The following is a 57,519-nucleotide window of genomic DNA, read 5'->3' as shown; positions in this document are numbered from 1 at the left end:
TGAAGTAATTTCATATTCAATGGTTGACCAAGATTCAGTTAATGATTTCCAAATGACTGCTGGCAAAATCACAAAGGTTGCCTGGCCAATGACTAACGACCACGAAATGCTCAGAACCAATATTATTGGTGGTTTGTTAACAACAGTTAAGTATAATCTTGCTCGTAAGCAAAAGGACTTGGCATTATTTGAACAAGGTCGAGTTTTCTTGAGTAATGACAGTAAACGACCAGAAGAAAAGAATTATCTTGCCGCTGTTTTAACGGGGCAAGTTGGTGATAAAGACTGGCATCACGAAGAGAGGGATGTTGATTTCTTTGATATCAAAGCGGCACTAGAAAATGTATTGCAACGATTAAATAAAGATGTTGAATATACACTTGAAGCCACTGATGAATTTGAGAATGTACATCCAGGCCAAAGTGCTAAAATATTGGTTGGAAGCAAAACTGTTGGGATGATTGGAAAGATTCATCCATACTATCAACAACAAAACAGTTTGAATGACACATTTGTTTTCCAAATAGATTTAGATGAAATCTATGCACTTGCTGGTAAAGAGAATGTCTACGAACCAATTTCGAAGTATCCAACTATCAGCCGTGATATTGCCATGCTAGTAAGAACAGAAACTTCTAGTCAAGATATCATCGACATAATTAAAGAGAAGTCAGGCAAATATTTAACTGATATTAAATTATTTGATGTTTATCAAAGTAAGACCATTGAATTAGGATTCAAGTCAATGGCTTATCATCTAACTTTCCAAAATAAAGAAGATACTTTAACTGATGATCAGATCAATAGTGATTTTGATAAGATTATTAAAAATTTACAAGAAAAGATTGACGTTGAAATTAGATAATGATTAACTATTCTAATTAGTACGACTATCCATTAATCCCGGAGGATTATCTTGACAGATCAAAAGAGACCTAAAAAAGAAGCTAATAAAATTGTTCGTGGTGTAATTATTGCCGTAGTTGCCTTGTTAATCATCATCGGTTTTCTCGGATATAACTACGTTAATTCATCCTTACAACCCTTAAATAAAGATGCCAAAACTAATATTGTTGTAAAAGTTCCGATGGGTTCTTCCAATAGTGAGATCGGGGCTCAACTTCAAAAGAATAAAGTCATTAAGAGTGCAACTGTTTTTAATTATTATGTCAAAGCACATAATTACTCAGGTTTTAAAGCTGGATATTACAGTTTCAAAGCTTCAATGACATTAGATCAGATAATTTCAATGCTTCAAAAAGGTGGTAGCTCTGAATCAATTACCGGTAAGCGTGTAGTTGTTAAAGAAGGTGTTACCATTGACCAGATTGGTGATAGTATTGAAAAAAATACCAAGTTTTCGAAAGCTAAGTTCCTTGAGTTAATGAAAGATAAGAACTATATCAAAGAACTTGCAGCTAAATATCCACAATTATTGAGCTCATCAGTAGCAAGTAAAGATGTTAGATATAACTTAGAAGGATATCTTTTCCCAGCGACTTATGACGTAACTAAAAAGATGACACTTAAGAGTCTAGTTAATTCAATGGTTGCTAAATCTAACCAAGAATTAACACCTTACTATGAAGAAATTAAGAAGAATGGTTTAACCGTTCAACAAGCCTTAACGCTATCTTCTTTAATTGAGCGTGAAGGTGTGACTCAAAAAGATCGTCAAAAGATTTCCGGTGTCTTCTTCAATCGTATTGATGCGAAAATGCCACTTCAATCGGATATTTCGGTAATGTATGCTTTGAATACTCACAAAAAGAGTTTAACTAATAAGGATACATCAGTTGATTCACCATATAATTTATATGTGAATGCTGGATATGGACCAGGACCTTTCAATAATCCTAGTGTTTCATCATTGAAAGCCGTCTTACATCCAACTCAACGAGATAAAGACTATCTGTATTTTGTGGCTAATTTAAAAACTGGTAAAGTTTACTATTCAAAAACTTATTCACAACACTTAAAAACTAATGCATCTCTAGGCCAATAATAAAAGGAGAGATTATTTACTATGGCACATAAAAGTTTTCAAATGACTGCTGAAGGTAAGTTACAACTAGAAAAAGAGCTTGAAGATTTGAAGCTTGTAAAAAGACCTGAAGTAATTAACCGTATTAAAATTGCAAGAGGATTCGGTGACTTATCTGAGAACTCAGAATATTCATCTGCTAAAGATGAACAGAGCACCCTTGAATCAAAAATTGCCGAAATTACTGAGCAACTACAATATGCTGAAGTGATTGATGCTTCAAACATTGATTCTGATGAAGTCTCGGTTGGTAAGAAAGTTACTATTGCTGAAAAAGGTGAAGATCCTGAAGAATATGTAATTGTTGGCTCAGCTGAATCAGATCCATTATCAGGTAAAATCAGTAACGATTCACCAATTGCCAAGGCATTATTAGGCAAAAAAGTTGGTGATGAAGTTGAAATTCAAACTCCCGGTGGATCGTTCAAAGTAACTATTCAATCCGTGGAAGTTGCATAAAGTACTCGCTTGAGTACTTTTTTGTGTATTTTAAGGCAAAATCATTTATTATAATTTAAGAGAGGGTGGAAAAATATAATGAAAATTAATATTTCTGATAAAGCACTTGATTGGTTTGTAAATGAAGTTGGATTAAACGAAGGTGATGGCATCCATTTCTTCGGTAAGGTTTATGGAAAAACTAATGTTCACGAAGGTTTTTCAATCGGAATGGAAGTTAAAAAGCCGGATGAGCCTGAATACGAATTAACTTTAAGAAATATCACTTTTTTTGTTGAACATGGCGATATTTGGTTCTTTTCAGGGTATAATCTAAATATTGATTATGACCCAGAGTTAGATGGTCCGAAGTATACATTTATTGAGGAATAACGAGGAATTTTGTTTTGAAGATTTTTAGACGCCGAAAAAACACACATAAAAAAACAAGTTCAATCTTATCTTTTAGATTGAATCTTTTGTTTTTTATTATCTTTGTATTGTTTGCTGTATTGATTGCTCAATTAGCATATTTACAGATTGTTTATGGTGGAAAATTCCAAGCTGAAGTTGATCGTACTGATCAATCGGTGGTTAAAGCCCCAGTTCCTCGTGGACTTATTTATGACTCTAAGGGGCGAGTGATTGTCTCTAACAAAGCCGAAAATGCGGTTACATATACAAAGAGTTCAGATGTTAATCCTAAGCAAATGTACAATGTGGCTAATGATTTGAGTAAGATGATTACCGTTGATACAGCTGATTTAACACCGAGACAAGAGGCAGATTATTACTTAACAAATACTAAAAACTATCAAAAAATCTACAAAAAACTTCCTCGCAATCAAAAAATGAGCGGCAAAGAACAACTTGAAAATAGTGTTGTTTATGACAATATGGTAAAAGCTGTTCAGAAAAAAGGAATTGAATTAACTCCACAGCAAAAAAACTCTGCCATGATTTTTAGTAAGATGAGTAGTTCATATCAACTTTCAACTACACTTATCAAAAATTCAGGGCTTTCAACAAATGAGATTGCCAAAGTTAGTGAACATTTATCACAACTGCCTGGTGTAGGTCTAGGAACTGACTGGAATAGAAGTTATCCAGAAGGTGAAGATATTAAAGACATTGTTGGTAATGTTTCAACTGAGAAACAAGGACTTCCTCAAGATCAAATTACTGAGTTGCTCGCTAAGGGATATTCTCGTAATGATCGTGTTGGAACTAGTTATTTAGAGAAGAGTTACGAGTCAATTCTTTCTGGTTCAAAGAGAGAAACTCAAGTTGAAGTTAATTCGAAAAACAGTGTCACCGATTCTAAGGAAGTCTATAAAGGATCAGCTGGTGACAACATCAATTTAACAATTGATTCTAAATTCCAACAAGCAGTGGAAAAGATTCTCAAGAATACTTATGCATCTGCTCAAGCATCAGGGTATACACAATATTCTGACGGGGCATATGTAGTAGCAATGAATCCTAAGACCGGTGAAATTCTAGCAATGGCCGGAATTAACCGTAATACACAAACTGGTGAAACCAATAGTGATGCGTTAGGTGTTATAAATAGAACATTTGTTGTTGGATCAGCAGTTAAGTCGGCAACGGTTCTTGGCGCTTTGATGGATGGAGTTATTACACCATCAAATAACTACTTACCTGATGAACCGGTATATCTACCAGCAACACCAGTTAAGAAATCTATCTATCCAATTGGAACTTTTTCGGGAATGAATGCTGCCCAAGCGTTGGAAGTTTCATCAAATAACTACATGATGAAATTGGCAATGTTAGAAGGCCACGCTAAATATGTTCCTAATAAATATATTTCGATGAATCCAGACATCTTTACTAAGATGAGAGGATACTTTAACCAGTTTGGATTAGGTGTGAAAACCGGAATTGATTTGCCGGGTGAAGCATCTGGAATTGAAGGTCCTACATTGAATGACGATGGAGCTGTAAAAGTTGGTAGTGCACTTGACTTGGCTTACGGTAACTACGACGCTTATACACCAATTCAAGTTGTTCAATATATGGCAACTATTGCTAATGGTGGTTATCGTGTTCAACCTCATATTGTTAAGTCTATTTCTTCAAACGTAGATGGAAAACAAAAAACTATTTATTCAGCTACACCTAAGGTACTTAATAAAGTTGGATCAACAACTGATGAAATAGGTGTTGTTAAACAAGGAATGTATCAAGTAACCCACGGTAGTGGAGCTTGGACAACTGCTAGTTCTCTTAAGGGCTTAAACCCATCGGTCTCAGGTAAAACAGGTACTGCGGAATCATTCTTCTATGATCCTAAGAATCCTGATAATACTAATCCACCATCAACTTTAACTTCTAGTTTTGTTGGTTATGCACCTTCAGATGATCCAGAGATAGTTATTAATGTTGTTTTCCCTAACTTAACTAATGATAAGGGACACTTTAATACAATTGCTGCTAAACAAATTTTTGAAGAGTATTTCAAAGAAAATGAGATGAAGTAAAAACGTAATTTCGACTGGTAAATCTAGTTAAAACATGATATATTTGAATAGTTGATTTTAGAAAGTCATGAAAGGAAAGATATAAAATGCGCGTACATATTACAATGGAATGTACAGAATGTCATGAACGTACATACCTATCAAACAAAAGCAAAAGAAACAATCCAGATAGACTTGAATTGAAAAAATATTGTCCTCGTGAGAGAAAAGCTACTTTACATCGCGAAACAAAATAATTAAATTAAACAGCGGGATAGATTCCTGTTGTTTTTTTTTAGGCTAATGGTGAAAAATGGATAAAAAAACATTTCGAAAAAAACAAATTCAACAATTAGATGAATTTTCAAAAACAGAAAAATTTCAAGAAGAATGTGATAATATATATCACAACTTGTTTAGTAATGAATCATTTAAAAAGGCAAGTTCAATCGCTGTTACTTGGAGTGTTGGCTTTGAAATCAACACCCAACCTATAATTGATGAAATTGTTCAAAAGGGAAAGAAAGTTTTTCTTCCTAAAATTGATTTAGAAATTAAGCAAATGCATTTTTACCAATATACTGATGTTGAGGAGTTGGAAGAAACTAGTTTTAACATCTTGCAGCCTAAAGGGACGACTCAACGTAATGACAATGTTGATTTGATAATTGTTCCAGGATTGGCATTTTCTAAGGCTGATAACTATCGCTTAGGTTTTGGCGGTGGTTTCTATGATCGATTTTTAGAAAAAAGTAAGAGTCCAACTATCAGTTTAGCAACTTCAAAACATCTTTATGACAAAGCTCAATGGGATATTGATTCTTTTGATATTTCGATAAAGCAAATAATTACAAGTGAAATGGAATAAAAAATGATTATTAATAAAAGAGCACCTTATATCACATATGCATTACTAACAATTCAGATTGTTGTCTTTTTATTAGAGACAATTATGGGTGGAAGCACTAACGTTGCTACCTTAGTCTTCTTTGGGGCAAAGGATAGCTATGCTATTGCTAATCTCGGTGAGTGGTGGCGCCTAATTACGCCGATGTTTGTCCATATTGGTTTCACTCATATCTTAATTAATTCCTTGATTCTTTATTATGCAGGTTCACAGTTAGAAGAAGCACTGGGTCATGTTAGATTCACTGTATTGTATTTCGTATCCGGAATTGTTGGAAATTTAACCAGTTTTGGTTTAGGGAATCCTAATACAATTTCTGCTGGAGCAAGTACCGCATTGTTTGGAATGTTTGCAGCTTATGGAGCTCTTGCATATACCAACCGTTCAAATATGTATATGAATGCTTTGGGACGTCAATTTGCAGTGTTAATTGGAATTAATTTGCTCCTTGATTTGTTCCTGGGTGGTGTAGATATTTGGGGTCATGTTGGCGGTGCCATCGGTGGATTCTTAATAATGATTGCCATGTCAAAAAAAATCTCAGAAAAGAATGATTTTTTGTTAAGAATTGGCTCAAGTTTGTTATTATTAGTAGTGGTAGTGTTTCTTTATACATACGGAATAGAAAGCATAGTACGGTAAAATGAAAACACTTTATGATGTACAACAATTATTAAAACGATACGGGACTTATGTTCACGTCGGTAGAAGGATTTGGGACATTGAGTTAATGTCGATTGAACTGAAAAAAATGTATGATCAACAAATTCTTTCTAAAGAAGACTACATAGAGGCCCAACTCGTCTTAAAAAAAGAACATCACTATGAAGAACAACAGGAGCGTAAGCACAATGATAAATGATAAAAAATTAATTGGTGTTGATCTTGGTGGTACAACAATTAAATTTGCAATTTTGAATCAAGATGGTGAAATTCAACAAAAATGGAGCCAAGAAACTAACGTTTTAGATGAAGGTAGCCATATAATCCCAGATATTATTGAGTCAATTAATCATCACTTGGATCTTTATCAAATGAAACCAGAAGATTTTTCTGGAATCGGGATGGGAACACCTGGCGGTGTTAATCGTGAAGATGGATCTGTCAGCGGTGCTTTCAACTTGAACTGGGATGAAGATAAGAAAGTTTATCCTGTTCGTGACATTACTGAAGGAACAAAAATTCAAACATTCGTTGAAAATGATGCCAATGTTGCCGCTTTAGGTGAACGTTGGAAGGGTGCCGGTGAAAATGCTGATGATGTAGTTTTTGTTACTCTAGGAACTGGTGTTGGCGGCGGAATTGTAACCAATGGTAAATTAGTTGTTGGAACTGCTGGTGGTGCTGGTGAAATCGGTCACGTAACTGTAGATCCTCATGGCTATAACTGTAATTGTGGTAAGGTAGGTTGTCTTGAAACAATTACCTCAGCTACTGGAATTGTACGAGTTGCCAGAGATATGGCTGAAGAATATTCAGGAGATTCTCAATTAAAGGCTAAATTAGATGATGGTGACGATATTTCAGCTAAAGATGTTTATGACTTAGCTAAAGAAAATGATTCTCTAGCACTCAAAGTCGTTGATCGTGTATCCATGTATCTTGGATTAGCACTTGGTAATATGGCTAATACATTAAATCCAGAATATATTGTTATTGGTGGTGGAGTATCAGCTGCTGGTGAATTCCTACTAGACAAAGTTAATAATTACTTCATTGAATATACTTTCCCATTGGTTAGAGAAACAACAAAATTAAAATTAGCAACTCTTGGTAATGGTGCCGGTGTTATTGGAGCTGCTTCATTAGTAAACGATAAGGGTGAATAGTTATGATGAATTTTATTTATGCTTTAGATGCTGTACTGGTTGCATTCCTATTATATTGGGGAGCTAAGTGGTTATATTATCGCTATAAAGCTAAACAACTTAATGGAGCAATGGAGCCAGAAGATTTTGAGAGCACTATGAGAAAGGCTCAATTGATAGATATTCGTGAAAAAGATGAGTATGACTCCAAACATATTTTAGGTGCTCGTAATTTACCTTATTCACAAATGAAAATGTATGCCGGTGAACTAAGAAAAGATTTGCCAGTCTATGTATACGGTCGTACAGTCAATAGCAGTATTGGTGCTGTGAACAAATTAAGAAAATATGGTTTTCAAGATATCCACTGGTTGAAACAAGATTTCAAAGATTGGAAGGGTAAAACCAAAAAAACTACGAAGTTATAAAATAAAAAAGACTTGGATTTATCCAAGTCTTTTTTTACAATCTATTTAGATATTAGCTTTGATGTGAATGAAGAGATTTTCTGTTAGCACGAAGACGATTTTCTTCAATACGTTCTAGTTCTTTTTCTTCAGGTTCAATGACAGTTTTCTTAAAAGTTGTAAGTGCACCAGCTAGAACACCGACTGTTGCAGCAGCGCCAACGAAAACTCCTTTAGCAAATGAGTGTTTCTTCATAATGGAACCTCCTAATTGATATAATGAAAGTTTAACATTTTCCAAAACTATTTGAAACGGTAAAGCAATGAAAAAAAATAAAGTAATCGTGATTCTTGGTCCAACCGCTATTGGTAAGAGTGATTTAGGGATTAAACTGGCTCTTAAATACAATGGTGAAATTATTTCTGGTGACTCCATGCAAGTTTATAAAGGACTAGATATTGGAACTGCAAAAATTTCTAAACAAGAGCAAGAATTAGTCAAACACTATTTAATTGATATCTGTGAAGTAACTGAATCGTATTCGGTCAAAAACTTCCAAGCTCAAGCCAATGATTTAATCGAGCAAATTAGCGCCAGTGACCATCTCCCTATTGTAGTAGGTGGAACTGGTTTCTATTTGAACGCCTTGATAAAAGGAATGCATCTCGGCGGAGATGATGGAATAAGTGAGACTGCTTTAAGAGCAGAATTGGAACAAAAGAATACTTCTGAACTATACGAGCTGTTAAAAGAAAATGACCCACAGAGTGCAGCAACAATCGATGCTAAAAATAAACGACGTTTAATTCGGGCGATTGAAGTTAATCAGTTAACCAATCAAACCTTCTCTAATCAAGTTGATCAACCTAATGAGAATAATGAATTTCTATTAATTGGTCTAACTGATGACCGCGAAAAAGTCTATCAAAGAATCAATTCTCGTGTGGATGCAATGTTTGAACAGGGATTGGAAGCAGAAGCAAAAATGCTATTCAATAAAAAAGAGCAAGTACCTCAAGCACAGATGGGAATCGGGTATAAGGAACTCTTTGGTTATTTTGAAGAGGAATATCCACTGGAAGAAGCCGAGAGATTAATTAAACGAAACACCCGTAGATTTGCCAAAAGACAAATGACATACTTTAATAATCAAATGTCAGTTGATTGGTTCGATATAAGAGCAAGTAATTATTTAGAAAAAATTGAAAAAAAAGTAAATTTATTTTTAGAAAAGTGAGTCACTGAAACCCTTTATCTTGTGGGGTTTTTCACAATCTTTTCTCTTAATTAAACATATTCCTTATAAACATTATTTGATTTTATTGTAGAAAATAAATAATAATTACTGTATGCTATAAATAAGCATTTATTACTCATTTATAGAAGAGGGAGTTTATTTATGGGAAAGAAGAGAAGCTTTTTTACTCGAGCGGTGATATCAATCGCTGCATTTGTTATGGTTTTTGGATCAAGTGGGGTTTCTTCAGCTGTCGAAAATTTAAATGCTGTTGAAGAAAATACAACTATTCAAAAGAACGATAAGAATAGTAAAGAGAAAAAGAAAAATAGTTCCAAAGAGGAAGCTGAAAAGAAAGCAAATAATCAAATAACAAATATAAAACCAGCTGCCTATACTGATGGTGACTATAAGGTTGCCTCTGCTCCTAGTTATAATGCGTCATGGCCATATAATAATATTATAGGACGCAATGTTGACATGATTAAAAACGGTAGTAATGCCGGTTATATAAACAATACAATTAATGGTGGATTTACCTTTGTAACTGGAGTAGACAAATTTTTTACTGGATACGGTGTCAACGGTGATAATTCTGGTGCAGCTAACGTTATTGTTTATAATGATGTATTAAATTTCGGTTCAGATACAGATACTGTCGTACCTTTAGATTCAAGTAAGGTTTATTTGAAAAATATTAATGTCCCTTTGCTAGGAAATGCAACTAAGGTGACAGTTTATGGTAAAAGCAGTACTACTGGAGCTTGGAAACAAGTTTATTCAGGTACTGCTGGAAAGAGCATTGATTTAACGGAGACTGATGCCGTTGTATATACAAAAGTTGTTTATGAGAATGTTACAGATGCTGCATCCGTAAACATTCGTTCTAACTATAACTTTACTGCATCATTTTTAAACACAATTAACGGAGAACCTCAGAATACTTATCCTCATACGGTTAGTTTCACGCCCGGGCTTGCAGTTCAAAATGCTGCTAATAATGATTGGGCATGGAAATATAACGGTTCAACTTATCAGATTCCAGACTCAAACTATCCGGAAGTTAAAAGATATAACCAAATTGGTGCGGCTTATTCTGTTCAACAATCAATCGATACGAAAGATAATCGTGTAGTTGATGGTACCGAAGTATTGCGTGGTGTAGCTCACTTTAGAATTATGAACTGGTTGAGTCTTAAGAATGAACCAGGGCACAATCCCAATCCAGTTAAATTTACAAAGAAAAAGGATTCACCAAGTAATAAGGATCGTTACGAAACAACCGCTGTAAGTAATCTTTGGTCACCAGGTGGATATCAAAATTTACCTATAAACGAGTTGACTTATGTCTTATTCTTACCTACAGATATTTTTCTTGGTGATTTGAAGGTTGGAGACGCTATTGGTACTCATAACCCTTATGGAACTTTTAATGTCAAGAGCATTAATAAAGAAATGGTTACTATTAATAGTGAATCTCGCCAAAAAGTAACAATTGGAATAAGTATTAATAATATGGAATATATGTATGGACCAAATAACTTTACTTCCAATATTCCTTTGTATACTGAAAACGTTGATAAGTTTACTTCATATACTGAAGATATTAAACTTACTTATCCAACAAGATTGGTTGTTGGTGGCTATGATCAATTAGCAAGAGATAATATCAATAATACTGGTTATTGGTATAAAGATGCCGCTGACGGGAACACTCCTGACTCATCAAAGCTTGTTAATAATGGAAAAAACGATTGGGTATTCGGAGCCGACGCAGTCATGGTTTTCCCAAGAGCTGTTAAAGTAACCTATGATGCAAACGGAGGAACAGGTTCAGTTACCGATGACAAAATTTATCCAAAAACTCAAGACGTAACAGTTAAGAGTAATTCACCACTCAGTCGTCCTGGATATACCTTCACTGGTTGGAAAGATGCTGCTACTGGCGATATTTATCAACCAAATAATGTTTTTGAAATCACTGCAGATACAACTCTAGTTGCACAATGGGAAAGAGCAGCCGGAGCACCAGTTACCGTCAATTATGTTGACGAAGCTGGTAACAAGATTGCTACTTCAGACACATTGAACGGTAAGATTGATGATCCTTATTCAACATCAGCAAAAACAGTTACTGGTTGGGTACTTAAGACAACTCCAGCAAATGCTACAGGTAAATTCACAAGTACTGCTCAAACAGTAACTTACGTATACACTAGAGCAGCAGGAGCACCAGTTACTGTTAACTATGTTGATGAAGATGGTAATAAGTTGACAACTTCCGATGTATTGAACGGTAAGATTGACGATCCATATTCAACTTCACCAAAAACAATTACTAACTGGGAAGTGAAAACAACACCTGCCAATGCCAAAGGTAAATTTACAGATACTGCTCAAACAGTAACTTATGTATATACTAAAAAAGCAGGAGCACCAGTTACTGTTAACTACGTTGACGAAGCTGGTAACAAGATTGCTACCTCAGAAACATTGAATGGTAAAATTGACGACCCATATACTAGTTCAGCTAAAACAATTGCTAACTGGGTGCTTAAGACAACACCTGCTAATGCAACAGGTAAGTTTACAACTACAGCTCAAACAGTTACTTATGTTTATACAAGAGCAGCCGGAGCACCAGTTACCGTTAACTACGTTGACGAAGCTGGTAATAAGTTAGCAACTTCAGACGTATTGAATGGTAAGATTGATGATCCTTACTCAACCTCAGCCAAAACAATCGCTGACTGGGAATTAAAAACAACCCCAGCTAACGCTACAGGTAAGTTCACAACTACAGCTCAAACAGTAACTTATGTCTATACTAAGAAAGCTGGCGCACCAATTACCGTAAGATTTGTTGACGAAGCTGGCAATGAACTGGCAACTTCTAATACATTGAATGGTAAAATTGGTGATGCTTATAGCACAATTGCTAAAGACATTACTGACTGGACTTTAATTACTACACCGGCAAATGCTAGTGGAACATTTACATATAGTCCTCAAACAGTAACTTACGTATATCGTAAAAATGACGGTGCTGCAATAACAGTTAAGTATGTTGATGAAGAAGGAAATGAATTAGCTACTTCAGAAACATTGAATGGTAAGATTCATGATCCATATACAACAGTAGCTAAAGATATCACTGACTGGACATTGACAGCTACACCAGCTAACGCTACAGGAACATTCACATACAGTCCTCAAATGGTAGTTTACGTTTACATGAAAAACGACGGTGCACCTGTTAATGTTAAATATGTTGACGAAGAAGGAAATGAATTAGCTGATTCAGAAACATTGAATGGTAAGATTCATGATCCATACACAACAACAGCCAAAGATATTACTGACTGGACATTAATTGCCACACCTGACAACGCTGATGGTAAATTTACATATGATGAACAAACAGTTACTTATGTATACCGTAAGAATGATGGTGCAGCAGTTACTGTTAAGTACGTAGATGAAAAAGGAAAAGAATTAGCTACTTCAGATGTTTTGAATGGTAAAATTCATGATCCATATACAACTACTGCTAAGAAGATTTCAGGTTGGAATCTAAAAGAAGTACTAACGAGTTCAGCTGAATCATCAGACAAAGCAGATAAGAAAGAAAAATTTGCTACTGTATCAAAAGATGAAGCTGTTAAGAAAGAAAAACAACTCGCAACGGTAAAAGATTCAACTTCTGGAGTCTTCACATATGATCCACAAACTGTTACATATGTATATTCTCAAGAAGCTAAGGCAGTTGTAACTAAACCAACACCTAAGAAGGTAGATCCTAAGAAATTGCCAAGAACTGGTGATAATACACAAAACAATGTACTATCAATTTTAGGATTAATTAGTTTAGTTGGAATCGCAGTTTACATGAATTCTAAAAAGAGAAAAGCTTAAAAAAAGAGCCTAATTAAGAAAAGATGAGAGTCTTATCTTGATAGGGCTTTTTTATTTGTCATAAAGTGAAATATTTTTGAATAAATCACGAAAAGTCGTTGACAGTTAGGGCATTTAAATACTACAATAATTTAGTACCATTTTTGAGTTGTCACGGTGGCTCAGTTGGATAGAGCAACGGTCTTCTAAACCGTAGGTCGTGAGTTCGAATCTCACCCGTGACATTGAATGGTAAACAAAAAGCTACTAACGTTAATAAAAACGTTGGTGGCTTTTTTATTTTGTGATTTTGTGAGTGTCTATTTAATAGCGTAAATGTTATCTATGATAAAATGGCAACATTATATATAAAGGAATAGTGAAATGTTATTTGTTAAAATTTTAATTGCTATTACCGCAGTATTGCACCTAGGAATAATGTATTTAGAAATGTTTTCCGCTCCTGAGAAGCAAGCTGAAAGTTTCGGCATGCCCTTGAAATTCGTACAGCAAGAAAATGCTCAGATTGTATTGAAAAATATGGGAATTTACAACAGAAGCTTAGGACTGTTAATCTTAGCTAGTTTGGTATTAGTGCCAGCCAGTGCACTTGTAATGGTATTAAGCTTAGAATTGATTTTTATCATTATAGTAGGTATTTATGGTGGGGCAACAGTTACAAAAAGAATTTATTTCATTCAAGCTTTGCCAGCGGCAGTCGCATTGGCGGTTCTTTATATTTTTTCTTAGGAAATTATTGTACGAAAATGAGCACTCAACGGAATAATTTGAAGTGACTCCATATCTTTGTTAGCATATTAATAGTGTAAAACTTTGATGAATGTCAAAGTTTTTTTGTTTTTAAGGAGGATTTAATGACAGTAAAGGTAAAAGTAACAGATCTTACCAAGATTTTTGGTCGTAGAAGTTCTCGTGCCAAAGAACTATTAAAAAAAGGCAAAAATAAATCAGAAATTTTGAAGGAAACCGGTGCTACCATTGGGGTAGATCGTGCTAACTTTGAAATCGAAGATGGCGAAATTTTCGTTATCATGGGACTTTCTGGTTCAGGTAAATCAACGGTGTTAAGAATGATTAACCGTTTGATTGAACCAACTAGTGGAAAAGTTGAGATCGATGGTCAAGACTTGATGAAAGTTGATAAGAAGGAACTGCTTGATATTCGTCGTAAGAAGATGAGTATGGTATTTCAAAACTTCGGACTCTTTCCCAATCGAACAGTTTTAGAAAACACTGAATATGGATTAGAAATTCAAGGTGTCGATAAAGAAACTCGTAAACAAAAAGCAATCGAAGCTTTGAAAGAAGTTGGGCTAGAAGGATACTATGATCAATATCCTGACCAATTATCTGGTGGTATGCAACAGCGTGTTGGCTTAGCCCGTGCTCTAGCAAATGATTCACAGATTTTATTAATGGATGAGGCCTTTTCAGCCTTAGACCCATTAATTAGATCAGATATGCAAGACCAACTCTTGGATTTGCAAGAAAGACTGCACAAGACAATTATTTTCATTAGTCATGACTTAAATGAGGCTTTGAAAATTGGTGATCATATCATGATTATGAAAGACGCTAAAGTCATTCAAATTGGTACACCAGAAGATATTTTGACCAAACCTGCTGATGATTATGTTGAAAAATTCATTGAAAGTGTTGACCGTACGAAGGTCCTAACTGCTGAAAATGTTATGATTCGACCAACGACCATCAATATTCAAAAAGATGGTCCAAGATTAGCTCTAAAACGCATGCGTGAAGATGAAGTTTCCATGGTTTATGTGATTGATAATCAACATAAGCTAGTCGGTGCTCTTGACGTAATGGACGTTGCTAAATTAGTTAAAGAGGGTAGTCGTGATCTTGCAAGTATCGTTAGCAAAGACCACATCCCTACAACATCCCCAGATACACCACTACAAGATTTGATGGAAGAAATTTCACAAACCCCAATTCCTTACGCGGTTATTGATGATGATGGTCGTCTAAAAGGAATAATTATCCGTGGTTCTGTTCTAGGAGCTTTAACAGGAAATGAGGTGAGTGAATTTGCTTAATATTATCGGTTTACAAGCAATTCCGTTAGCAAAATGGATTGATTCATTAGTTAATGAATTGACCAAATTTACAGAATTTTTTAATGTGATTTCTAATTTTATTGGTGGAATAATTAATGGATTCCAGTGGTTCTTTGATTTAATACCTTTCTGGTTATTTATCATTATTATTATTGCTTTAACTGCTTTTGCTAATAAAAAGAAACAAAATTATGCACTATTGGTATTTGAATTACTAGGTTTATTATTAATCGTTAACTTAGGTTTCTGGCGTGATATGACACAAACTTTAACCTTAGTTCTAACTTCAACGCTAATTTCGCTTATCATTGGAATTCCTGTGGGAATTTGGATGGGTAAGAGTGACACTGCTGAATTGATTTTTAAACCAATTCTTGATTTCATGCAGACGATGCCAGCCTTTGTTTACTTGATTCCAGCGGTAGCATTCTTTGGAATCGGAATGGTCCCTGGTGTTGTAGCTTCAGTTATTTTTGCGATGCCACCAACAGTTAGAATGACTAACTTGGGTATTCGTCAAGTTCCTACCGAATTAATAGAAGCTGCTGAGTCATACGGTTCAACCAAGTGGCAAGAATTGTTTAAAGTCCAATTACCACTTGCTAAGTCAACAATGATGGCTGGTGTTAATCAGAGTATGATGTTATCACTATCAATGGTAGTTATTGCTTCAATGATTGGTGCAATGGGCTTAGGAACTAGAGTTTACTTTGCTGTAGGTAGAAACGATGCTGGTAATGGATTCGCTGCCGGAATAGCAATTGTTATTCTTGCAATTATTCTGGATCGATTGACTCAAGCATTAACGAAGCAGAAGAAATAGGGGGTTAATATGAAGAAGAAAATTATTTCAGTTATTTCATTAATTCTTGCTTCTTTCATCTTAATTTCTTGTTCTGCAAGTTTACCTAAGTATGATTCGAAAAAACCAGTTGGAAAACAAATCAACTATACGATTACTGGAATTGATGCGGGAGCTGGAATTATGGCTGCTACGCAATCCGCAATTAAAGATTATGGTCTTCAAAAAGATAATTGGCAATTACAGACAAGTTCAACAGCTGCAATGACTAGTACCTTGCAAAAAGCCATTAAGGATAAGCGGCCAATCGTCGTAACTGGATGGCAACCACACTGGATGTTTACCAAGTTTCCTATTAAATTCTTAAAAGATCCTAAGAATTCATTTGGTAAAGCCGAGAGCATTCATACAATTGTTCGTGTAGGACTGAAAAAAGATGAGCCAAGTGCTTATCAAGTCTTAGACAGATTTCATTGGACCAAAGAACAAATGTCTGATGTGATGTTGCAGGTAAATAATGGCGCTGAACCAAAAACTGCTGCTAAGAATTGGATTAAGAAGAATCAAAAACAAGTTGATGAGTGGACCAAAGATGTTCCTCATGTTAAAAATAGAAAATTGAAAATGACTTATGTTGCTTGGGATTCAGAAATTGCTTCAACTAATGTTGTGGCTGAAGTTCTTGATTCAATTGGATATGATGTCACAATTCAAGCAATGGAAATCCAACCTATGTGGTCTTCAATTTCTACGAATGCAGCTGATGCCCAAGTATGTGCTTGGTTACCTAAGACATCAGGAGTTTTTTATAAAGATTTCAAAGGTAAATTTGTTGATTTAGGTGAAAACCTTAAAGGAGCAAAAGTTGGTTTAGCTGTTCCTAAATATATGAAAGATATCAACAGTGTCGAAGACCTTAAAAATCACTAATAATCCGTTTAACTATTGACTATCCGTTATTTTTCTGGTAAATTTTACTAGTTGTAATCTACAACCGCACATATTGGGTCTTAAAGCATAGTCACCCACATGGCGAGTCTTAGAAGGAGGTACATTTATATGTACGCAATTATCAAAACTGGCGGCAAACAATATAAGGTTGAAGAAAAACAAGCAATCTATGTTGAAAAGCTTGACGTTGAAGAAGGTAAGAAAGTTACTTTTGACGAAGTTATCATGGTCGTTGATGGTAAAAAAACTACCGTTGGAACACCTTTTGTTAAAGGTATGACTGTTTCTGGTAAAGTTGAAAAACAAGGTAAGGAACGTAAAGTTGTAACTTACAAGTACAAACCTAAGAAGCATTCACATACTAAAAAAGGTCACCGTCAACCATATACAAAAGTTATGATTGAAAGCATCAAGAAAGCTAAATAAATGATTAAAGCAAGTTTTAAACGAGACAGTCAAAATCGAATTACTGATTTTATCTTAACTGGACATGCCGATTACGGCGAAGATGATGAATTAGACATTGTTTGTTCAGCTGTTTCCGTGATTTCTATTGGAACTAACAATAGTATTGAAAAACTTGTTGGTGTCGAACCAAAAGTTAAACTTGATGAAAAAAATGGTGGCTACTTAGAACTTCATGTTGATTATGATAATTCTGAAACCATCAATCATGACGTCGCATTACTTTTGGAGAACTTTAATTTAATATATAAAAGTATAGTTGAACAATATCCTGTCTTTGTACAGTATGTTGACTAACGGAGGTAATTATTATGATTCTTAAAATGGACTTACAATTCTTCTCTCACCATAAAGGTGGAGGATCAACATCAAACGGACGTGACTCAGCTGGTCGTAGACTAGGTGCTAAGATTGCTGATGGTCAACGTGCTAACGCTGGATCAATCATTTTCAGACAACGTGGAACAAAAATCCATCCTGGTACAAATGTTGGTATCGGTGGTGATGACACATTGTTTGCATTAAAAGAAGGCGTTGTTAAATTCGAACGTCTTGGCAAGAACAAAAAACAAGTTTCAGTATATTAATTTAAAAAGCTATCAACTCAGTTGATAGCTTTTTTTGTGCTTTTTTCACACATAATTATATATTGTGATAATAATTTACTTCTTATGTTTGATATAATGGTGAATATATACGAAAAATATAAGAACAGGAATTTATGATGAAGAAACAAGTGGGAGTTATAGGAATATTAGTCGGGATCCTATTAATTGGAATAGCAATCTTCTTTGGAGCTGCATGGGTTATGTATAGTGGTATGCAAACTCAAGGAATTTGGAGCATAGTTTTATTAGTTATTTTCTCCATAGTCTTGTATAAAGTCAGAAGCACAAAAGATCCAACAGCTACGACAGTGATTGCATTTTTTGCGGCATTTATGGGAATGGCGATGGACACATGGGGTAACTTTATTTATAACAAACCACTGGAGTGGATTTATAGTTCACAGGGTCAGTTGGTTATTGGTAAAGATATCTCAAACTACGCTCCAGGTCATTATGCTAGTAGCTATTCCATTAACTTAATTACCAAGGGCGGGGAAATTGAACCCGTATCGAGTTTTATTTTATATGGTTATCGATTTATTCAATATCTAATTCTATTTTTGATAATTGGTTATGCAATGAGATGGTTATTAAAAGATAAAAATGTTGTTCCATATAAGGTTACTGAAGTAAGATCTGAAATTTTAACCGTTACTCAGAAAAAAGAAGTAATTCAACTTCTCAAAGAAAACAACAAGGTAAAAGCAGTGAAAGTTGTAATGGATAATTCAAAAGTCTCAATGAAAACTGCTAAGGATTATGTTGATTGGTTGGAGAAAGAAAATGTTGACCGTTCGCATCGAACTGGTAGACCACTATAAATTGCCGGTTTTACTTTAATTAAAAAATAGAAAATAATACCTTGGTTGTTGAAACTGAATTCAACGGCGAAGGTTTTTGTTTGTTCAAAGATAAAGTACCAAGAAGCTTGATTTTATAGGTGGATAATTGCTATTATTAGTAAGATAAATTAGCGAGGAGAAATACTAATGTCTATTTCAGTAAATGATTTTAAAAATGGTTTAACAATCGATATCGATGGTGAATTATGGCGCGTGGTCGAATTCCAACACGTTAAGCCTGGTAAGGGTAGTGCGTTTGTTAGATCTAAATTAAAGAATTTGCGTACAGGTGCCTTGCAAGAACAAACTTTCCGTTCAACTGCAAAAGTTGAAAAAGCTCAAATTGATAATAAGAAAATGCAATATCTATATGCTGATGGTGATAATCACGTCTTCATGGATACTGAAACTTATGAACAACTTGAACTCGACGGAAAACAAATTCAAGAAGAACTTAAGTATTTGAAAGAAAATATGATGGTTAATGTGATTATGCATGGTGGAGAAACTCTTGGGGTTGAACTTCCTAATACCGTTGATTTAGCTGTTACTGAAACAGAAGCTACTATTAAAGGGAATACCCAATCAGGTGGCTCAAAACCAGCAACTATGGAAACAGGATTGGTTGTTCAAGTACCATTCTTTGTTAATAGTGGTGATGTATTGACTATTAATACTCAGGACGGATCATATATTTCAAGAGCAAACTAATCATTTGCAGTGAAGGAGATTTTAGATATGTCTGATTCAAAATATATTTCAATTCAACAAAAAAATAATAATGTCAGTGGTGACGTAAAAGTTTCACCTAAAGTCTTGGAAACAATTCTGGGAATTGCTGCTAAAGAAGTTGATGGAGTTTATGATATGAGAGATTCATTATCATCAACTTTAAACTCAATTTTTGGCATGGATAACCATGGTAAAGGTGTCACAATCAAAGAAACTGATGATGGATTAGTTGCGGACATTTTTGTCTACTTTGACTATGGGGTTTCAGTTCCTAAGGTTTCAATCAAACTTCAAAAAGCATTTAAAGAACAATTATCTTTTATGACTGATTTGAAACTAACTGATGTTAATGTTCATGTAGTGGGATTAATTGCCAAGAAGGCTAATGGGAAAATAGAAGGAATTAAAATTTCTGAATAAAAAGGAAGAATATTGTGGAAATAAATCGTCATGAGATTAGAGAGTTAGCGCTACAAGTTTTATATTCAATGGATTCTAATGAATTATCGGAACAAGAAGCCATCGAAAACGCCTTAAGATACAAATTTTCTATTGACGATGAAGATTCAGTTGAGATTCCCGATTATTTAGAATTTCTTGTAAATGGTGTTAGACAAAGTAAAACAGGATTGGATGAGAAAATTTCAACAAAATTAGGCAAGAAATGGTCAATTGATCGCCTGCCGGTGATTAATTTAGATATTTTACGCTTAGGATTGTTTGAAATCTTATATAGCAATGAAGTACCGCAAAAAGTTGGTATCAATGAAGCTATTGAATTAGCTCATCAATATAGTGATGACGATGCCGCTGGCTTTATTAATGCTGTTTTATCCAATTTTATTGATGATTAAAAAACGCCGGTCATAGTGAACCGGCTTTTTATATTTGGAGGCGTACTTATGGATAATATTCTTGATGGAAAAGCAACTGCAAGTTATTTCGACGAGGAAATGCTCACTAGAATTGCGAAATTAAAAGAAAAAGATATAACTCCAGGCTTGGCAGTAATCATGGTTGGCGACAACAGTGCCAGTGAGATATATGTAAGAAACAAGAAACGCCGTGCCGAGAAGTTAGGATTTAACTTCGAAGAAATTCTTTTGCTTGATTCAATCAGTGAAAGTGAGCTATTAAGTGAAATTGACAAACTAAACAATCGTGATGATATAGATGGTTTTATTGTACAGTTACCACTTCCTAAGCATATCAATGAAGACACGATTGTTAATGCAGTCAATCCAGCTAAAGACGTAGATGGTTTTGCTCCATATAATGTAGGAAAATTATATATGAATGACCCACAACAAGTTCCAGCTACCGCTAAAGGAATTATGTTGTTACTAGAAAAATATAAGATTGATGTTGATGGCAAAAATGTTGTGATTGTGGGTCGTAGTAATATTGTTGGTCGTCCTGTGGCTTCATTAATGCTCAATGCACACGCTACAGTGACAATTACTCACTCTCATACCAAGAACTTATCAGAAGTTACTAGACAAGCTGATATTTTGATTGTCGCAATCGGTAGAAGTGAATTCATTACTGCCGACTTTGTTAAAGATGGGGCAGTAGTAGTTGATGTTGGAATGAATCGTGTTGATGGTAAGTTGACTGGGGATGTTAAGTTTGACGAAGTTAGTCCTAAAGCATCACTTATAACACCAGTTCCTGGTGGTGTCGGCCCAATGACAATTACCGGATTAATGTATCAAACTATACAAATTGCAGAAAGAAGAGCTAATGCAAAGGGATAAATACTTAACAGTAACGGCTTTAAGTCAATATATCAAAAGAAAATTTGATGTTGATCCTTATCTAGGTAGGGTTTATTTAGTCGGCGAAATTTCTAATTTTCGTATGCGTCCCAATGCTCATCAGTATTTTTCGCTCAAAGATGATAACAGTAAAATTTCAGCAATTATGTTCAAAAGTGCTTTTTCTAAATTAAAATTTGCACCTCAAGAAGGAATGAAAGTACTGATAACTGGTCGAATTTCTGTTTACGAACCCAGTGGTACTTATCAGATTTATGTTGAAGGTATGGAACCAGATGGTATTGGTTCACTTTATCAAGCATATGAACAATTGAAAGAAAAATTGCAACTTGAAGGAGTATTTGATCTTCCAAAACAACCGATTTCTCAGTTCCCAAAACGGATTGCTGTGATTACTAGTGAATCGGGTGCGGTAATTAGAGATATTATTACGACAACAATGCGAAGATTCCCAATCGTGCAACTAGTCTTATATCCAGCTACTGTTCAAGGAGACAAGGCTGCTGATGATATTGTTCGTCAAATTAGACGAGTCAATGAGGATGGTAATTTTGATACTTTAATCATCGGTCGTGGTGGTGGTTCAATTGAAGACTTATGGCCATTCAATGAAGAACGAGTTGCCAGAGCTATTGTTGAAAGCGACATCCCCGTAATTTCTTCTGTCGGTCATGAAACCGATACGACAATTGCCGATTTGGTGGCTGATGTTCGAGCTGCTACACCAACTGCAGCCGCAGAACTAGCAACTCCTGAACTAGATCAATTATTATTAAAAATAAGTGAACTAAGAAATCGGTTATATACAAATCAGAAACGACAAATTAGATTACTTTTAGAACAAGTATCTAACATTAAGCAACGACCAATCATGAGAAATCCTCAACGATTGTATGATGTTTATCTGCAAAAGTTAGACCAATTAAAAAACGGTTTAATGGTAAATTATCGACAAATTTTGCGTAATTTCAATAATGAGTTGGTTTTTACAAAACAAAGATTAATTCACAGTAGTCCACGAATATTAGTAAATCAACAACAAATCGAATTACAAACTTTAACTGATAAGTTACAAGTAAACTTTAAGACTGAGATAGTGAAGAAGCAAAATCAATTTCAAAATAACATTGATAAGCTTGATAGTTTAAGTCCATTGAAGACTTTAAGCCGTGGCTATTCAGTGGTAAGTAAAGATAATCAAGTAATTAATCAAAGTAAAGATTTTCGTAAAGAAGATGCAATAACTATTCAAGTTACTGATGGAAAAATAGAAGCGACTGTTAATGAGGTAAAAGAAGATGGCAAATAAAACTTTTGAAGACAATATGAAAGAATTAGAAACAATCGTTTCTGACTTAGAACAAGGTGACGTAGCCTTGGAAGAAGCAATGAAGAAGTTTCAAAAGGGTGTTGAATTAAGCAATACACTTGAAAAGACTCTTAAAGATGCAGAGAAGACAATTACCAAGGTGATGACTGACGATAATCAAGAAAAGAATCTTGATGAAACTACATTAGATGTGGAGTAAGTAATTGAATAACTTTCAAGACTTTCAACATGAGCATGCTGAGAAACTAATTTTGACAGCAGATAATTTAATTGATCAAAAAGTTAACAATCGAGAATTGGCTGAGTCGATGCGCTACTCATTTGATGCTGGTGGTAAAAGAATCAGACCAATACTGTTTTTAGCAACCTTGCAAACTTTTGGAGTCAATCAATTAAGCAATTATTATGATGTTGCTGCTAGTTTAGAATTGATTCATACGTACTCATTGATTCATGATGACCTACCAGAAATGGACAATGATGACTTAAGAAGAGGAAAACCTACCAATCACAAAGTCTATGGAACAGGGTCAGCCGTTTTAGCCGGTGATGCTTTATTGACGATGGCATTCGAATTTATCAGCAATAATGAAGTCATTACCGCACAGCAAAAAATTGAATTAGTAAAAATCTTGAGTACTAAAGCAGGAGCCAACGGAATGATTTCTGGTCAATGGCTTGATATCAACAATACTGGACACGTGCTAGATCAAAGCCAGTTAGAAAAGCTTCATAAGCAAAAGACTGGCGATTTGTTACTGGCTAGTTTGGAAATGGCACTTGCTTTAGTAGAGGCTTCTGATCGCGACTATGCGGAGATTTCGCAATTTGGGAAGAAAATTGGTTTAGCATTTCAAGTTAAGGATGATATTCTAGATGTAACTTCGACTACTGAGCAATTAGGCAAAAAAGCTCAAAAAGATAGTGTAGAAGGTAAGAATACTTATCCAAGTCTCTTAGGACTTGAAGGTGCCAAGAAATATTTACAAGAATTACGAGATTCTGCTCAAGATAACTTGGATAGACTCAGTGTTTCAAGTGATTTACTAACTGATTTTTTAAAATACTTTGATTTAGGTGAATAAATTGGCAAAACAAAGAGTTGATGTTCTATTAGTTGAACAAGGCTTGTTCACATCTAGAGAGCAAGCAAAACGATCAATCATGGCTGGTGAGGTCTATAATCAAGATAATTTACGTCTCGATAAGCCTGGTGAAAAAATTGATGAAGAGACACTATTGCATTTAAAGGGTGAACCAATGAAATATGTTGGTCGCGGTGCTTTTAAATTAGAGAAAGCCTTACAATCCTTTGAAATTGATTTAAATGATAAAATTTGTTTAGATATTGGTTCGTCTACAGGTGGATTTACTGATGTTGCACTGCAAAATGGAGCTAAACAAGTTTATGCTTTAGATGTTGGTACCAATCAATTAGCTTGGAAATTACGAAGTGATAATCGAGTTGTTGTAATGGAACAAGTTAACTTTCGTTACAGCAAGCCAGCAGACTTCAATCAAGGATTACCTGAGTTTGCCATGACAGATGTCTCGTTTATTTCATTAGAGTTAATTCTTGGTCCGATGTATGAAATTATAGTTCCAGAATCTCACGCTGTTTGTTTGATTAAACCACAGTTCGAGGCCGGGAAAGAAAACGTTGGTAAAAAAGGAATTGTTCGTGACCGCAAGATTCATGAACAAGTGATACAAAAAGTAATTGATTTTGCACTAACAACAGGATTCAATGTTTTAGGATTAGATTATTCACCGATTAAAGGTGGTGAGGGAAATATCGAGTTCTTATTACACATCCAAAAACCTAAGGAAGAAGGAACAAATAGTATTTCTTCTCAATTGTCGATTGAAGATGTTCTTAACAATGCGTATTCCGAGTTAAATAAATAGAGGTTACTATGTTAAAAGAATTATTAATTAAGGATTTTGCGATTATTAATGAAGTTAATATTCAATTTCAAGACAAAATGACAGCTATGACCGGTGAAACTGGTGCCGGGAAGTCAATTATTATTGATGCACTGGGCTTGTTGACTGGTGGACGCGGTTCCAGTGAATTTATCCGTACTGGTGCCGAAAAGGCTGTTATTCAAGGTTTATTTGATATTTCTAAAAACAAAGATACCCAAGCAATTTTAAAGGAACAGGATATTGATTTTTCTGATGAAATGCTGGTTTTAAAGCGTGATTTCTCTGCTAATGGACGAAATGTCTGTCGTGCTAATGGTGAATTGATAAGTCTAGCAGTACTAGCTGAGATTGGTCAAACGCTAGTCGATATTCATGGACAAAATCAAAGCCAAAGTTTACTTCAAGAAGAAAACCATCTCACAATTCTAGATAAGTTTGCTGGAAGTGAATTAGAACAGCTTAAGAGTAAATACTTCTCAGTTTTTCAAGAGTATAAGTCTGCTCAACAAAAACTAAGAAATATCCAAAAAAACGCCCAAGAGTTAGCTCAAAGAAGAGACATGCTAACTTTTCAAATTTCTGAAATAACCGAAGCTCAGTTACTTCCTAACGAAGAAAGCGAACTCGAAGAGCAACGTGATCAATTAGCTAATTATGAGAAAATCTCTTCAGCTCTTCGTGATGCCTATGACCAATTATCAGGGAATATTGTTGATAATACTGGTGGCGTTATGGAAGAACTAAATTCAATTGCCGATTATGATGCCGACTTCAAACAAGTTGGCGATACGGTGACAGAATCGTATTACAATCTGCAAGATAGTATGAGTACAATTTCGCAATTATTGGATGGCTTAGATTATAATCCCCAGAGATTGGATGAAATTGAGAAAAGACTTCAATTATTTCAAAATCTTGAAAAGAAATATGGACCAACTATCAATGATGTAATTGAATTTGGTGAGAAAGCTCAAGCTGAGTTAGATGATATCTTAGATGAAAACTCAAGTCCTGAAATATTAGAAGAAGAAATTGAACAATTAACTACAAAGTTAACCGGTTTAGCAAAGCAAATTCATACAGAACGTCAAACAATAGCTACAAACTTATCCCGTCAAATTAAAGAACAATTAAATGACTTGTATATGGAAAAAACCGAATTTCGGGTGAATTTTGAAGTTGCTGACGATTTTATTGAAACCGGAAAAGACTTGGTTAATTTTGAGTTAAAGACTAATCCTGGTGAAGACTTCAAATCTTTAGCAAAAATTGCTTCAGGTGGTGAGCTCTCAAGAATAATGTTGGCTTTAGAAGTTATTACTTCACAAGCCTTGAATATTTCGACAATTGTTTTTGATGAAATTGATACAGGCGTAAGTGGTCGGGTTGCCCAAGCTATTGCCAACAAAATTTATTTAATTGCACAAAAGATCCAGGTACTTTGCATTACGCACTTACCACAAGTAGCAGCAATGAGTAATGTTCAATTGTACATTAAAAAAACAGCAACCACGGATTCAACCACGACTGCTGTTGCTAATTTAAATGATGAACAAAGAATTGATGTCATTGCTCAAATGTTATCAGGAACGAAGGTTACTGATCTGACAATTAATAATGCTAAAGAGTTGTTAGACTTAGCACATCAAAAGCAAAACGAATTAATCAGCTAGTTTAACAAATTTAACATCATCATTTTTTAAGATACGGAAGATATTTCCGTCAGTATTAAAGATGTAGGTTTGATCATCTTTTTTGGAAACAAGAGTTCCATTAAGTTCAATATCATTTTTGAAAGTAATTTCTAAATCATATTTGAATTGATAGCCTTGATTTAAAAATTCATTGATTTGGTTAAGTGGCATTTGTTGTTCGTCAGATTCGTGACGATGACCAAAGTTTAAATCAAAAGTTGAATAGAGAAGATTCATTGTTTCATTAGTAATAGTTTCTTTTAGGTTGTTTAGACTAGTTGTTTTTAATTCCATCATAAGTTCCTCCGAACATTTGTTTGTATTTATAGTATACGAACAAACGTTCTCATATGCAAGTGGATTTAGATTTTCTTAATATCTTTTTGCTTTATAAAGTAAAAAAACCTTGAAATATCTAAGCTTTTAGCCCAAAATGTATTTATTATATTTTAAAGAGTAGGTTGAATATGTCTAAAGGAATGTTAATTGTTCTATCCGGACCTTCTGGCGTTGGTAAGGGAACGGTTAGAAAAGCTATGGTAAAAAAATCACGAATAAAGTTTGATTATTCAGTCTCAATGACAACTCGCAAAATGCGTCCTCGTGAACGTGAAGGAATTGATTATTACTTCCGTACTAAAGAAGAGTTTGAAGCAGAGATAAAAAATGGTGGCATGCTAGAATATGCTAAATATGTCGACAATTACTATGGAACTCCTTTAAAATATGTTCAACAAAAACTTGATAGTGGTCGTGACGTATTACTTGAAATCGAAGTTAACGGTGCTATGCAAGTTAGAGAAAAAATGCCTGATGGCGTTTTTATCTTTTTAACTCCACCAGACTTAGGAAGTTTAAAAAAGAGAATTTCTCATCGCGGAACTGAAGATGATGAAACTATTAACAAAAGAATTGAAAAAGCTAGACAAGAAATCGAATTGATGTCACACTATGATTACGCTGTAGTTAATGATGAAATTCCTCGTGCAGTCAGAAAAATCGAAAACATTATTCGAAGCGAACATTTAAAAGTATCACGTGTATTTGATAGTTATAAGAAAGTAATAGGTGAAAAGAAATGATTATAGATCCTTCAATTGATAAATTATTAGACAGAGTTGATTCTCGATATTCACTTGCAGTCTTAGCTGCTAAAAGAGCTCATGAACTTGAAAACGGTGATGTTGAAATGATGAGTACTTATCAATCACCACGAGTAATTGGTCAATCCTTAGAAGAAATTGCAGATGGAAAGATTGAAATTGATCCTAAGTCAATTATGCTTGAAAAAGATGCTGAGAAAATGGATATACAGGAATTAGAACAAGATAAATAGCTTTTGCAATCCTTCACTGTGTTAGTGGAGGTTTTTTTAATAGTAGGTGAGTAAATGATTGCCAAGATAATTGTAGATATTTCAACAATGCAAACAAACAAAACCTTTGACTACGAAATTCCCGAAGAATTAAAGGATGTTGTCTCTAAAGGAGTTCGAGTTGAAGTTCCTTTTGGACGTAGAAAAATTCAAGGCTTTGTTGATTCTGTTGTTGAACAAACTGACTTTTCTGGAAAATTAAAACCAATTTCTAATCTAATTGATGTTGAACCAGTTTTAAATGATGAGATGCTAGAACTTTCTAAGTGGATAGCTGATCAAACTTATTCGTTTAGAATTTCTAGTTTAAAAACCATGTTGCCAAATGTTATGCGAGCAAAATATCATCAAATCGCGATTGTAAAAGATGAAATGCTCAATCAAGATGGCTTATTTGTTGATGGTCAAGTTGAAGTCACTGACAAATTATCTAATGATGAACTTTTAAAAATTAAACGATATAAAACTCAAGGCAAAATAGAAATAGTTTACTCTGTCGAGAACAGAGCTAAAAAAAAGACGGTTGTTGCGGTTAAGAATTCTCATTCTGTGGACGAACTTATTCAATTAAAAGAAAATAATCGCAAGAAAAAAGCTCAAGTTAAAGTAATTGATTATTTCATTAGTAATCCTAAAAATATCATTGCAATCACAGAGCTTGCTAAACTAATTAATGTATCAACAAGTGCTATTAATGCTACTGTTGAAGCAAAAATATTTGAAAAACTACAATTAGAAACATACCGTAGTCCGCAAAATAATTATGCCGAACAAGAACAAAAAGATTACGAATTAACAAGTGAGCAAACTAAAGCTATTAATCAAATCACTGACAAAATTAAGACTAGTCAGTCAGAGACTTTTCTTATCGAGGGAGTAACTGGTTCAGGTAAGACAGAGGTTTATCTAAATACCATTCAAAATGCTTTGGATGAAGGTAAAACTGCCTTGATGTTAGTACCAGAAATTTCATTAACTCCACAAATGGTCAGTCGAGTTTCGCAAAGATTTCAAAGTAAAGTTGCTGTTTTACATAGTGGTTTATCTAATGGCGAAAAATATGATGAATGGCGACGAATTGAACGTGGTGAGGCACAAGTTGTCGTGGGTGCACGAAGTGCCATTTTCGCACCATTAGACGATTTAGGCATAATTATTATTGATGAGGAACATGAGTCTAGTTATAAACAAGATGAAAACCCACGTTATCACGCTCGAGATGTGGCTATTTGGCGAGGAAAATATAACCATTGCCCAGTTGTTCTTGGAAGTGCAACACCAAGCTTGGAATCACGAGCACGAGCTCAAAAGAATGTTTATCAGTTAATTAAGATGCCTAAGAGAGTTAATGATAATCCATTACCACCAGTAGATATTATTGATATGCGTGACTTGAATAATGCTGCTAAGACTGGTGATTTTAGTGAATCACTGATTAATGCACTTGATACGACGATTAAGAATGATGAACAGGCTGTTTTGCTATTAAATAAACGTGGCTATTCAGCGTTTCTTATGTGTCGAGAATGTGGCTTTGTTTTCAAATGTCCAAATTGTGATGTTTCACTTACCGTTCATAAAGACCACAATATTTTGAAATGCCATTATTGTGGCTTTGAGAGTCAAATGCCAACCAGTTGTCCAAATTGTCAAAGTGACAAATTGCGTTCACATGGAACAGGAACCCAAAAAATTCAGGAGCAATTAAGTGAAATCTTTCCTGATGCTGGAATTTTAAGGATGGATGTCGATACCACTTCTAGAAAAGGTGCTCATAGCAAAATATTAAATCAATTTGCTCAAAAGAAAGCTCAAATCCTATTAGGTACGCAAATGATTGCCAAAGGATTGGATTTTCCTGATGTGACTTTAGTTGGAGTTATTAATGCCGATACGACATTAGCTATTTCAGATTTTCGTGCCAGCGAAAGAACTTTTCAATTGTTGACCCAAGTTAGTGGTCGAGCCGGTCGAGCTGATAAAAGTGGACGAGTTATTATTCAAACTTATAATCCTGAACATTATGCTATTCAATTAGCAGCAAAACATGATTACGAAGATTTTTATCAACATGAAATGTTTATTAGACACCGTAGCGATTACCCGCCATTTTATTACGCTACTCAAATCACCATAAGTCATCAATATGAAAATAAGGCACTAAAAAAAGCCTTTGAAATCAAGAACTTTTTTGATCAACAATTTAATGATGAAGTGATTATTTTAGGACCAACACCTGCAATGATTGCTCGAGTTAAGAACAAGTATTATTATCAAATTATGCTTAAATACAAGAATCAGCAAATTGTTCATGAGGTATTAACACAATTACTGATAGAAACTCAAAAAGACATCAATGATGGTTTCAAAATTTCCATTGATAGTGATCCACAATAGATATGAGGTGAAACAATGACAAAAATAATTTTCATGGGAACTCCAGAATTTTCCGCGACAGTCTTAAAGGGACTCTTAGCCAACAACTATGAAGTGATTGCTGCAGTTACACAACCAGATAAACCAGTTGGTCGTAAAAAAGAACTAGTAGCGACTCCGGTAAAAAAAGTCGCTTTAGAAAATAATATCCCGGTTTACCAACCAGAAAAACTTTCTGGAAGTGAAGAAATAGCTAAGTTAATTAATTTATCAGCAGATTTATTGATTACCGCTGCATATGGACAATTTTTACCAGTCAGTTTGCTTGAATCAGTCACAAGTGCAATCAATGTTCATGGTTCATTGTTGCCCAAATATCGTGGTGGTGCACCAATTCAAAGAGCAATTATGAATGGTGATCAACAAACCGGAATCACTATTATGTATATGGTTAAAGCCATGGATGCAGGTGATATGATTGCCAAAACTTCAGTTGACATCTTACCAACCGATACTGGTGATTCGATGTTTGAAAAACTAGCAGTTTTCGGCCGTGACTTATTACTCGAGACTTTGCCAAGTATTATTAATCAAACCAATAATCGTGAGGCTCAAGATGAGAGTCAAGCAACTATTTCACCTAATATTGCTAAAGAAGAAGAACAACTAGATATTAACGACTCAGCAATTAATCTAGTGAACAAAATTCGTGCCTTAAATTCTAATCCCGGAGCATGGATGAATATTTCTGGCAACCACACAAAAATCTGGTTAGCTCAAGTCGTTGAGGATAGCAGTAATGAACCTGCTGGAGTAGTGATTGAGCGTACTAAGAAGAAATTAGTTATTAAAGCTGGTGAAAATGCGATTTCTCTGCAACAGTTGCAACCTGCAGGTAAGAAAACAATGGATATCAATTCTTTCTTAAATGGAGTAGGTCGAGACATTAAGGTAGGTCAAAATATCGTTGAATAAAACAGTCAGAAGTGTAGCACTTGAAGTTATTGAAAAAGTGCTTTCTCAAGAGTCATATTCAAATATTGAATTAAATCGAGCCATCAATAATAGTGGCTTGAATCACAAAGATATTGGATTATTAACTAATCTAGTTTACGGAGTTCTACAGCATAAGCTGACCCTTGATTTTTATTTACAAGATTACTTAAAAGGTAAAAAAGTCGATAATTGGGTTAACTATCTTTTGTTGATGTCGGTTTATCAAATAGAATATTTAGATAAAATTCCTGATCATGCCGTAATCTACGAATCGGTTGAAATTGCGAAATCAAGAGGGAATCGTGGTATTAGCGGATTTGTAAACGGAGTATTGCGAAACTATCAACGTAAGGGTCATAAAGAAATCACCATTATTAAGGACGAAACGAATCGCCTAAGTGTCCAATACAGTGTTCCAGTCTGGATTGTTCAGAAGTTAACTGAACAATTGGGAAAAGAAAAATGTTTAAGTATCCTGAAGTCATTAAATCACCCTTCACATTTATCATTACGTGTTAATACTAATTTGATTACAGTTGAAGAATTAAAGAGTCGTTTTGATGAACTTGAAATTGAAGTTCAGCCAAGTCAAATTTCTCCATATGGGTTAGTTACTAATGACAGTCGAGTGATTAGCCTGCCAGAATTTGATCAAGGGATGTACACGATTCAAGATGAAAGTTCGATGTTGGTAGCACCAGCATTACAAGTACAAAAAGATTCCCAAGTATTAGATGCTTGTGCCGCACCCGGTGGTAAGACAACTCATATAGCTAGTTTTTTGGATGAAAGTCTCGGTGGTTCTATCACAGCCTTGGATATTTATGATCACAAATTGAAATTAATTGAAGACAACGCTAGAAGACTTCAGGTGGATTCAGTAGTGAATGTTAAAAGTCTGGATGCAACACAAGTGGCAACTCTCAATCAAGAATTCGATCGAGTTTTAGTTGATGCTCCATGTTCTGGTCTGGGATTATTACGTAGAAAACCAGAAATGAGATATTTTAAAAAACCAAGCGACATTGATGATTTAACAAAAATTCAGTCAAAAATATTAAATGCCGCCGCAGAGGTTTTGAAGGTTCAAGGAATTTTGGTCTATAGTACTTGCACAATTACAAATGAAGAAAATCAACAAGTAGTTGATAATTTTATAAGTACTCACGAAAACTACGAACAAATCAAGGTATTAAACGATTTAGGCAAATCTGATGATAAAATGGTAAAATTATACCCAGATGAGTTTCAAACTGATGGATTCTTCATCAGTGCATTTAAACGTATCAAATAAAGAGGAATATTATGAAAACTGCTTTTTTGAGTGACATTGGTCGTAAGCGAACGTCAAATCAAGATTATGTGAATACATTTACTAATCAAAGAGACATAACTTTGGCCATCGTTGCCGATGGAATGGGTGGTCATAAAGGAGGCGACGTTGCCTCTGACATGGCCGTATCACATATTGGTCACGATTTTGAAAAAACTGATTTGGGCGATTTATCCACGATTAAAGAATGGATTACTTCCGAATTAGAAAAAGAAAACAGTCGAATTATCGAAGCTTCACAACAATTTAGCGATCTCAATGGAATGGGAACGACAATGGTTAGTGCAATTATTATTGACAATCAAGTTCTGGTTTCTAACGTAGGTGATAGTAGATGCTATCTTCTTCGTGATGGAGAGTTAAAACAACTAAGTTTTGATCATTCCTTAGTTAATGAATTGGTACGTTCAGGTGAACTAACCAAAGAAGAAGCTCGCAATCATCCACAAAAAAACATTATTACGCAGACTTTAGGGGTTAATAGTAATGTGAAATCAGAATCAAATATTTTTGATTTGGCTGAGGATGATGTTTTATTACTCTGTTCAGATGGCTTGACTAATATGGTTTCAGAAGACATGATAAAAGAAATTTTATTAGAAAATGTCACTTTAAAAGAACAATGTAAAAAATTAATTCAAAAAGCAAACAACGCTGGTGGCTTAGATAATATTACCGCCTTGATAATCAAAAACAATGTGAGTGAGGATAAGTAGATGATGCAAGTAGGACATTTAGTTGCAGGAAGATATAAAATTCTAAGTATTATTGGCGAAGGTGGGATGGCCAATGTTTATTTAGCTGAAGATACCATCTTACATCGTGAAGTTGCTGTTAAAGCCTTACGCATGGACCTTCGTGATGATAAATCAGTTCAAGAGAGATTCAAACGTGAGGCAGTTGCTACTAGTGAACTTTCTCATCCTAATATTGTGAATGTTTTAGATGTAGGAATCGACCAAGGAACCCAGTTTATGGTCATTGAATACATCAACGGAACTAATTTAAAAACTTATATTAGAGATCATTTTCCAATTCCATATCAACAAGTTATTGATATGATGGAACAAATATTAGCTGCCGTGCAATGTGCCCACGAACACAACATTGTTCATCGTGACTTAAAACCCGAAAACGTTATGGTTGATCAATATGGTCGAGTAAAAGTTTCTGACTTTGGAATTGCTTTAGCATTAAGTGAACAATCAATAACTCAAACCAATACCACATTAGGTTCGGTTTACTACATGTCACCAGAACAAACTCGTGGTAAAAAAGCTACTACACGTTCTGATATCTATTCATTGGGAATTATTCTCTATGAAATGTTAACTAAGAAAGTGCCTTTTACTGGAGACACTTCTGTAGCAATTGCAATGAAGCATTTTAAAGATCCAATGCCTTCAGCACGTGAAATTGATCCAAGAATTCCACAAGCGTTAGAAAACGTCATTTTTAAAGCAACTGCTAAAGATCCTGATCAAAGATATCAATCAGCTCAAGAAATGGCTGAAGACCTTAAGACAACATTACTTTCTACTAGAGCCAATGAACCAAAATTTGTTCCAGTTGCTCCTGCTCAAATGGCAGAAACGAAAGTTATGGAACCAATTAACGATGAACCAATCCCTGGAAGAAACAACAAGAAGAAAAAGAAAAAATGGTGGACTAAAAAACGTGCTATCATCGCCGGTGTTATTGCGTTATTAATTCTTCTAGTTGGTGGTGGAATCTGGATGACATCAAATCATAATGTTGATGTTCCAGATGTTGCTAACTTAACTCAAAATCAAGCCGAAGATATTTTAGAAAGCAAGGGACTCGAAAAAGGAACTGTTACTAGGGTCCACAGTGATGAAGTTAAGAAGGGCCACGTTATTAAAACTAATCCTGATATTGGAAGTCAAGTTAAGAAGGGTACTTCTATTAATTTGGTAATTAGTTCAGGTCAAAAGAAATTTGAAATAATTGACTATACTAATAAGAAATACTCATCAACTGCTAAGAAATTACGCAAAAAAGGCTTTGAAGTTAAGAAAACCTCCGTTCAATCAAGTACCATTCCAAAGGGATATATCGTTTCACAGAGTGTTCCAGAAGGTGAAAAAGTTTATCCTAATAAGACAACTATCGAATTCGAAGTAAGTAGTGGTTCAAATGCAGTAACTGTTAAAGATCTTACTGGATATTCATTAAAAGGTGCCCAAGATTACGCTGCCGATAATGGTTTTAATATCAATTCAACCGAAGAGTTTTCAGATGATGTGGCTAAAGGACTTGTTATTCGACAAAGTCCTCCAGCTGGAAGCCGCTTGAACAAGGGAAGTACAATTACAGTTGTTATTTCAAAAGGAAAAGATGATTCCATAACAGTTGATAATTTGGTTGGAAAATCATTGAATGAAGCCGGGAAATTTGCTGATGATAATAATTTGAAATTTAGCTATACGGAAGAGTACTCTGACACTATTACAGCGGGATTAGTCATTAGACAGACTCCAGCAGCTGGTTCTAAAATAAGTAAAGATGGTACTTTTAGCGTAGTCATTTCTAAAGGTAAGAGACCATAAAGAAAGCAAACAGGTAATTAGATGCCTACAGGTAAAATAATTCGTTCTATCAGTGGATTCTATGACATTCTAAGCGACGAGCAAGTCTATCGGACTAGAGCTCGGGGGAATTTTCGAAAGAACAAAATTAAGCCAATTGTTGGTGATAATGTCGAATTTGACGAAAATCCAGGACAATTGGGATATTTAACAAAGGTGCTCGCAAGAAAAAACTCTTTGATTCGACCACCAATTGCTAATGTTGACCAAGCTATTGTGGTTACTTCGGTTGTAGAACCAGAGTTTTCTGCCATTTTACTAGATAAAATCTTGTTAAACTTGGAACAGAATTCAATTAAACCAATCATTTATTTATCAAAAGAAGATATTGCCAATCAAAAACTAGAGCGAGTAGTTGATATCATTAAAGAATACGAAAAAGTTTATCCAGTTATTTATGGATCCGATGAAGATTTAGTCCAGTTTGAGCAAATTTTCAAAGATCAAGTTACTGTTTTTACTGGGCAGACTGGGGCAGGTAAATCGACACTTCTAAACAAGATTAATCCTGATTTAGACCTAGAAACAGCTCAGATTTCGACTACTTTGAACCGTGGTAAACATACAACTCGCCAAGTTAGTTTGTTTACTTTTTCTGGTGGCTTAATTGCTGATACTCCAGGATTTTCTGCCATTGATCTTCGAGATATAAAATTAGATGAATTACAGTTCTTATATCCTGAATTCGTGAAGTATCAAGATGAATGTAAGTATCGCAGTTGTACCCATATTAATGAGCCCAATTGTGCGGTTAAGCAGGCATTAGAAGAAGGCAATATTTCAATTATTCGATACAACGATTATTTAACGATTAGAAAAGAACTTGAAAAAATAAAACCTAACTATAATAAAAAGGAGCGTTAATTATGAAAATTGCACCGTCAATCTTAAGCGCAGATTTAATGAATATGCAAAGGGATGTCGAAAACATCACAAAAGCTGGAGCAGATTTAATTCATGTTGATATTATGGACGGACATTTTGTGCCTAATATCACATTTGGTTTCGGGATTATTTCAGCTTTGAAAAAAGTGACTGATCTTAAATTAGATGTTCATTTAATGATTGATCATCCTGACTCACTAATTGAAGATGTTGTTAAGCAAGGCGCAGATATGATTTTGATTCATCAAGAAGCTACGCCACACATTTACGGTGTGATTCAAACAATCCAAAAACTCGGGTCTAAAGCTGGAGTAGTTATTAATCCTGGAACTTCAGTTGAAACAATTAAGCCAATTTTATCTTTAGTAGATCAAGTCTTGGTTATGACTGTTAATCCTGGTTTTGGCGGTCAAGAATTCTTACCAGAAATGACTGAAAAAATTAAAGAGTTAGATCAACTTAGAAAAGAAAACTCTGAGTATACTTTTGAAATTGAAGTTGATGGTGGAGTAAATCAATCAACAATCAAATTATGTAAAGATGCTGGTGCAGATATATTTGTTGCGGGGTCATACGTATTTGCTGGAGATGTAAGTCAAAGAATCGAATCGCTTAGAGTGGATTAATATGAAAGTTGTAAATATCTTATTAGGTGGACCCAAGCAACAATATCCGAGTGAATTATTGAATCAGCCACAAGCTATTAAAGGAGATTGGGTTGCTGCCGATCATGGAACAATTTATTTATTAAAAAATGGCATTGTTCCTAAGTTTAGTGTTGGTGATTTTGATTCAAGTAGCGATAGTGAATTAAACTCGGTTGAAAAAGAAGTGGCACAAATAATCAAAGTGCCGGCTGAAAAAGATTTTACCGATTCACAACTAGCATTAAAGACAGTAATGAAGAACTTCCAATATGATGAAATTCATGTTTATGGCGCTACAGGAGGTCGAATTGATCATTTACTGGTTAATTTGTTCTTAGGTTTAGAAGAAGACTTCAATGCGATTATCGAGCAAGTTAAAATTATCGACATTGATAATTACATTGAATTCTTCAATCCGGGACAACATTTGGTCACAAAAAAAAGCCAAATGAAATATATTGGCTTTGTGAATTTTGGACCTGTGAAGCAGCTCAACTTACTTGATAGTAAATATCAGTTGGAAGATTTTACCAGTGAAAAATCAATTAGTTGGGCTAGCAATGAATTTGTTAACGAAACTATTAATTTTAGTTTTGAAGCAGGATTTATTGCGGCAATTCAAAGTAAAGACTAAACAAAAAAAGACTAGCAATTGCTAGTCTTTTTTATACGCGTGTAACTTTACCAGATTTAAGTGCACGAGCTGAAACCCATACACGTTTTGGCTTACCATCAACTAAGATACGAACTTTTTGCAAATTTGGCTTCCAAGAACGTCTTGATGAGTTCAAAGCGTGGGAACGCTTGTTACCAAATGTAGTCTTGCGACCTGTGATATAATCTTTTGCCATGGGACAAACCTCCTTTGGCTACATGTTTTCTTTTATAAATTCACTTAAATAATTTATCATACGAAAACACTTTTTACAAGCCTGTAAAGGAAAAATACTTTAAATAATAAAATGATCGATTATTCTATGAACAATTTGATCATTAATCTATCCTTTAATTGAAAAAAGAGTGTAAAATGTATGTAAGTTAAGAAAACTATGGTAAAATTTTCTGTGAATTAACTTTTACTCTATTAGTAAAGGAGACGCTTATGTCAGTTACTATTAATACCAAATATGGAAAAATAGATGTTTCAAATGAGGTTATTGCAACCATTGTTGGTGGTGCTGCAACCGATATTTTTGGTGTCGTGGGCATGGCTAGCAAAAATCAAATTAGAGACGGTGTCAACGAAATCTTGCGTCGCGAAAACTATTCAAAAGGTGTAGTCGTTAAACAAGACCACGGAAAAATCAATGTGGATGTTAACATTGTGGTTGGCTACGGAGTTAAAATCTCTGAAGTTGCTAGAAACGTTAAAGATAAAGTGAAATATAATCTAGAAACAATGCTAGGAATGAAAGCAGAAGAAGTAAATGTGATCGTTCAAAGCGTTAAAGTTATCGAAGAAGTAAAATAAAAACCTTTCTTAATTAAATTAGGGGGCTAATCTCTTGAGTCTGAATGTTATTACTAAAAAAGAATTTTCCGATATGATTCGTGTTGCATCACGAAGATTGGAAGATAATGCTAAATTTGTCAATTCCTTAAATGTTTTCCCGGTTCCAGATGGAGACACCGGAACTAACATGAATTTGACTTTCCAAAGTGGTTTTAAATCAGTTAATGAATCCGATGCCGATACTGTTGGCGACTTAGCACAAGCACTTGCTAAAGGACTGTTAATGGGTGCACGTGGTAATTCTGGTGTTATTACTTCACAAATTTTTAGAGGATTTGCTAAAAGTTTAGAAGGTAAAGATACAATTGATGCCAAAGAATTAGCTACGGCTTTTTCTGATGGAGTTAAATCATCTTACAAAGCAGTTATGAAACCTGTTGAAGGTACAATTTTAACTGTTGCTAGAGTGGCTGCAGAGTACGGTGAAAAAGCAGTTAAAAATAGTGATGATATTGAAGAACTTGTTAGTGCTGTAATTGAAGGAGCAAAGGTTGCTCTTGCGCAAACACCTGAATTACTTCCAGTTCTAAAAGAAGTAGGGGTAGTAGATTCTGGTGGACAAGGTCTAGTATTTATTTACGAAGGATTCTTAGAAGGTTTGACCGGAGTTGCTGTTGAAAGTAAACTCTATCAACCAGATGTCCAAGAAATGAATGAAATGGCTAATGCTACTCATCATCAATCTGTCCAAGGACACTTTTCAACTGGTGATATCGTAAACGGTTATTGTACTGAAATTATGATTAACTTGGGACAGAATGCTACTTCTAAAGATAAATTCGATTATGAAGAATTCCGTCAAAAGATTGATGATCTAGGTGATTCATCATTGGTTGTTGCTGATGATGAAGTGGTTAAGGTGCATGTTCATACGCAAACACCTGAAAAAGTCTTTAGCTATGGTCATCGTTATGGTGATTTAGCAAAAATTAAAATTGATAATATGCGAATTCAACATGAAACAATTGTTGATGGTGATAGTCTAACTGAGGAAACATCTACTGTAACCGCAAGTCAAGAATTAAGTGATTATGGAGTTGTAGCTATTGCTTCTGGTGACGGATTAAAAGAATTATTTGAAAGCCTAGGTGTTACTCACGTAATTAGTGGTGGGCAAACAATGAATCCTTCAACTAACGATATTGTTGAGGCAATTGAAAAAGCCAACGCTAAACAAGTTATTGTCTTGCCAAATAACGGTAATATCATAATGGCCGCTAACCAAGCTGCTGAGTTAGTCGATATTCCAGTAGCGGTTATTCCTACTAAGACGATTGCCCAAGGAATGACAACCTTATTGTCATATAATCCAGAGGCAGACTTAGAAGAGAATAAAGAAAACATGGAAGAAGCTATCGAAACGGTTACCAGTGGTCAAATCACTAATGCTATTCGTGATACTGAGATTGACGGTTTGAAGATTGTTAAAGGTCATTTCATGGGAATTGTTGACGGCAAGATTGTGACTGAAGACAAAGACCTGGAAAAGGCTGCTTTACTTATGGTTGACCAAATGGTTGATGAGGAAAGCGAAATCGTCACAATTTTAATTGGTGAAGATGGTAATGAAGAACAAGCTGATTCAATAGCTCAGAACATTGAAGAAAAATATCCTGATGTGGAAACAGAAATTCATCAAGGTGATCAGCCTGTATATCCATATTTAATTGCTGTAGAATAATAACTGACCTTGGTCAGTTATTTTTATTTAGAGGTAACTATGAAATCATTAAATGATAATGTAGCGGTTTTAAAAGGAGTCGGCACCAGAAAAGTCGAAGTTCTGCAAACATTGGGAATTTCGACTATTTATGATTTACTCTATTATTTCCCGTTTCGTTATGAAGACTTAATGGTTAAATCCTTAGATGATATTGTTGATCAAGAAAAGACAGTTCTTGAAGGAACCGTGGCAAGTGATCCGGTAGTCAGTCGTTTTGGTTACAAAAAGAATCGTTTGAATGTACGACTACTAGTTGAAAATGAGTCGGTTATGGTGACTTTCTTTAATCAACCATGGTTAAAAGATAAGTTTATTACGGGAGAAGATTGTCAAATCTATGGTAAATGGGACCAAAATCGTCGTTCATTAACTGGAATGAAAGTTCTTAATTTGAAGGATAATTCTGGTGATGTTGATTCAGTTTATTCTGTTAATAAAAATATTCGCCAATCAACATTAAAAGCTTTAATTAAACAAGCTTATGATGAATATCAAGATGAAATTCATGATTTCTTACCTCAGTCATTGATTGCTAAATACAAGTTAGTGGCAGAGAAGCAACTAGTGAAGGGAATGCACTTTCCTGATTCTGTAGAAGAGACGGACAATGCTCGTAGAACAGCAATTTTTCGTGAGTTTTTCTTGTTTGAATGTGGAATGCAAAATATTAAGCATCAAGATGAACTGTCAAAGTCTGGTGTAAGAATAAAATATGATCAAAAAGTTCTGACTGAATTCATTAATTCTCTAGAATTTAAATTAACTGATGACCAACAAAAAGTATTAGCTGAAATTCTAAAAAATATGAATAATGATACTCATATGAATCGGTTACTACAAGGGGACGTTGGTAGTGGTAAGACTATCGTGGCAACGATAGCGCTTTTTGCGGCTGTTACAGGCGGATATCAAGCGGCACTCATGGTGCCAACCGAAATTTTGGCTCAGCAACATTTCGACAAGATTAGTGCTATGCTGGCTCCTTATCAAGTAAGTGTGGATTTATTAGTGGGATCACTTACTGCTAAACAGCGACAAGATAAACTAGCCAGAATAGAATCTGGTAAGACTAATATAATTATTGGAACCCATTCTTTAATTCAAAAAGATGTTAAGTATAAAAATTTAGGATTTGCGGTAATTGATGAACAGCACCGATTTGGTGTGGATCAAAGAAAAGAACTGCGTCTAAAGGGTGAAAATCCGGATATTTTAGCCATGACAGCTACACCAATTCCAAGAACATTGGCGATTACAACTTATGGCGATATGTCATTGTCGATAATTAAAGAGTTGCCAAAAGGACGTTTACCAGTTGAAACTTACTGGCTTCGTTCCAATAAAATGGATCAGTTATATGATTTTGTGGCTCGTCAATTAAATGACAATGGACAAGTATTTGCGGTCACACCACTAATTTCTGAATCAGAGAAAATTGATTTACAAAATGCAGAAGCTATTTATGAAAACTTTGTTCAAGTGTTCGGGGCTAAGTATCAGGTGGCATTACTGCATGGACAAATGAATACTTCACAAAAAGATGAAATCATGCAAGAGTTCAAAGAAAAGAAAATTGACATTCTGGTTTCAACGACTGTAATTGAAGTGGGTGTAGATATTCCTAATGCCAATGTAATGGTGATTTTTGATGCTAATCGCTTTGGACTATCTCAATTACATCAACTTAGAGGACGTGTTGGACGAGGTAATAAGCAATCATATTGTATCTTGATTGCCGACCCTAAAAATGAAACGGCTATTCAACGAATGAGAATAATGACTCAATCAAATGACGGTTTTGTCTTAGCTCAAAAAGACTTGGAGTTACGTGGACAGGGAGATTTATTAGGAAATCAACAATCAGGGCTGCCTAATTTCAAAGTAGGGAATCCGGTAACTGACTTCAATATTTTGCAAGCTGCCCAGCTAGAAGCTCAGACAATTTTTGAAAGTGACCCTAATTTGAACAATAATGAAAATAAAATGATAAAATTATATCTAAAGCAGAAAATGGAATCTGCAGGTAATTTCGATTAAGGTAGGAATAATAATGAAAATAGCAGTTGATGCAATGGGTGGTGACAATGCTCCTCAGGTTGTTATTGAGGGAGTTGAACGAGCACGTGATGAGTATAGTGATTTAGAATTTGTACTCTATGGAAAAATCGATGAAATAAAAAAGTGCCTTCAAAATGACAAAAATATTACTTTAGTTCAAGCAGACGAAGAGATTCTAGGTACTGATGAACCAGTTAAAGCCGTTCGTAAGAAGAAAAATTCATCTATGGTGATGGCTGCTCAATCAGTAAAAGATGGTGAAAATGATGCCATGTTCTCATTAGGAAATACTGGCGCACTACTAGCGTCAGGAATTTTTGTTGTGGGTCGAATTAAAAAAGTTGAACGCCCAGCATTAATGACCACTTTACCTGTGACTAATTCAGATAAAGGTGTTTTATATTTGGATGCTGGGGCTAATGCCGAAGCTAAAGTCAGCTACATGGAGCAATGGGCTTTAATGAGTAATTTCTATGCTAAAGAAATTAAAGGAATTAAAAATCCACGAATTGCTCTATTAAATAATGGTGAGGAATTTGATAAGGGAGATGATCTTCATAAAGAAACTTATCAACGTCTCTCAGAACTGAAAGAGATTAACTTCATTGGAAACATTGAATCTGATAAATTATTAACTGGAATGGCCGATATAGTCGTAACCGATGGTTTTACTGGAAATGCTGCTCTCAAGGCGCTCGAAGGAACTACGAAGACAATTCTGTCACTACTAAAACATTCATTAACTGAAAGTGGAATTGTTACTAAGTTAGGTGCTGCAATTGTCTCGCCTGCTTTGAACTCGATGAAAGGAACATTTGATGTCTCTAAGTCAGGTGGAGCCGTATTATTAGGTCTTAAAGCACCAGTGGTTAAAGCTCACGGTTCTGCTGATAAGCGTGCTGTTTATTACACTATTGGACAAATTCGTGACATGGTTAACAAAAAAATAATCGATCAGGTAATTGATTATTATCAGAAATAAGCAAGTATGCTATTATGTTAATTATTAATTAGGAAAAGGTGAAATTATGTCTGAAGAAGAAATTATGAATAAAATTACCGATTTGGTAGCTGATCGTTTCGAAATCGATAAAAGCCAAATTAATAAAGATACTAATTTTAAAGAAGATTTAGATGCTGATTCAATCGATTTAGTAGAGTTTTCACTTGAACTAGAGGATGAATTCGGACGTGAAATTTCTGATGAAGATGCCGAAACAATCCAAACAGTTGGACAAGCTGTTGATTACATCAAAAATCATCAATAAAAAGAGTCTTCGAGACTCTTTTTTGTTTGAGAAATTCTTTATAAATAACTAAAAAAAGGTATAATATAAATGTTTGAGAGGAGTTACTACTGAATGATCGATTCAAAATTCACCAGTGAACTACATAGTAAATATAATATTGAATTTAAAAATTATAGTTTGTTAGAGACTGCTATGACTCATTCTTCATATGCAAATGAGCATCAAGAATTGAATCTTGATGATTATGAACGTTTGGAGTTTTTAGGCGATGCAGTTTTGGAATTGACTATTTCGGAATATCTATTCAAGCAATTTCCTAATATTCCTGAAGGTAATTTAACTAGACTAAGATCAAACATTGTTTGTACTGCAAGTTTTTCAAAATTTGCCCGTGAAATTGGTATTGATCAATATATTCAACTTGGAAAAGGTGAAGAGAAACAAGGTGCTAGAAATCGTGACACCTTATTAGAAGATGTCTTTGAAGCATTCAATGGTGCCTTATATCTAGACCAAGGACTGGATAAAGTGATTGATCTTTTAAACAAAGTTGTCTTTCCTAAAATTCAAGCTGGTGCGTTTTCTGATCAAAGTGATAACAAGACTTTATTACAAGAGCAACTCCAAAAAGATGGTGCGGTATCAATTGAATATCGAGTTCTCTCTGAAACGGGACATGATCATCGTAAAGAGTTCTCGGTAGGCCTAGTTGTCAATGGACAAATGCTTGCCCAAGGAACTGGGACTAACAAAAAGAATGCTGAAGAAAGTGCTGCAAAAACTGCACTAGAGCATTTAAAACAGAAATAAAAGCAAGATGAGGAGAATTTGATGCCGTTAAAGTCACTGACATTAAATGGATTTAAATCCTTTGCCGACAAAACAAAAATTGAATTCACTTCTGGTATTACGGGGATTGTCGGACCTAATGGAAGTGGAAAAAGTAACATTACCGAGGCAATTCGTTGGGTAATGGGGGAACAGTCAGCCAAGAACCTTCGTGGGGATAAAATGGTTGACGTTATTTTTGCTGGAAGTTCGACTCGTCCAGCCATGAATCGTGCTGAAGTAATCTTTGAATTTGATAACTCTCGTGACGACTTGAAGAGTGATTTTGATAGTGTAATTGTTAAACGACGTCTATTTAGAGATGGAACGTCAGAATTCTTTATCAATAACAAGAGTTGCCGTCTAAAAGATATTACTGAACTATTTTTGGATTCTGGTTTAGGCCGTGAATCATTTTCAATTATTTCTCAAGGCCGTGTCGAATCAATCTTTAACAGTAAGCCAGTTGAGCGACGTTCAATTATTGAAGAATCGGCTGGAGTTGCATTATATAAACAAAAGAAACATGAAGCTGAATTGAAACTATCTGACACTGATGACAATTTACACCGGGTGTCAGATATTTTGCATGAATTATCTGCTCAGGTTGAGCCGCTGAAGGAACAAGCAAGTATTGCTCATGATTATTTGAATCAAAAAGAACAGTACGATGCTATCTATAAACAAATTTTAGCAATTGAAATTGCGGAATATAACGAACAACGAAAAGAATATAGTCAAAAATCAAGTCAAATTAAAGCAACATTAAGTAAGATTGAAGCTGATGTTAAGACATCTGACGAAGCGGTTCGCCAAAATCGTCAACAGATTTCGGCTTTATCTGAAGAACTTGATGAAAGTAATCAACAATTACTTGAAAAAAGTCGTCAACTAGAAATCTTAAATGGTCAAAAGGCTGTTACGGAAGAACGAAATGATTTTAACAATCAGAACCGCCAACAATTACAAGACCAAATAGCTGAATTAACCGAGCAGACTCAAAGAATGGAAGCAGAAATTGCTGTCGCTACTAAAGAGTCAGATGAAGCTCAAGTAGAAGTTGATAAATTAACACAAAAACTCACTGAAATAACTGATTCACAAACTAAAACACCCGATGTTATCAAGCAAGAAATTGAAGAACTTCGTGGTGACTATTTGAATGCTCTTCAAGAGCAAACAACCAACAGTAACAACATTAACTTTTTGTCTTCTCAAAAAGCTCGTTTAGAAAAAGTTATTGCTCAAGGTAATTTAGACCTTGATAAATTGACTGAACAACAAGCTAAGAAGCAAGAAGAGATCAGTGCCTTTGAAGCTAAAATTAATGATTTTAAGACTGATAATGAATCTAAGCTTAATCAGTTCAATGAACTAAAAAATAATGCTGAAGCTGCTGAGAAACAGTTAAAAGAAGTCCAAGAAAGTTACATGGATGAGTTGGCAAAAATCCAACAAGCAACGGCGAAAAAGAAAGCTCTAGAAGAATTAAATAATGACCATGCTGGATTCTTCCTAGGGGTTAAATCAGTTCTCAATAATAAGGGTAAACTAGCTGGAATAATCGGTGCGGTAGCTGAATTAATTACCGTTCCCAAGAATTTACAAACAGCTATTGAAGTGGCTGCAGGAAGCCAATTACAGTCTATTGTTACTGAAGATGAAAATGCTGCCAAAAATGCCATTTCTTATTTGAGAAAGGGTAATTTAGGAAGAGCAACATTCTTACCAAAGAATGTTATGAAATCACGGAAAATCAATAATAACGTCAGTGGCAATGGGTATTTAGGGATTGCTTCTGATTTAATTGAATTTGACACTTCTGTAAAGAACATTGCTGAAAATATTTTTGGTAATTTATTAATTGTCGATAATTTAGACAATGCCGTTAGAATTGCCAAAAGTACTAAACATCAATATCGAATCGTGACACTAAAGGGTGATATTCTTAGTCCTGGTGGTTCATTAACTGGTGGACAAGTTAAGCAAAATGGCAATGGATTACTAAGCCGAAATCAGGAAATTGAAGAACTAACTGGTACAATTGATAAACTTAAGTTGAATGCCGATCAACTGCAGTCACAAGTTAATCAAATACAAGAACAGCTTGAAACTAGCCAACAAGAACTTGATAATCAACAATCTGAAATTCAACAAATCGACAATCAGAACTTTGAATTGAAACAACAACTGACTAAGTTAAACGATGAGTTGGAACGTTTGAATCAAGATATTAGTTCCAGCCAATTTACGATTAAAACTAATAATCAAGAACTAACTGAGATTGAAGAAAATTTGGCTAAAAATGATGATGAGAAGAATGATTTAGAAGCGAAAATTTCTGATATTAAAGAACAGACAAATCTAAAAAATGATTTATTAGCCAATTACAGTCAAGAACAAGAAGTTCTTGGACAAAGAGTTCAAACCTATCAAACCCAAATAGCTGTTGCTAATAATAGTTTGGAAAATAAAGCTGGACTCTTAAGACGCCAAAAAGCTGACTATAAGAAGACAGAACAGAGTTTAGAACAAGTTAAAAAACAATTAGCAGCACTTGAAGAAGAACAGACGCAGTTGTTAACTTCTGGAACAAGCAATGAGGAGCAATTCTCAGAACTTTCACAAGAAGTCAACGATCTTAAAGAAAAAATTTCTGAATTACAAGATACTCGTACTAAGTTAGAAACAGAATCAGAAGAACTTTCCCAAGCTGCAAGTCGTAACTTCCAATTACAAAAAAATGCTTCTGAAGAACAAGAAGACACTGCAATTGCGCTTACAAAAACCAATAATGCGATTGATAGTCGTCTCGAAATTCTTAGTCAAGAATATAAGATGACCTTCGAAGAAGCTTATGCACAGATTCAAGAGGAAGAAACAGATGTTGCTGAATTAAAAAAATCGGCTAAGCTTCTTGAAATGGGTATTTCTGAATTGGGCGAAGTAAATACTTCTTCAATCGCTGAATATGATAAAGTTAAAGATAGATATGAGTTCTTGAATCAACAAGAAGCCGATTTGTTAAGTGCTCGTGAACAACTTAAAAATACCATGAGTGAAATGGATGATGAAGTTTCTAAACGATTCAAAGAAACCTTTGATGAAGTTGCTGCTTCGTTTGAAGTGATTTTCCCTGAAATGTTTGCTGGAGGTCGAGCCAAGTTAGTTTTGACTGACCCAGAGAACTTATTAGAAACCGGAATTGAAATTATTGCTCAACCACCTGGAAAGAAATTCCAAAGATTGAGTCTATTGTCTGGTGGAGAAAGAGCGCTTACGGCAATTACATTATTGTTTGCTATTATCAAAGTAAAACCAGTACCATTTTGTATTTTGGATGAGGTTGAAGCTGCACTTGATGATGCTAATGTTTATCGATTTGCTAAGTACTTGAATAAGTACGATGATAATACTCAATTTATTGTTATTACTCACCGTAAAGGTACGATGATGAACGTTAATCGTTTATATGGAGTTTCGATGGAAGAACTCGGTGTTTCCAAAATGGTTTCCGTAGAAGTTAAAGAAAATGACTAGGTGATAATATGGGTTTATTTGATCAAATAAAAAAAGCCATCGTTGGTGACAGCGATAAGAAAGAAACAACTGAAGAAAAACAAATTGAAGAAATAGAAGCTACTCAAGAAGAACCAGAACTTGAGAAATCTTCTGAAGCATCAGTGATCGAAGAACAGGTAGAGACTGTTGAAGAAACAGAGGAAGATATTTCGGATGCTGAAGAAGAAACTGAAGACACAGAAGAATTAGATTTAACTGAACCTGATACTGAAAAGTATGATGAAGGACTTGAGAAATCTCGCTCTAACTTCAGTAGTAAAATCAATAAGTTCTTAGCTGGTTTTCGCTCAGTTGATGAATCATTCTTCGATGATTTGGAAGAGGTTTTAATTGAGGCTGATGTTGGCTTTGAAACAGCTATGCGTATTTCAGAAGAATTACGCGAAGAAGTTAAATTTCAAAATGCTAAGTCAAAAGAAGAAGTATCAAATGTCATTGTCAAAAAATTAGTTGATATTTATGAAGAAAACGATACTGATAACAGTTTGAACTTCTCAGAGACTGACGAGCCTACAGTTATTTTGTTCGTTGGAGTTAACGGTGCTGGGAAAACTACTACTATTGGTAAATTAGCTCATCGTTTTGAACAAGAAGGTAAAAAAGTTTTACTTGCCGCTGGCGATACTTTTAGAGCTGGTGCAATTGAACAATTACAAGAATGGGGTAGAAGAATCAATGTCCCGGTAGTTGCCTCAAGTGCTCAAACTGATCCTGCTTCGGTGGCTTTTGACGCCGTAAAAAAAGCTAAGGAAGAAGATTTTGATATTCTTCTAGTTGATACTGCAGGACGTTTGCAGAACAAAGAAGGATTAATGCGTGAGTTAGAAAAAATTAAACGTGTGATTACTCGTGAATTACCAGATGCTCCTCAAGAAGTTCTCTTGGTATTAGACGGAACAACTGGACAAAATGCAATTAGCCAAGCTCGTCAATTTAATGAAACTACCAATGTTACCGGAATTGTTTTAACTAAATTAGACGGCTCGTCTCAAGGTGGTATAATCTTTGCTATCAAGAATGAGTTGCATATTCCGGTTAAGTTAGTCGGTTTGGGTGAACAAATGGATGACCTACGTGACTTCGATTCAGAAAAATTTGTTTACGGTATGTTTAAAGACTTAATTTCGGAGAATAATTGATGGAATTAGAAAAGAATAAACAAATGAATATTTTGTTTAACTTTTACGGTGAACTACTGACTGATAAACAACATGAATATATGTCGTTATATTATGTGGAAGATTTATCGCTGGGAGAAATTGCTGAACAATTTAATGTGAGTCGCCAGGCAGTTTATGATAACCTTAAAAGAAGTGAAGAGATTCTTGATTCCTATGAGAAGAAACTAAAAATTGTTGCTAACTCACAATCAGGAAGTGAACTATCTGCTCAACTTCTTGACTATGCACAACAGAATTATGCAAGTGACTTAAAGTTAATCAGAATGATTGAAGATTTAAACAATTTATCAAATCGATAATTAGTGAGGAATACTATGGCTTTTGAAGGATTAAGTGACAGATTACAAAAAACATTTGCCAGACTTCGTGGAAAAGGAAAAATAAGCGAAACTGACGTAAAAGAGATGATGAGAGAAGTTCGCCTAGCTTTATTAGAAGCCGACGTTAACTTTGATGTTGTCAAAAAATTTGTTAAAACAGTTAGTGAACGGGCTGTTGGTAGCGAAGTATTAGAGAGTTTAACTCCATCACAACAAGTTATCAAAATAGTTAATGAAGAATTGACTAAAGTCATGGGGGATGTCGCTAGTCCACTTAACAAGTCAGAGCATATTCCGACAATCATCATGATGGTTGGTTTACAAGGTGCTGGTAAGACTACTACAGCTGGTAAGTTGGCTAAATATCTCCAAAAAGAAAACAATGCTCGACCAATGTTTATTGCTGCTGACGTCTACCGTCCGGCTGCGATTGAACAATTAAAAACCGTCGGTCAACAAGTAGATGCTCCTGTTTATGATGAAGGAGTCGATGTCGATCCAGTTGAAATTGTTACTAATGGATTGAAACAAGCACACGAAAACAAAAATGATTATGTAATTATTGATACCGCTGGTCGTCTAGAAATCGATCAAACTTTGATGGATGAGCTTAAGAACATCAAAAAAATTGCTCAGCCTAATGAAATTCTCTTCGTGGCTGATTCAATGACCGGTCAAGTGGCAGCTAAGGTTGCTGAGGGATTCAATGAACAGTTGGGAATTACCGGTGTAATTTTGACTAAATTGGATGGTGACACCCGTGGTGGTGCTGCTTTATCAATTCGAGAAGTTACTGGTGAACCAATTAAGTTTATCGGACAAGGGGAAAAACTTGATCAGTTAGAAGTCTTCCATCCTGATCGTATGGCCAGCCGAATTCTTGGTATGGGTGACATGATGAGCTTGATTGAAAAAGCTCAAACTGATTATGATGAGCAACAAGCTCAAAAAATGGCGCAAAAAATTCAAGAGAATTCCTTTGATTTCAATGACTTTATTGATCAAATGGATCAAGTTTCAAAAATGGGACCTCTTGATGAAATCATGAAAATGATTCCAGGAATGGCTAATAATCCAGCCATGGCAAATGTTAATATCGACGAAAAAGATATTTCTCATCTTAAGGCCATTGTGTACTCAATGACACCTGAAGAACGTGTTAACCCCGATTTATTAAATCCTTCACGCCGAAGAAGAATTTCTGCCGGTTCAGGACGTAATGTTCAAGAAGTTAATCGCATGATCAAACAATTCAAACAAAGTCGTGAAATGATGCAACAAATGAACAAAGGGAACATGTCTGGTATGGAGCAAATGTTTGGTAATGGTATCTCCGGTAAGATGGGTAAAATGGCTATGAACCAAATGGTTAAACGTACAAAGAAGAATAAAAAGAAACGCATGAAAAAAGTTAAACGATTTAAATCTTAACTGTAAAGAAAAAAACCTTTACACAGAGAAAAAAATTAGTTATACTTTCTTTTGTTAAGATTTTAGGAGGACAATTATGGCTGTAAAAATTAGAATGAAAAGAATGGGTAGTAAGTTAAAACCTTTTTATCGTGTAGTTGTTGCTGATTCACGTGCACCACGTGATGGACGCTTCATCGAAGAAGTAGGTTACTACAACCCACTAAAAGAAAACGAACTTAAATTAAACGAAGAAGTTATTATGGACTGGCTAAAAAAAGGTGCTCAACCTTCAGATACTGTTCGTAACTTACTTCAAAAACAAGGTGTTATGAAGAAGTTCCACGAATACAAGATGTCAAAATAATTAATTTAGAAAGGATCTGATAAAACCTTGGTTTTATGTTGGTCCTTTTTTATTTAGCTAGTAAAGTAGGTCAAGATGACAGAGCAAAAAGAATTATTCAATGTTGGTAAAATTGTTAATACTCATGGAATAAAAGGCGAAGTGAAAGTAGCTTCTATCACTGATTTTCCTGAACAACGTTACCAAAAAAATAACGTTTTATACTTGGAAGATGCATCTCATCCATTAACAATTGAATCTGTTCGTGTGCATAAAGGAATGTACATGTTGAAGTTTGCCGAAGTTAAAGATATGACTGAAGCCGAACTATTAAAGAATAAAGTCTTAAAGACTACTCATGAAGATGATGAGTTGTCAGATAACGAGTTCTATTATCACGATATTATTGGTTTAGTTGTAAATGACAAGTCTCTAGGTGAAATAGGAACGATAACTGAGATTATGTCACCGGGAGCAAACGATGTTTGGGTTGTTAAGTCAAAACAATATGGTGAAGTTTTGATTCCATATATTCCTTCAGTTGTATTGAAGGTTGATTTGAAGAAGTCAGTCGTCGAAGTAGAAATTCCAGAAGGGTTAATTGATTAATGAATATTGATATTTTAACTATTTTTCCTAAAATGTTTACGGCTTTAGATGAATCTCTAATTGGTAAAGCTCAAGAAAAAGATTTGGTAAATATTAATACGGTGGATTTTCGTGACTTCGCTGATAACAAGCACAACACAGTTGATGACACGCCTTATGGTGGTGGAGCCGGTATGTTGTTGCAAGCCCAACCAATATTAGATGCTTATCGTGATATTGATCAAAAACATTCAGGTGAAAAAAGGGTAGTTCTTTTGGATCCTGCTGGAAAAACTTTTAATCAAGAAATGGCCCAAGATTTCGCTAAAGCTGAAAACTTGGTCTTCATTTGTGGACATTATGAAGGCTATGACGAGCGAGTTAAGACAATCGTGACTGATGAAGTCTCAATGGGTGACTACGTAGTTACAGGCGGTGAATTAGCTGCTATGATGATGATTGATGCAACATTGAGATTTGTGCCTGGAGTGTTAGGTAACGATGTTTCTGCCTACGATGATTCATTTGGTAATGGTTTGTTAGAATATCCACAATATACCAGACCGGCTGACTATCAAGGAATGAAAGTTCCTGAAGTCTTAATGAGTGGTAACCATGAACTAATTCGTCAGTGGCGTTTGTATGAATCACTCAAAAAAACGTATCAACGTCGTCCTGACTTGCTTGAAAACCGAGAGTTTAGTGATGAAGAAGTCAGGATGTTAAATGAAATTAAGCAAGAATTATCGTAAAGACCTCTTTACAAATAGATGGTAATAAGATATTATTTTATAAGTGTTTGAAGACACAGATTAACGATATTCCGCTGGAATCAACCTTAGGTTTTAAGAGTGTCGATTTAGGAGAAGCATTATGAACAAGTTAATTCAAGATATTACTAAGGAGCAATTGCGTTCTGATATTCCTGATTTCAGACCTGGTGATACTGTTAGAGTTCACGCTAAGGTTGTTGAAGGAACTAGAGAACGTGTTCAATTATTCGAAGGTGTCGTACTTAAAAGACGTGGTTCTGGTGTAAGTGCAACTTATACTGTACGTAAAATGAGTAGTGGTGTTGGTGTTGAAAGAACATTCCCATTACACACACCTCGTGTTGAAAAGGTTGAAGTTATTAGACAAGGTCGCGTACGTAGAGCTAAACTATTGTACTTACGTGAACGTCATGGTAAATCAGCTAGAATCGCTGAAAAAACTAGAAACTAAAAAAACCAGCCAATTGGCTGGTTTTTATTTTTAATAAATATCATTTCTAAAGAGTCCAACGACTTTTCCAAGAATGGAAACATTGTCGAAAATCAAAGGATCTAAGTCATCATTTTCAGGTTGTAATCTGATATATCCGTCTTCTTTGTAGAATCTCTTGCAAGTTGCTTCATTCTCTTCAGTCATAGCAATGACGATTTCACCATTTGAAGCGTAATCTTGTTTTCTAACGATAACTTGATCACCATCCAATATTCCGGCATTAATCATACTTTCACCACGAATGGTAAGCATGAATAATGGACGACCATCGTTATTAGAAATATTAGGTGGGATAGGGAAATAGTCAGTTGCTTCTTCAACTGCTAAAATAGGTTCACCAGCGGTAACAACACCAAGTAGTGGCATTTCATTACTTGTTTCACCGATTGCTTCTAAACCAGAACTAGTGATTTCAATTGCACGTGGTTTGGCAGGGTCACGGAAGATAAAACCTTTCTTTTCTAGTCGTGATAAGTGACCATGAACTGTTGAAGTTGAAGACAAATCAACCGTATCACAAATCTCACGAACTGTTGGTGGATAGCCACGCTTGTTTACATAATCGTTAATACATTGTAAAATTTCTAATTGTTTAGACTTAGACGGAGTCGTCATAATTACACCTCGTTTTTAAATATACTATAATAATAACAGAACATACGTTTCGAATCAAACTAATGTTCGTATGAATTTGAAAGGAATCACTATGTCAGATAATGAAAAATTAACCGCTCGAATTAACGAGTTAGCAAAAAAAGCTAAAGAAAGTGAACTAACACTTGAAGAAGAGCAAGAAAGAAAAGAGTTAAGACAAGAATTTTTGAAGAACTTCCGTGCTAGTTTCAAATCTCAAGTTGAGATGATGCAAGTTTTTGATAAAGAAGGAAATGAAGTTACACCAGAAAAAGTAAAAAAAGTTCAACGTGAAAAAGGGTTGCGTGACGATTAATATCTTTATTTTTCACTGATAATTGTGTACAATTTAAATATTGAGAAAAAGGAGTTAGGCAAATGAATTTCATTACAGTAATAGTTGCTTTAGTCGCATTACTTATTGGATTAGTTGCAGGATTTTTCATTGCTCGTTGGTACATGAAAAAATATTTCCAAGACAATCCACCTATTAATGCCGATATGATGAGACAAATGATGACACAGATGGGTCAAAAACCTTCACAAAAGAAGTTGAACCAAATGATGACCATGATGAAACAACAACAAAAAAAATAAGACTGCTTAGCAGTCTTTTTATTTTGGAATATATTTGTAACTAGGATCAATTGAATTATCGATTGCTTGCCAGCTATCTTTCATCTGCTGATCAATCTTAGCAGTTAGCTCATCGTTCATTTTTTCTTTTTTATCAACTGAAAAAGGCTCGCCAATTCCAATAGTGATTTTTTGCCTTTTTAGTAAACCCTTGAATGTGTCTGGTCCTTGATAGACCATAGGGACTAATGGTTTTTGCGATAATTTAGCAATTAAGACCGCTCCACCTTTAAGGTCATCTGAATGACGGGTACCTGAAGGAAACATAATTAAGGATAAGTTTTCTTTTTTTAAGAAATTGATGGGCTTCTTAACAGCAGAAGGACCGGGATTAGCACGATCAACTGGAAATGCATGAGCGTGAATCAAAATATATCTGAGCACGGGATATTTGAATAATTCTTGTTTAGCCATAAAAGAAGTTTCTTGAGGACTCATTGCTAAAGCAAAGAAGATTGGTTCCCACCAGTTTCTGTGTGGTGCGACAATGATATAAGTTCCCTCAGGAAGATTTTCTTTACCAGTGACGTGCCAATTTCCATTTAAAAGAAAAACAACGCCACGGGCAATTACTCGAATAAATTTATAAAACATATTACTCACCTAACTTATTAATGTATATTATATTATATAGCACAAAACCATTTAATAGGAGTATTAAACTGTGGATGAACAAATTACCTACGATATGATTTCTAACAGTGGTGTTACCATTATACAAAATAAAGCTCTATATTCCTTTAATTTAGATACAATTTTATTAACAAATTTTGCTGAGTATGAAAAAAGTCAACAAATTGTGGATCTTTGTGCTGGTGATGGTGCGATTGGATTAACGGTAAGTGCGTATACAGATGCTCATATTTACTTATTAGAAATTCAAAAGGAATTAACCGATTTAGCCGAACAATCAATTGAGTACAATCGTAAACAAATTCAAGTTACTAATATTAATGATGATTTGAAGAATTCTTTACAACACATCGAACACGACACAATTGATACTGTAATTTGCAATCCGCCATATTTCAAAGTTGAAGAAATGACTAAGATGAAAAATAACGACGTCTTGGCCAAAGCCCGTCATGAGATTAATGCAAATTTAAGTGACATCTTCAAAACTTGTCGAGGATTATTGAAACAGAACTCAAAATTGTACATGGTTTATCGACCTAATCGCTTAGCAGAATTTATACAAACTGCCGATGAATATAACTTTAAGTTGAATAAGTTACGATTTGTTCATTCTCATTATGGCGATGATGCTAATTTGTTTTTAGCTGAGCTAATTAAAACACCAAAAAAAGGTGGACTGACAGTTTTACCAGATTTAGTTATTTATAAGAATGAAACTGATTATACTGATGAAGCAGAAGAGATAATATATGGGAAAAACTAGTTACTTTGTTTATATCTTGCAATGTAAAGACAAGACCTTTTATATTGGGACGACTAATGATGTTCAAAAAAGATTAGAAGCTCATAATAGTGGTAAAGGTGCTAAATATACGAAGATTAGACGGCCTGTAGAATTGTTATATTTTGAAGATGTAGAGACAAAATCAAACGCATTGAAAAGAGAGCGAGAATTAAAAAAATATTCCCGTACAAAAAAAGAGCAATTTCTTGAAGAAAAACATGTTAAATGGCGTAAATAAAGCTTGATTATTCAAGTTTTTTTTTCTATAATAAATGTTTGTATTAATAAAACACACACTTCGCACTTTTATCCATGGTGCATGAAAATGTTTGGATAGAAATTAAGCGAAAGTGGAGGATAAAACCGGAGGAAAATTATGACAGTTATTTCAATGAAACAACTTCTTGAAGCTGGTGTACATTTTGGTCACCAAACAAGACGTTGGAACCCTAAGATGGCACCATTCATCTTTACAGAAAGAAATGGTATCTATATCATCGATCTTCAAAAGACCGTTCATATGATTGATGATGCTTACAACTACATTAAGGCAGTTGCAAGTGACAACGGAATCTTCTTATTCGTAGGTACTAAGAAACAAGCTCAAGACGCTGTTGCTGAAGAAGCTACGCGTGCTGGACAATATTACATTAACCACCGTTGGTTAGGTGGAACTCTTACAAACTGGAATACTATTCAAAGTCGTATCAAACGTTTGAAAGAAATCAAAGCAATGGCAGAAGATGGAACTTTTGATCGTCTACCTAAAAAAGAAGTATCACTATTAACAAAACAACAAGAAAAATTAGAAAAATTCTTGGGTGGTATCGAAGATATGCCTAGAATTCCTGATGTCTTATTCATCGTTGATCCACATAAAGAAAATATCGCTGTTCAAGAAGCTAAGAAATTAAATATTCCTATCGTTGCAATGGTTGATACTAACTCAGATCCTGATGACATTGATGTTATCATCCCTTCAAATGATGATGCTATTCGTGCCGTGAAATTAATCGCTGCTAAGATGGCTGATGCAATTATTGAAGGTCGTCAAGGTGAAGACCAAGTTGCTGCTGAAGAACAAACTGAAGAATCAGTTGAAGAAGCTGCAAGCGAATCAGTAGAAACATCAGAAGAATAATACTAAATTAAATACCGTCTTTGAGAATCTTGAAGATGGTTTTTCTATCAAAAAATAAAATTTGGAGGCAAAAAAATGGCTAATATTACAGCTGCTCAAGTAAAAGAATTACGTGAAAAGACTGGCGTTGGTATGATGGACGCCAAAAAAGCCCTAGTTTCAACTGATGGCGATATGGAAAAAGCTATCGATGAACTTCGTGAAAAAGGTATGGCAAAGGCTGCTAAGAAGAGTGGACGTATTGCTGCTGAAGGTTTAGCACATATTGAAATCAGTGGTAATACTGCTGCTATTATCGAAGTTAACTCTGAAACAGACTTTGTTGCATCAAACGACAAATTCCAAAAATTAGTTAAGGATATTGCTGTTGAAGTTGCAAAAGACCAACCTGCGGACATGGATGCAGCTTTGAAATTACCATTAGGTGATAGCACAATTGATGATGCTGTTAAGAGTTTAACTGCTGTAATTGGAGAAAAAATCAGTTTCAGAAGATTTACTCTAGTTAACAAGACAGACTCACAAAACTTTGGTAGTTATTTGCATAATGCCGGAGCAATTGCTGTTGTTGCAGTAGTTGAAGGTGCTGATGAAGAGACTGCTAAAGACGTTGCTATGCACGTTGCAGCTATCAATCCACAATATGTAACACGTGATGACGTTCCTGCTGATGTTTTGGATCGTGAACGTAAAGTTGTTACAGAAGAAACAAAGAATGAAGGAAAACCTGAAAATATCATTCCTAAGATTGTTGAAGGAAGAATTAACAAGTTCCTTTCAGAAATCAGTTTGGCTGATCAAGAATTTGTCAAAGATTCAGATAAGACAGTTGCTCAATATGTTGAATCTAAAGGTGGAAAACTAGTTTCATTCGTACGTTTTGAAGTTGGTGAAGGAATTGAAAAAGCCGAAAATAACTTTGTTGATGAAGTTATGGGACAAATCAAATAATAA

The 57,519-nt window shown here is 34.8% G+C and carries 65 protein-coding genes, 1 tRNA gene and 1 other annotated feature (1 of these 67 cut by a window edge); of the genes, 61 read left to right on the top strand and 5 right to left on the bottom strand.

From position 1 onward, the window contains the following. From pheT to Q2T76_RS05805, 11 genes are all read left to right on the top strand, one after another. Positions 1 to 865 carry the 3' end of a phenylalanine--tRNA ligase subunit beta gene (gene pheT, locus Q2T76_RS05855; RefSeq protein WP_302084597.1) on the top strand. It extends 1,595 nt beyond the left edge of the window, so 865 of the gene's 2,460 nt are visible here — the last part of the coding sequence; its start codon lies off the left edge, out of view; its stop codon occupies positions 863 to 865. A 51-nt stretch (positions 866 to 916) separates the two neighbouring features. Next, the gene (mltG, locus tag Q2T76_RS05850) at positions 917 to 2,005 is read left to right on the top strand and encodes an endolytic transglycosylase MltG (protein ID WP_302084596.1); all 1,089 of its coding nucleotides are present in this window, start codon (positions 917 to 919) and stop codon (positions 2,003 to 2,005) included. A 21-nt stretch (positions 2,006 to 2,026) separates the two neighbouring features. Continuing rightward, positions 2,027 to 2,503 carry a transcription elongation factor GreA gene (gene greA / locus Q2T76_RS05845; protein ID WP_302084595.1) on the top strand — a complete coding sequence of 159 codons (477 nt, stop codon included), beginning with the start codon at positions 2,027 to 2,029 and terminating at the stop codon, positions 2,501 to 2,503. Between the two features lie 78 nt (positions 2,504 to 2,581). Further along, the gene (locus Q2T76_RS05840) at positions 2,582 to 2,875 is read left to right on the top strand and encodes a HesB/YadR/YfhF family protein (protein ID WP_302084594.1); all 294 of its coding nucleotides are present in this window, start codon (positions 2,582 to 2,584) and stop codon (positions 2,873 to 2,875) included. A gap of 14 nt (positions 2,876 to 2,889) precedes the next feature. Further along, the gene (locus tag Q2T76_RS05835) at positions 2,890 to 4,986 is read left to right on the top strand and encodes a penicillin-binding protein 2 (protein ID WP_302084593.1); all 2,097 of its coding nucleotides are present in this window, start codon (positions 2,890 to 2,892) and stop codon (positions 4,984 to 4,986) included. Positions 4,987 to 5,072: 86 nt separating this feature from the next. After that, positions 5,073 to 5,222, top strand: coding sequence for a 50S ribosomal protein L33 (rpmG, locus tag Q2T76_RS05830; protein WP_302084592.1), 150 nt, complete (start codon positions 5,073 to 5,075; stop codon positions 5,220 to 5,222). Positions 5,223 to 5,278: 56 nt separating this feature from the next. Beyond that, complete coding sequence (locus Q2T76_RS05825) at positions 5,279 to 5,833, top strand: 5-formyltetrahydrofolate cyclo-ligase (RefSeq protein WP_302084591.1); 555 nt, start codon at positions 5,279 to 5,281, stop codon at positions 5,831 to 5,833. Between the two features lie 3 nt (positions 5,834 to 5,836). Continuing rightward, positions 5,837 to 6,514 (top strand): rhomboid family intramembrane serine protease, encoded by a 678-nt coding sequence (locus tag Q2T76_RS05820; RefSeq protein ID WP_302084590.1) that lies wholly within the window; start codon positions 5,837 to 5,839, stop codon positions 6,512 to 6,514. A gap of 1 nt (position 6,515) precedes the next feature. Further along, on the top strand, positions 6,516 to 6,734 hold the full coding sequence (locus tag Q2T76_RS05815) for a YqgQ family protein (RefSeq protein WP_302084589.1): 219 nt from the start codon (positions 6,516 to 6,518) through the stop codon (positions 6,732 to 6,734). Continuing rightward, positions 6,727 to 7,701 (top strand): ROK family glucokinase, encoded by a 975-nt coding sequence (locus Q2T76_RS05810; protein ID WP_302084686.1) that lies wholly within the window; start codon positions 6,727 to 6,729, stop codon positions 7,699 to 7,701. The genes Q2T76_RS05815 and Q2T76_RS05810 overlap by 8 nt, the downstream gene beginning before the upstream one ends. 2 nt (positions 7,702 to 7,703) lie before the next feature. Beyond that, positions 7,704 to 8,108 carry a rhodanese-like domain-containing protein gene (locus Q2T76_RS05805; RefSeq protein WP_302084588.1) on the top strand — a complete coding sequence of 135 codons (405 nt, stop codon included), beginning with the start codon at positions 7,704 to 7,706 and terminating at the stop codon, positions 8,106 to 8,108. Between the two features lie 52 nt (positions 8,109 to 8,160). On the opposite strand, the gene Q2T76_RS05800 is transcribed toward Q2T76_RS05805, so the two are convergent. After that, positions 8,161 to 8,343 carry a DUF3042 family protein gene (locus Q2T76_RS05800; RefSeq protein ID WP_302084587.1) on the bottom strand — a complete coding sequence of 61 codons (183 nt, stop codon included), beginning with the start codon at positions 8,341 to 8,343 and terminating at the stop codon, positions 8,161 to 8,163. Positions 8,344 to 8,410: 67 nt separating this feature from the next. Between Q2T76_RS05800 and miaA the strand changes: the two genes are divergently transcribed. From miaA to recN, 20 genes are all read left to right on the top strand, one after another. Next, positions 8,411 to 9,325 carry a tRNA (adenosine(37)-N6)-dimethylallyltransferase MiaA gene (gene miaA, locus Q2T76_RS05795; protein ID WP_302084586.1) on the top strand — a complete coding sequence of 305 codons (915 nt, stop codon included), beginning with the start codon at positions 8,411 to 8,413 and terminating at the stop codon, positions 9,323 to 9,325. A gap of 162 nt (positions 9,326 to 9,487) precedes the next feature. Continuing rightward, complete coding sequence (locus Q2T76_RS05790) at positions 9,488 to 13,240, top strand: MucBP domain-containing protein (protein ID WP_302084585.1); 3,753 nt, start codon at positions 9,488 to 9,490, stop codon at positions 13,238 to 13,240. Between the two features lie 150 nt (positions 13,241 to 13,390). Next, a tRNA-Arg gene (locus tag Q2T76_RS05785) sits at positions 13,391 to 13,464 on the top strand. Positions 13,465 to 13,603: 139 nt separating this feature from the next. Beyond that, positions 13,604 to 13,969 carry a DUF1304 domain-containing protein gene (locus tag Q2T76_RS05780; RefSeq protein ID WP_302084584.1) on the top strand — a complete coding sequence of 122 codons (366 nt, stop codon included), beginning with the start codon at positions 13,604 to 13,606 and terminating at the stop codon, positions 13,967 to 13,969. A 125-nt stretch (positions 13,970 to 14,094) separates the two neighbouring features. Beyond that, positions 14,095 to 15,297 carry a glycine betaine/L-proline ABC transporter ATP-binding protein gene (locus Q2T76_RS05775; protein ID WP_302084583.1) on the top strand — a complete coding sequence of 401 codons (1,203 nt, stop codon included), beginning with the start codon at positions 14,095 to 14,097 and terminating at the stop codon, positions 15,295 to 15,297. Then, positions 15,290 to 16,141, top strand: coding sequence for a proline/glycine betaine ABC transporter permease (locus Q2T76_RS05770; RefSeq protein ID WP_302084582.1), 852 nt, complete (start codon positions 15,290 to 15,292; stop codon positions 16,139 to 16,141). The genes Q2T76_RS05775 and Q2T76_RS05770 overlap by 8 nt, the downstream gene beginning before the upstream one ends. Before the next feature lie 9 nt (positions 16,142 to 16,150). Next, positions 16,151 to 17,050, top strand: a complete 900-nt coding sequence (locus Q2T76_RS05765; RefSeq protein WP_302084581.1) for a glycine betaine ABC transporter substrate-binding protein — start codon at positions 16,151 to 16,153, stop codon at positions 17,048 to 17,050. Positions 17,051 to 17,102: 52 nt separating this feature from the next. Beyond that, positions 17,103 to 17,170, top strand: a sequence feature (ribosomal protein L21 leader region). Positions 17,171 to 17,179: 9 nt separating this feature from the next. Further along, positions 17,180 to 17,497, top strand: coding sequence for a 50S ribosomal protein L21 (gene rplU / locus Q2T76_RS05760; protein ID WP_302084580.1), 318 nt, complete (start codon positions 17,180 to 17,182; stop codon positions 17,495 to 17,497). Beyond that, positions 17,498 to 17,833, top strand: a complete 336-nt coding sequence (locus tag Q2T76_RS05755) for a ribosomal-processing cysteine protease Prp (RefSeq protein WP_302084579.1) — start codon at positions 17,498 to 17,500, stop codon at positions 17,831 to 17,833. It begins immediately after the preceding gene. A gap of 17 nt (positions 17,834 to 17,850) precedes the next feature. Next, entirely contained in the window at positions 17,851 to 18,123 is a 273-nt protein-coding gene (gene rpmA / locus Q2T76_RS05750) for a 50S ribosomal protein L27 (protein ID WP_302084685.1), read from the top strand. A 134-nt stretch (positions 18,124 to 18,257) separates the two neighbouring features. Next, complete coding sequence (locus Q2T76_RS05745) at positions 18,258 to 18,965, top strand: hypothetical protein (protein ID WP_302084578.1); 708 nt, start codon at positions 18,258 to 18,260, stop codon at positions 18,963 to 18,965. Positions 18,966 to 19,133: 168 nt separating this feature from the next. After that, the gene (gene efp, locus Q2T76_RS05740) at positions 19,134 to 19,697 is read left to right on the top strand and encodes an elongation factor P (protein WP_302084577.1); all 564 of its coding nucleotides are present in this window, start codon (positions 19,134 to 19,136) and stop codon (positions 19,695 to 19,697) included. A gap of 27 nt (positions 19,698 to 19,724) precedes the next feature. Next, entirely contained in the window at positions 19,725 to 20,138 is a 414-nt protein-coding gene (locus Q2T76_RS05735) for an Asp23/Gls24 family envelope stress response protein (RefSeq protein WP_302084576.1), read from the top strand. A 14-nt stretch (positions 20,139 to 20,152) separates the two neighbouring features. After that, positions 20,153 to 20,572: a transcription antitermination factor NusB gene (gene nusB, locus Q2T76_RS05730; RefSeq protein ID WP_302084575.1), complete on the top strand. Its 420-nt coding sequence runs from the start codon at positions 20,153 to 20,155 to the stop codon at positions 20,570 to 20,572. A gap of 48 nt (positions 20,573 to 20,620) precedes the next feature. After that, a complete protein-coding gene (locus Q2T76_RS05725; RefSeq protein WP_302084574.1) occupies positions 20,621 to 21,475 on the top strand; it encodes a bifunctional 5,10-methylenetetrahydrofolate dehydrogenase/5,10-methenyltetrahydrofolate cyclohydrolase in 855 nt (284 codons plus the stop codon). Beyond that, positions 21,462 to 22,805 (top strand): exodeoxyribonuclease VII large subunit, encoded by a 1,344-nt coding sequence (gene xseA, locus Q2T76_RS05720; protein WP_302084573.1) that lies wholly within the window; start codon positions 21,462 to 21,464, stop codon positions 22,803 to 22,805. The genes Q2T76_RS05725 and xseA overlap by 14 nt, the downstream gene beginning before the upstream one ends. Then, on the top strand, positions 22,795 to 23,025 hold the full coding sequence (locus Q2T76_RS05715) for an exodeoxyribonuclease VII small subunit (RefSeq protein ID WP_302084572.1): 231 nt from the start codon (positions 22,795 to 22,797) through the stop codon (positions 23,023 to 23,025). Before xseA ends, Q2T76_RS05715 begins: the two co-directional genes overlap by 11 nt. Before the next feature lie 4 nt (positions 23,026 to 23,029). Further along, positions 23,030 to 23,911, top strand: a complete 882-nt coding sequence (locus Q2T76_RS05710) for a polyprenyl synthetase family protein (protein ID WP_302084571.1) — start codon at positions 23,030 to 23,032, stop codon at positions 23,909 to 23,911. Beyond that, entirely contained in the window at positions 23,904 to 24,734 is an 831-nt protein-coding gene (locus Q2T76_RS05705) for a TlyA family RNA methyltransferase (RefSeq protein WP_302084570.1), read from the top strand. Before Q2T76_RS05710 ends, Q2T76_RS05705 begins: the two co-directional genes overlap by 8 nt. A gap of 8 nt (positions 24,735 to 24,742) precedes the next feature. Next, complete coding sequence (gene recN / locus Q2T76_RS05700) at positions 24,743 to 26,428, top strand: DNA repair protein RecN (RefSeq protein ID WP_302084569.1); 1,686 nt, start codon at positions 24,743 to 24,745, stop codon at positions 26,426 to 26,428. Here recN and Q2T76_RS05695 read toward each other — a convergent pair. Continuing rightward, positions 26,417 to 26,746, bottom strand: a complete 330-nt coding sequence (locus Q2T76_RS05695; RefSeq protein ID WP_302084568.1) for a hypothetical protein — start codon at positions 26,744 to 26,746, stop codon at positions 26,417 to 26,419. The genes recN and Q2T76_RS05695 overlap by 12 nt on opposite strands. Positions 26,747 to 26,916: 170 nt before the next feature. On the opposite strand from Q2T76_RS05695, the gene gmk reads away from it, so the two are divergent. From gmk to Q2T76_RS05645, 10 genes are read left to right on the top strand one after another with little or no spacing between them, the layout of a single operon-like run. After that, entirely contained in the window at positions 26,917 to 27,531 is a 615-nt protein-coding gene (gene gmk, locus Q2T76_RS05690; protein ID WP_302084567.1) for a guanylate kinase, read from the top strand. Then, positions 27,528 to 27,785 (top strand): DNA-directed RNA polymerase subunit omega, encoded by a 258-nt coding sequence (gene rpoZ, locus Q2T76_RS05685; protein WP_302084566.1) that lies wholly within the window; start codon positions 27,528 to 27,530, stop codon positions 27,783 to 27,785. Before gmk ends, rpoZ begins: the two co-directional genes overlap by 4 nt. Before the next feature lie 54 nt (positions 27,786 to 27,839). Continuing rightward, positions 27,840 to 30,221 carry a primosomal protein N' gene (priA, locus tag Q2T76_RS05680; protein ID WP_302084565.1) on the top strand — a complete coding sequence of 794 codons (2,382 nt, stop codon included), beginning with the start codon at positions 27,840 to 27,842 and terminating at the stop codon, positions 30,219 to 30,221. Positions 30,222 to 30,236: 15 nt separating this feature from the next. Beyond that, complete coding sequence (fmt, locus tag Q2T76_RS05675) at positions 30,237 to 31,175, top strand: methionyl-tRNA formyltransferase (protein ID WP_302084564.1); 939 nt, start codon at positions 30,237 to 30,239, stop codon at positions 31,173 to 31,175. Continuing rightward, complete coding sequence (gene rsmB / locus Q2T76_RS05670; protein WP_302084563.1) at positions 31,168 to 32,490, top strand: 16S rRNA (cytosine(967)-C(5))-methyltransferase RsmB; 1,323 nt, start codon at positions 31,168 to 31,170, stop codon at positions 32,488 to 32,490. Before fmt ends, rsmB begins: the two co-directional genes overlap by 8 nt. A gap of 11 nt (positions 32,491 to 32,501) precedes the next feature. Next, entirely contained in the window at positions 32,502 to 33,245 is a 744-nt protein-coding gene (locus Q2T76_RS05665) for a Stp1/IreP family PP2C-type Ser/Thr phosphatase (protein WP_302084562.1), read from the top strand. After that, entirely contained in the window at positions 33,246 to 35,099 is a 1,854-nt protein-coding gene (gene pknB, locus Q2T76_RS05660; RefSeq protein ID WP_302084561.1) for a Stk1 family PASTA domain-containing Ser/Thr kinase, read from the top strand. Positions 35,100 to 35,120: 21 nt separating this feature from the next. Next, positions 35,121 to 36,002: a ribosome small subunit-dependent GTPase A gene (rsgA, locus tag Q2T76_RS05655; protein ID WP_302084560.1), complete on the top strand. Its 882-nt coding sequence runs from the start codon at positions 35,121 to 35,123 to the stop codon at positions 36,000 to 36,002. Between the two features lie 2 nt (positions 36,003 to 36,004). Further along, a complete protein-coding gene (gene rpe, locus Q2T76_RS05650) occupies positions 36,005 to 36,649 on the top strand; it encodes a ribulose-phosphate 3-epimerase (RefSeq protein ID WP_302084559.1) in 645 nt (214 codons plus the stop codon). A gap of 1 nt (position 36,650) precedes the next feature. Further along, positions 36,651 to 37,304, top strand: a complete 654-nt coding sequence (locus Q2T76_RS05645) for a thiamine diphosphokinase (RefSeq protein WP_302084558.1) — start codon at positions 36,651 to 36,653, stop codon at positions 37,302 to 37,304. 31 nt (positions 37,305 to 37,335) lie between these two features. On the opposite strand, the gene rpmB is transcribed toward Q2T76_RS05645, so the two are convergent. After that, entirely contained in the window at positions 37,336 to 37,521 is a 186-nt protein-coding gene (rpmB, locus tag Q2T76_RS05640) for a 50S ribosomal protein L28 (RefSeq protein WP_302084557.1), read from the bottom strand. Positions 37,522 to 37,772: 251 nt separating this feature from the next. Here rpmB and Q2T76_RS05635 point away from each other — a divergent pair, with 251 nt between their 5' ends. The 14 genes from Q2T76_RS05635 to rplS all read left to right on the top strand — a co-directional run bounded on the left by Q2T76_RS05635 (position 37,773) and on the right by rplS (position 52,693). Continuing rightward, positions 37,773 to 38,141, top strand: coding sequence for an Asp23/Gls24 family envelope stress response protein (locus Q2T76_RS05635; RefSeq protein ID WP_302084556.1), 369 nt, complete (start codon positions 37,773 to 37,775; stop codon positions 38,139 to 38,141). Between the two features lie 34 nt (positions 38,142 to 38,175). Continuing rightward, positions 38,176 to 39,864 (top strand): DAK2 domain-containing protein, encoded by a 1,689-nt coding sequence (locus tag Q2T76_RS05630; RefSeq protein ID WP_302084555.1) that lies wholly within the window; start codon positions 38,176 to 38,178, stop codon positions 39,862 to 39,864. Positions 39,865 to 39,903: 39 nt separating this feature from the next. Beyond that, positions 39,904 to 41,943 (top strand): ATP-dependent DNA helicase RecG, encoded by a 2,040-nt coding sequence (gene recG, locus Q2T76_RS05625; RefSeq protein WP_302084554.1) that lies wholly within the window; start codon positions 39,904 to 39,906, stop codon positions 41,941 to 41,943. Positions 41,944 to 41,956: 13 nt separating this feature from the next. Next, complete coding sequence (gene plsX, locus Q2T76_RS05620) at positions 41,957 to 42,946, top strand: phosphate acyltransferase PlsX (protein ID WP_302084553.1); 990 nt, start codon at positions 41,957 to 41,959, stop codon at positions 42,944 to 42,946. 46 nt (positions 42,947 to 42,992) lie between these two features. Then, positions 42,993 to 43,232 (top strand): acyl carrier protein, encoded by a 240-nt coding sequence (gene acpP, locus Q2T76_RS05615; protein ID WP_302084552.1) that lies wholly within the window; start codon positions 42,993 to 42,995, stop codon positions 43,230 to 43,232. 93 nt (positions 43,233 to 43,325) lie between these two features. Beyond that, positions 43,326 to 44,024: a ribonuclease III gene (gene rnc / locus Q2T76_RS05610; protein ID WP_302084551.1), complete on the top strand. Its 699-nt coding sequence runs from the start codon at positions 43,326 to 43,328 to the stop codon at positions 44,022 to 44,024. Between the two features lie 21 nt (positions 44,025 to 44,045). Beyond that, entirely contained in the window at positions 44,046 to 47,582 is a 3,537-nt protein-coding gene (smc, locus tag Q2T76_RS05605) for a chromosome segregation protein SMC (protein ID WP_302084550.1), read from the top strand. Between the two features lie 8 nt (positions 47,583 to 47,590). After that, positions 47,591 to 48,763, top strand: a complete 1,173-nt coding sequence (gene ftsY / locus Q2T76_RS05600; protein ID WP_302084549.1) for a signal recognition particle-docking protein FtsY — start codon at positions 47,591 to 47,593, stop codon at positions 48,761 to 48,763. Then, positions 48,763 to 49,104: a putative DNA-binding protein gene (locus tag Q2T76_RS05595; protein ID WP_302084548.1), complete on the top strand. Its 342-nt coding sequence runs from the start codon at positions 48,763 to 48,765 to the stop codon at positions 49,102 to 49,104. Before ftsY ends, Q2T76_RS05595 begins: the two co-directional genes overlap by 1 nt. A gap of 15 nt (positions 49,105 to 49,119) precedes the next feature. Next, positions 49,120 to 50,556 carry a signal recognition particle protein gene (gene ffh, locus Q2T76_RS05590; protein ID WP_302084547.1) on the top strand — a complete coding sequence of 479 codons (1,437 nt, stop codon included), beginning with the start codon at positions 49,120 to 49,122 and terminating at the stop codon, positions 50,554 to 50,556. A 76-nt stretch (positions 50,557 to 50,632) separates the two neighbouring features. Then, positions 50,633 to 50,902, top strand: coding sequence for a 30S ribosomal protein S16 (gene rpsP, locus Q2T76_RS05585; protein WP_302084546.1), 270 nt, complete (start codon positions 50,633 to 50,635; stop codon positions 50,900 to 50,902). A gap of 75 nt (positions 50,903 to 50,977) precedes the next feature. Further along, on the top strand, positions 50,978 to 51,490 hold the full coding sequence (gene rimM / locus Q2T76_RS05580) for a ribosome maturation factor RimM (protein WP_302084545.1): 513 nt from the start codon (positions 50,978 to 50,980) through the stop codon (positions 51,488 to 51,490). Next, entirely contained in the window at positions 51,490 to 52,221 is a 732-nt protein-coding gene (gene trmD / locus Q2T76_RS05575; protein ID WP_302084544.1) for a tRNA (guanosine(37)-N1)-methyltransferase TrmD, read from the top strand. The genes rimM and trmD overlap by 1 nt, the downstream gene beginning before the upstream one ends. A gap of 121 nt (positions 52,222 to 52,342) precedes the next feature. Continuing rightward, positions 52,343 to 52,693, top strand: a complete 351-nt coding sequence (rplS, locus tag Q2T76_RS05570) for a 50S ribosomal protein L19 (protein WP_302084543.1) — start codon at positions 52,343 to 52,345, stop codon at positions 52,691 to 52,693. Between the two features lie 30 nt (positions 52,694 to 52,723). On the opposite strand, the gene lexA is transcribed toward rplS, so the two are convergent. Then, a complete protein-coding gene (gene lexA, locus Q2T76_RS05565; RefSeq protein WP_302084542.1) occupies positions 52,724 to 53,350 on the bottom strand; it encodes a transcriptional repressor LexA in 627 nt (208 codons plus the stop codon). 91 nt (positions 53,351 to 53,441) lie between these two features. Here lexA and Q2T76_RS05560 point away from each other — a divergent pair, with 91 nt between their 5' ends. Continuing rightward, complete coding sequence (locus Q2T76_RS05560) at positions 53,442 to 53,684, top strand: DUF896 domain-containing protein (RefSeq protein ID WP_302084541.1); 243 nt, start codon at positions 53,442 to 53,444, stop codon at positions 53,682 to 53,684. Between the two features lie 62 nt (positions 53,685 to 53,746). Continuing rightward, entirely contained in the window at positions 53,747 to 53,965 is a 219-nt protein-coding gene (locus tag Q2T76_RS05555) for a YneF family protein (RefSeq protein WP_302084540.1), read from the top strand. 18 nt (positions 53,966 to 53,983) lie between these two features. Here Q2T76_RS05555 and Q2T76_RS05550 read toward each other — a convergent pair whose 3' ends face one another. Next, the gene (locus Q2T76_RS05550; RefSeq protein WP_302084539.1) at positions 53,984 to 54,598 is read right to left on the bottom strand and encodes a 1-acyl-sn-glycerol-3-phosphate acyltransferase; all 615 of its coding nucleotides are present in this window, start codon (positions 54,596 to 54,598) and stop codon (positions 53,984 to 53,986) included. 70 nt (positions 54,599 to 54,668) lie between these two features. On the opposite strand from Q2T76_RS05550, the gene Q2T76_RS05545 reads away from it, so the two are divergent. The 4 genes from Q2T76_RS05545 (at position 54,669) to tsf (ending at position 57,516) form a co-directional block, all read left to right on the top strand. Further along, positions 54,669 to 55,403 carry a tRNA1(Val) (adenine(37)-N6)-methyltransferase gene (locus Q2T76_RS05545; RefSeq protein ID WP_302084538.1) on the top strand — a complete coding sequence of 245 codons (735 nt, stop codon included), beginning with the start codon at positions 54,669 to 54,671 and terminating at the stop codon, positions 55,401 to 55,403. After that, on the top strand, positions 55,390 to 55,662 hold the full coding sequence (locus Q2T76_RS05540) for a GIY-YIG nuclease family protein (protein ID WP_302084537.1): 273 nt from the start codon (positions 55,390 to 55,392) through the stop codon (positions 55,660 to 55,662). The genes Q2T76_RS05545 and Q2T76_RS05540 overlap by 14 nt, the downstream gene beginning before the upstream one ends. Positions 55,663 to 55,800: 138 nt before the next feature. Then, positions 55,801 to 56,565, top strand: a complete 765-nt coding sequence (rpsB, locus tag Q2T76_RS05535; protein ID WP_302084536.1) for a 30S ribosomal protein S2 — start codon at positions 55,801 to 55,803, stop codon at positions 56,563 to 56,565. A gap of 75 nt (positions 56,566 to 56,640) precedes the next feature. Continuing rightward, a complete protein-coding gene (gene tsf, locus Q2T76_RS05530) occupies positions 56,641 to 57,516 on the top strand; it encodes a translation elongation factor Ts (RefSeq protein ID WP_302084535.1) in 876 nt (291 codons plus the stop codon). Positions 57,517 to 57,519 lie beyond the last annotated feature (3 nt).

This window comes from Lactobacillus sp. YT155 (assembly GCF_030504545.1).
Classification (GTDB): Bacteria; Bacillota; Bacilli; order Lactobacillales; family Lactobacillaceae; genus BQUT01.
The sequence above is the reverse complement of the archived record's forward strand: the minus strand, read 5'-3'. Positions and strand labels throughout refer to the sequence as shown.

Excerpts from the sequence above, each read along its gene's own strand:
- Q2T76_RS05805 (WP_302084588.1), top strand. The coding sequence starts at position 7,704 with ATGATGAATTTTATTTATGCTTTAGATGCTGTACTGGTTGCATTCCTA.
- Q2T76_RS05715 (WP_302084572.1), top strand. The coding sequence starts at position 22,795 with ATGGCAAATAAAACTTTTGAAGACAATATGAAAGAATTAGAAACAATC.
- fmt (WP_302084564.1), top strand. The coding sequence starts at position 30,237 with ATGACAAAAATAATTTTCATGGGAACTCCAGAATTTTCCGCGACAGTC.
- Q2T76_RS05725 (WP_302084574.1), top strand. The coding sequence starts at position 20,621 with ATGGATAATATTCTTGATGGAAAAGCAACTGCAAGTTATTTCGACGAG.
- greA (WP_302084595.1), top strand. The coding sequence starts at position 2,027 with ATGGCACATAAAAGTTTTCAAATGACTGCTGAAGGTAAGTTACAACTA.
- recN (WP_302084569.1), top strand. The coding sequence starts at position 24,743 with ATGTTAAAAGAATTATTAATTAAGGATTTTGCGATTATTAATGAAGTT.
- Q2T76_RS05555 (WP_302084540.1), top strand. The coding sequence starts at position 53,747 with ATGAATTTCATTACAGTAATAGTTGCTTTAGTCGCATTACTTATTGGA.
- Q2T76_RS05745 (WP_302084578.1), top strand. The coding sequence starts at position 18,258 with ATGATGAAGAAACAAGTGGGAGTTATAGGAATATTAGTCGGGATCCTA.
- Q2T76_RS05800 (WP_302084587.1), bottom strand. The coding sequence starts at position 8,343 with ATGAAGAAACACTCATTTGCTAAAGGAGTTTTCGTTGGCGCTGCTGCA.
- lexA (WP_302084542.1), bottom strand. The coding sequence starts at position 53,350 with ATGACGACTCCGTCTAAGTCTAAACAATTAGAAATTTTACAATGTATT.
- tsf (WP_302084535.1), top strand. The coding sequence starts at position 56,641 with ATGGCTAATATTACAGCTGCTCAAGTAAAAGAATTACGTGAAAAGACT.
- trmD (WP_302084544.1), top strand. The coding sequence starts at position 51,490 with ATGAATATTGATATTTTAACTATTTTTCCTAAAATGTTTACGGCTTTA.
- xseA (WP_302084573.1), top strand. The coding sequence starts at position 21,462 with ATGCAAAGGGATAAATACTTAACAGTAACGGCTTTAAGTCAATATATC.
- Q2T76_RS05735 (WP_302084576.1), top strand. The coding sequence starts at position 19,725 with ATGTCTGATTCAAAATATATTTCAATTCAACAAAAAAATAATAATGTC.
- acpP (WP_302084552.1), top strand. The coding sequence starts at position 42,993 with ATGTCTGAAGAAGAAATTATGAATAAAATTACCGATTTGGTAGCTGAT.
- gmk (WP_302084567.1), top strand. The coding sequence starts at position 26,917 with ATGTCTAAAGGAATGTTAATTGTTCTATCCGGACCTTCTGGCGTTGGT.
- Q2T76_RS05755 (WP_302084579.1), top strand. The coding sequence starts at position 17,498 with ATGATTAAAGCAAGTTTTAAACGAGACAGTCAAAATCGAATTACTGAT.
- Q2T76_RS05825 (WP_302084591.1), top strand. The coding sequence starts at position 5,279 with ATGGATAAAAAAACATTTCGAAAAAAACAAATTCAACAATTAGATGAA.
- rnc (WP_302084551.1), top strand. The coding sequence starts at position 43,326 with ATGATCGATTCAAAATTCACCAGTGAACTACATAGTAAATATAATATT.
- rsgA (WP_302084560.1), top strand. The coding sequence starts at position 35,121 with ATGCCTACAGGTAAAATAATTCGTTCTATCAGTGGATTCTATGACATT.
- Q2T76_RS05635 (WP_302084556.1), top strand. The coding sequence starts at position 37,773 with ATGTCAGTTACTATTAATACCAAATATGGAAAAATAGATGTTTCAAAT.
- Q2T76_RS05550 (WP_302084539.1), bottom strand. The coding sequence starts at position 54,598 with ATGTTTTATAAATTTATTCGAGTAATTGCCCGTGGCGTTGTTTTTCTT.
- smc (WP_302084550.1), top strand. The coding sequence starts at position 44,046 with ATGCCGTTAAAGTCACTGACATTAAATGGATTTAAATCCTTTGCCGAC.
- pknB (WP_302084561.1), top strand. The coding sequence starts at position 33,246 with ATGATGCAAGTAGGACATTTAGTTGCAGGAAGATATAAAATTCTAAGT.
- Q2T76_RS05665 (WP_302084562.1), top strand. The coding sequence starts at position 32,502 with ATGAAAACTGCTTTTTTGAGTGACATTGGTCGTAAGCGAACGTCAAAT.
- rpmB (WP_302084557.1), bottom strand. The coding sequence starts at position 37,521 with ATGGCAAAAGATTATATCACAGGTCGCAAGACTACATTTGGTAACAAG.
- rplU (WP_302084580.1), top strand. The coding sequence starts at position 17,180 with ATGTACGCAATTATCAAAACTGGCGGCAAACAATATAAGGTTGAAGAA.
- Q2T76_RS05790 (WP_302084585.1), top strand. The coding sequence starts at position 9,488 with ATGGGAAAGAAGAGAAGCTTTTTTACTCGAGCGGTGATATCAATCGCT.
- Q2T76_RS05540 (WP_302084537.1), top strand. The coding sequence starts at position 55,390 with ATGGGAAAAACTAGTTACTTTGTTTATATCTTGCAATGTAAAGACAAG.
- priA (WP_302084565.1), top strand. The coding sequence starts at position 27,840 with ATGATTGCCAAGATAATTGTAGATATTTCAACAATGCAAACAAACAAA.
- Q2T76_RS05765 (WP_302084581.1), top strand. The coding sequence starts at position 16,151 with ATGAAGAAGAAAATTATTTCAGTTATTTCATTAATTCTTGCTTCTTTC.
- Q2T76_RS05780 (WP_302084584.1), top strand. The coding sequence starts at position 13,604 with ATGTTATTTGTTAAAATTTTAATTGCTATTACCGCAGTATTGCACCTA.
- Q2T76_RS05595 (WP_302084548.1), top strand. The coding sequence starts at position 48,763 with ATGGAATTAGAAAAGAATAAACAAATGAATATTTTGTTTAACTTTTAC.
- Q2T76_RS05775 (WP_302084583.1), top strand. The coding sequence starts at position 14,095 with ATGACAGTAAAGGTAAAAGTAACAGATCTTACCAAGATTTTTGGTCGT.
- ftsY (WP_302084549.1), top strand. The coding sequence starts at position 47,591 with ATGGGTTTATTTGATCAAATAAAAAAAGCCATCGTTGGTGACAGCGAT.
- Q2T76_RS05560 (WP_302084541.1), top strand. The coding sequence starts at position 53,442 with ATGTCAGATAATGAAAAATTAACCGCTCGAATTAACGAGTTAGCAAAA.
- Q2T76_RS05695 (WP_302084568.1), bottom strand. The coding sequence starts at position 26,746 with ATGATGGAATTAAAAACAACTAGTCTAAACAACCTAAAAGAAACTATT.
- rimM (WP_302084545.1), top strand. The coding sequence starts at position 50,978 with ATGACAGAGCAAAAAGAATTATTCAATGTTGGTAAAATTGTTAATACT.
- ffh (WP_302084547.1), top strand. The coding sequence starts at position 49,120 with ATGGCTTTTGAAGGATTAAGTGACAGATTACAAAAAACATTTGCCAGA.
- recG (WP_302084554.1), top strand. The coding sequence starts at position 39,904 with ATGAAATCATTAAATGATAATGTAGCGGTTTTAAAAGGAGTCGGCACC.
- Q2T76_RS05815 (WP_302084589.1), top strand. The coding sequence starts at position 6,516 with ATGAAAACACTTTATGATGTACAACAATTATTAAAACGATACGGGACT.
- Q2T76_RS05645 (WP_302084558.1), top strand. The coding sequence starts at position 36,651 with ATGAAAGTTGTAAATATCTTATTAGGTGGACCCAAGCAACAATATCCG.
- Q2T76_RS05820 (WP_302084590.1), top strand. The coding sequence starts at position 5,837 with ATGATTATTAATAAAAGAGCACCTTATATCACATATGCATTACTAACA.
- plsX (WP_302084553.1), top strand. The coding sequence starts at position 41,957 with ATGAAAATAGCAGTTGATGCAATGGGTGGTGACAATGCTCCTCAGGTT.
- rpsB (WP_302084536.1), top strand. The coding sequence starts at position 55,801 with ATGACAGTTATTTCAATGAAACAACTTCTTGAAGCTGGTGTACATTTT.
- rpsP (WP_302084546.1), top strand. The coding sequence starts at position 50,633 with ATGGCTGTAAAAATTAGAATGAAAAGAATGGGTAGTAAGTTAAAACCT.
- rpmG (WP_302084592.1), top strand. The coding sequence starts at position 5,073 with ATGCGCGTACATATTACAATGGAATGTACAGAATGTCATGAACGTACA.
- rpe (WP_302084559.1), top strand. The coding sequence starts at position 36,005 with ATGAAAATTGCACCGTCAATCTTAAGCGCAGATTTAATGAATATGCAA.
- efp (WP_302084577.1), top strand. The coding sequence starts at position 19,134 with ATGTCTATTTCAGTAAATGATTTTAAAAATGGTTTAACAATCGATATC.
- Q2T76_RS05840 (WP_302084594.1), top strand. The coding sequence starts at position 2,582 with ATGAAAATTAATATTTCTGATAAAGCACTTGATTGGTTTGTAAATGAA.
- miaA (WP_302084586.1), top strand. The coding sequence starts at position 8,411 with ATGAAAAAAAATAAAGTAATCGTGATTCTTGGTCCAACCGCTATTGGT.
- rpoZ (WP_302084566.1), top strand. The coding sequence starts at position 27,528 with ATGATTATAGATCCTTCAATTGATAAATTATTAGACAGAGTTGATTCT.
- rplS (WP_302084543.1), top strand. The coding sequence starts at position 52,343 with ATGAACAAGTTAATTCAAGATATTACTAAGGAGCAATTGCGTTCTGAT.